This window comes from Photobacterium rosenbergii (assembly GCF_003026455.1).
Taxonomy (GTDB): domain Bacteria; phylum Pseudomonadota; class Gammaproteobacteria; order Enterobacterales; family Vibrionaceae; genus Photobacterium; species Photobacterium rosenbergii.
The window spans coordinates 1,209,618-1,267,288 of sequence record NZ_PYMB01000001.1 but is presented as its reverse complement, the minus strand read 5'-3'; the positions used below and the strand labels follow the sequence as shown (position 1 = coordinate 1,267,288).

55 protein-coding genes and 1 tRNA gene (1 of these 56 only partly in view) are annotated in these 57,671 nt (G+C 44.6%); 32 read left to right on the top strand and 24 right to left on the bottom strand.

Annotation, left to right across the window (positions count from 1 at the left end):
• The 6 genes from C9J01_RS06000 to C9J01_RS05975 form a co-directional block, all read left to right on the top strand.
• Positions 1 to 489 carry the 3' portion of an ABC transporter ATP-binding protein gene (locus tag C9J01_RS06000; RefSeq protein WP_107297170.1) on the top strand. Its footprint begins 588 nt before the window's first position, so only the last 489 of its 1,077 coding nucleotides appear in the window; the start codon falls outside the window, past its left edge; it ends in the stop codon at positions 487 to 489.
• Between the two features lie 3 nt (positions 490 to 492).
• Positions 493 to 1,308: a phosphodiesterase gene (locus C9J01_RS05995; RefSeq protein ID WP_107297169.1), complete on the top strand. Its 816-nt coding sequence runs from the start codon at positions 493 to 495 to the stop codon at positions 1,306 to 1,308.
• A gap of 71 nt (positions 1,309 to 1,379) precedes the next feature.
• Positions 1,380 to 1,856 carry an FAD dependent oxidoreductase family protein gene (locus C9J01_RS05990; RefSeq protein ID WP_107297168.1) on the top strand — a complete coding sequence of 159 codons (477 nt, stop codon included), beginning with the start codon at positions 1,380 to 1,382 and terminating at the stop codon, positions 1,854 to 1,856.
• A 167-nt stretch (positions 1,857 to 2,023) separates the two neighbouring features.
• On the top strand, positions 2,024 to 2,524 hold the full coding sequence (locus C9J01_RS05985; protein ID WP_201797807.1) for a lactoylglutathione lyase family protein: 501 nt from the start codon (positions 2,024 to 2,026) through the stop codon (positions 2,522 to 2,524).
• Positions 2,525 to 2,759: 235 nt separating this feature from the next.
• Positions 2,760 to 3,464, top strand: coding sequence for an NAD(P)H-dependent oxidoreductase (locus tag C9J01_RS05980; RefSeq protein ID WP_201797789.1), 705 nt, complete (start codon positions 2,760 to 2,762; stop codon positions 3,462 to 3,464).
• Positions 3,465 to 3,740: 276 nt separating this feature from the next.
• Positions 3,741 to 4,799, top strand: a complete 1,059-nt coding sequence (locus C9J01_RS05975) for a patatin-like phospholipase family protein (RefSeq protein WP_158264493.1) — start codon at positions 3,741 to 3,743, stop codon at positions 4,797 to 4,799.
• Here the strand turns inward: C9J01_RS05975 and C9J01_RS05970 are convergent.
• Genes C9J01_RS05970 through C9J01_RS05950 form a run of 5 tightly spaced genes read right to left on the bottom strand, consistent with a single transcriptional unit; the run spans position 4,792 to position 9,392 of the window.
• A complete protein-coding gene (locus tag C9J01_RS05970) occupies positions 4,792 to 5,118 on the bottom strand; it encodes a cytochrome C oxidase subunit IV family protein (RefSeq protein WP_107297165.1) in 327 nt (108 codons plus the stop codon). The genes C9J01_RS05975 and C9J01_RS05970 overlap by 8 nt on opposite strands.
• Before the next feature lie 25 nt (positions 5,119 to 5,143).
• Positions 5,144 to 5,842, bottom strand: a complete 699-nt coding sequence (locus C9J01_RS05965) for a heme-copper oxidase subunit III family protein (protein ID WP_107297164.1) — start codon at positions 5,840 to 5,842, stop codon at positions 5,144 to 5,146.
• 15 nt (positions 5,843 to 5,857) lie between these two features.
• The gene (locus C9J01_RS05960; RefSeq protein WP_107297163.1) at positions 5,858 to 6,448 is read right to left on the bottom strand and encodes a cytochrome c oxidase subunit 3; all 591 of its coding nucleotides are present in this window, start codon (positions 6,446 to 6,448) and stop codon (positions 5,858 to 5,860) included.
• Entirely contained in the window at positions 6,445 to 8,229 is a 1,785-nt protein-coding gene (gene ctaD, locus C9J01_RS05955; protein WP_107297162.1) for a cytochrome c oxidase subunit I, read from the bottom strand. Before ctaD ends, C9J01_RS05960 begins: the two co-directional genes overlap by 4 nt.
• The gene (locus C9J01_RS05950) at positions 8,229 to 9,392 is read right to left on the bottom strand and encodes a cytochrome c oxidase subunit II (protein ID WP_107297161.1); all 1,164 of its coding nucleotides are present in this window, start codon (positions 9,390 to 9,392) and stop codon (positions 8,229 to 8,231) included. The genes ctaD and C9J01_RS05950 overlap by 1 nt, the downstream gene beginning before the upstream one ends.
• A 287-nt stretch (positions 9,393 to 9,679) precedes the next feature.
• Between C9J01_RS05950 and C9J01_RS05945 the strand changes: the two genes are divergently transcribed.
• The 3 genes from C9J01_RS05945 (at position 9,680) to C9J01_RS05935 (ending at position 11,322) form a co-directional block, all read left to right on the top strand.
• Entirely contained in the window at positions 9,680 to 10,594 is a 915-nt protein-coding gene (locus tag C9J01_RS05945) for a DUF808 domain-containing protein (RefSeq protein WP_107297160.1), read from the top strand.
• A gap of 108 nt (positions 10,595 to 10,702) precedes the next feature.
• A tRNA-Ser gene (locus C9J01_RS05940) sits at positions 10,703 to 10,793 on the top strand.
• A gap of 205 nt (positions 10,794 to 10,998) precedes the next feature.
• Positions 10,999 to 11,322 carry a hypothetical protein gene (locus tag C9J01_RS05935; protein ID WP_237156880.1) on the top strand — a complete coding sequence of 108 codons (324 nt, stop codon included), beginning with the start codon at positions 10,999 to 11,001 and terminating at the stop codon, positions 11,320 to 11,322.
• A 49-nt stretch (positions 11,323 to 11,371) separates the two neighbouring features.
• Here C9J01_RS05935 and C9J01_RS05930 read toward each other — a convergent pair whose 3' ends face one another.
• The 3 genes from C9J01_RS05930 to C9J01_RS05920 all read right to left on the bottom strand — a co-directional run bounded on the left by C9J01_RS05930 (position 11,372) and on the right by C9J01_RS05920 (position 14,272).
• Complete coding sequence (locus tag C9J01_RS05930; protein ID WP_107297159.1) at positions 11,372 to 12,391, bottom strand: sensor domain-containing diguanylate cyclase; 1,020 nt, start codon at positions 12,389 to 12,391, stop codon at positions 11,372 to 11,374.
• A 245-nt stretch (positions 12,392 to 12,636) separates the two neighbouring features.
• Positions 12,637 to 13,485: a hypothetical protein gene (locus C9J01_RS05925; protein ID WP_107297158.1), complete on the bottom strand. Its 849-nt coding sequence runs from the start codon at positions 13,483 to 13,485 to the stop codon at positions 12,637 to 12,639.
• A gap of 178 nt (positions 13,486 to 13,663) precedes the next feature.
• On the bottom strand, positions 13,664 to 14,272 hold the full coding sequence (locus tag C9J01_RS05920) for a LysE family translocator (RefSeq protein WP_107297157.1): 609 nt from the start codon (positions 14,270 to 14,272) through the stop codon (positions 13,664 to 13,666).
• Positions 14,273 to 14,403: 131 nt separating this feature from the next.
• Here C9J01_RS05920 and C9J01_RS05915 point away from each other — a divergent pair, with 131 nt between their 5' ends.
• Entirely contained in the window at positions 14,404 to 15,429 is a 1,026-nt protein-coding gene (locus tag C9J01_RS05915) for a GlxA family transcriptional regulator (protein ID WP_107297156.1), read from the top strand.
• 1,399 nt (positions 15,430 to 16,828) lie between these two features.
• Here C9J01_RS05915 and C9J01_RS05905 read toward each other — a convergent pair.
• Complete coding sequence (locus C9J01_RS05905) at positions 16,829 to 18,142, bottom strand: DASH family cryptochrome (protein ID WP_107297154.1); 1,314 nt, start codon at positions 18,140 to 18,142, stop codon at positions 16,829 to 16,831.
• 533 nt (positions 18,143 to 18,675) lie between these two features.
• On the opposite strand from C9J01_RS05905, the gene C9J01_RS05900 reads away from it, so the two are divergent.
• Positions 18,676 to 19,599, top strand: a complete 924-nt coding sequence (locus tag C9J01_RS05900) for a LysR family transcriptional regulator (protein WP_107297153.1) — start codon at positions 18,676 to 18,678, stop codon at positions 19,597 to 19,599.
• Positions 19,600 to 19,607: 8 nt separating this feature from the next.
• On the top strand, positions 19,608 to 20,477 hold the full coding sequence (locus C9J01_RS05895) for a helix-turn-helix domain-containing protein (protein WP_146157060.1): 870 nt from the start codon (positions 19,608 to 19,610) through the stop codon (positions 20,475 to 20,477).
• Between the two features lie 235 nt (positions 20,478 to 20,712).
• Here the strand turns inward: C9J01_RS05895 and C9J01_RS05890 are convergent, their stop codons facing one another.
• A complete protein-coding gene (locus C9J01_RS05890) occupies positions 20,713 to 21,210 on the bottom strand; it encodes a hypothetical protein (protein WP_107297151.1) in 498 nt (165 codons plus the stop codon).
• A gap of 353 nt (positions 21,211 to 21,563) precedes the next feature.
• Between C9J01_RS05890 and C9J01_RS05885 the strand changes: the two genes are divergently transcribed.
• Positions 21,564 to 22,262, top strand: a complete 699-nt coding sequence (locus C9J01_RS05885; protein ID WP_107297150.1) for a DUF2202 domain-containing protein — start codon at positions 21,564 to 21,566, stop codon at positions 22,260 to 22,262.
• A 56-nt stretch (positions 22,263 to 22,318) separates the two neighbouring features.
• On the opposite strand, the gene mrtJ is transcribed toward C9J01_RS05885, so the two are convergent.
• The 3 genes from mrtJ to C9J01_RS05870 all read right to left on the bottom strand — a co-directional run bounded on the left by mrtJ (position 22,319) and on the right by C9J01_RS05870 (position 26,299).
• Entirely contained in the window at positions 22,319 to 22,789 is a 471-nt protein-coding gene (mrtJ, locus tag C9J01_RS05880) for a JDVT-CTERM system glutamic-type intramembrane protease MrtJ (protein ID WP_107297149.1), read from the bottom strand.
• 76 nt (positions 22,790 to 22,865) lie between these two features.
• The gene (locus C9J01_RS05875) at positions 22,866 to 25,205 is read right to left on the bottom strand and encodes a choice-of-anchor F family protein (RefSeq protein WP_107297148.1); all 2,340 of its coding nucleotides are present in this window, start codon (positions 25,203 to 25,205) and stop codon (positions 22,866 to 22,868) included.
• Positions 25,206 to 25,576: 371 nt separating this feature from the next.
• Entirely contained in the window at positions 25,577 to 26,299 is a 723-nt protein-coding gene (locus tag C9J01_RS05870; protein ID WP_187462560.1) for a GntR family transcriptional regulator, read from the bottom strand.
• 294 nt (positions 26,300 to 26,593) lie between these two features.
• On the opposite strand from C9J01_RS05870, the gene mngA reads away from it, so the two are divergent.
• From mngA to manA, 3 genes are all read left to right on the top strand, one after another.
• Positions 26,594 to 28,531 (top strand): PTS 2-O-a-mannosyl-D-glycerate transporter subunit IIABC, encoded by a 1,938-nt coding sequence (mngA, locus tag C9J01_RS05865; protein ID WP_107297146.1) that lies wholly within the window; start codon positions 26,594 to 26,596, stop codon positions 28,529 to 28,531.
• Between the two features lie 102 nt (positions 28,532 to 28,633).
• Complete coding sequence (gene mngB, locus C9J01_RS05860) at positions 28,634 to 31,276, top strand: mannosylglycerate hydrolase (RefSeq protein ID WP_107297145.1); 2,643 nt, start codon at positions 28,634 to 28,636, stop codon at positions 31,274 to 31,276.
• Positions 31,277 to 31,405: 129 nt separating this feature from the next.
• A complete protein-coding gene (manA, locus tag C9J01_RS05855) occupies positions 31,406 to 32,593 on the top strand; it encodes a mannose-6-phosphate isomerase, class I (protein WP_107297144.1) in 1,188 nt (395 codons plus the stop codon).
• Positions 32,594 to 32,623: 30 nt separating this feature from the next.
• Here the strand turns inward: manA and C9J01_RS29995 are convergent, their stop codons facing one another.
• Positions 32,624 to 33,118: a type II secretion system protein gene (locus C9J01_RS29995; RefSeq protein WP_272898708.1), complete on the bottom strand. Its 495-nt coding sequence runs from the start codon at positions 33,116 to 33,118 to the stop codon at positions 32,624 to 32,626.
• A 329-nt stretch (positions 33,119 to 33,447) separates the two neighbouring features.
• Between C9J01_RS29995 and C9J01_RS05840 the strand changes: the two genes are divergently transcribed.
• Complete coding sequence (locus C9J01_RS05840; protein WP_146157059.1) at positions 33,448 to 33,657, top strand: hypothetical protein; 210 nt, start codon at positions 33,448 to 33,450, stop codon at positions 33,655 to 33,657.
• A gap of 76 nt (positions 33,658 to 33,733) precedes the next feature.
• On the opposite strand, the gene C9J01_RS05835 is transcribed toward C9J01_RS05840, so the two are convergent.
• The gene (locus C9J01_RS05835) at positions 33,734 to 35,947 is read right to left on the bottom strand and encodes a glucosidase family protein (RefSeq protein ID WP_107297141.1); all 2,214 of its coding nucleotides are present in this window, start codon (positions 35,945 to 35,947) and stop codon (positions 33,734 to 33,736) included.
• A gap of 179 nt (positions 35,948 to 36,126) precedes the next feature.
• Complete coding sequence (locus tag C9J01_RS05830; RefSeq protein WP_107297140.1) at positions 36,127 to 36,546, bottom strand: hypothetical protein; 420 nt, start codon at positions 36,544 to 36,546, stop codon at positions 36,127 to 36,129.
• Positions 36,547 to 37,040: 494 nt separating this feature from the next.
• Between C9J01_RS05830 and C9J01_RS05825 the strand changes: the two genes are divergently transcribed.
• Positions 37,041 to 37,538 carry an outer membrane protein gene (locus tag C9J01_RS05825; RefSeq protein WP_107297139.1) on the top strand — a complete coding sequence of 166 codons (498 nt, stop codon included), beginning with the start codon at positions 37,041 to 37,043 and terminating at the stop codon, positions 37,536 to 37,538.
• Positions 37,539 to 38,414: 876 nt separating this feature from the next.
• Here the strand turns inward: C9J01_RS05825 and C9J01_RS05815 are convergent.
• From C9J01_RS05815 to C9J01_RS05805, 3 genes are all read right to left on the bottom strand, one after another.
• Positions 38,415 to 39,290 (bottom strand): 5'-methylthioadenosine/S-adenosylhomocysteine nucleosidase, encoded by an 876-nt coding sequence (locus C9J01_RS05815; protein ID WP_107297137.1) that lies wholly within the window; start codon positions 39,288 to 39,290, stop codon positions 38,415 to 38,417.
• A 277-nt stretch (positions 39,291 to 39,567) separates the two neighbouring features.
• Positions 39,568 to 39,993, bottom strand: a complete 426-nt coding sequence (locus C9J01_RS05810) for a hypothetical protein (RefSeq protein WP_107297136.1) — start codon at positions 39,991 to 39,993, stop codon at positions 39,568 to 39,570.
• Between the two features lie 43 nt (positions 39,994 to 40,036).
• The gene (locus C9J01_RS05805) at positions 40,037 to 40,333 is read right to left on the bottom strand and encodes a hypothetical protein (protein WP_107297135.1); all 297 of its coding nucleotides are present in this window, start codon (positions 40,331 to 40,333) and stop codon (positions 40,037 to 40,039) included.
• 305 nt (positions 40,334 to 40,638) lie between these two features.
• On the opposite strand from C9J01_RS05805, the gene C9J01_RS05800 reads away from it, so the two are divergent.
• From C9J01_RS05800 to C9J01_RS05775, 6 genes are all read left to right on the top strand, one after another.
• Entirely contained in the window at positions 40,639 to 41,184 is a 546-nt protein-coding gene (locus C9J01_RS05800) for a sigma-70 family RNA polymerase sigma factor (protein ID WP_107297134.1), read from the top strand.
• Positions 41,174 to 41,821 (top strand): DUF3379 family protein, encoded by a 648-nt coding sequence (locus tag C9J01_RS05795; protein ID WP_107297133.1) that lies wholly within the window; start codon positions 41,174 to 41,176, stop codon positions 41,819 to 41,821. The genes C9J01_RS05800 and C9J01_RS05795 overlap by 11 nt, the downstream gene beginning before the upstream one ends.
• 160 nt (positions 41,822 to 41,981) lie before the next feature.
• Positions 41,982 to 42,839, top strand: a complete 858-nt coding sequence (yghU, locus tag C9J01_RS05790) for a glutathione-dependent disulfide-bond oxidoreductase (protein WP_107297132.1) — start codon at positions 41,982 to 41,984, stop codon at positions 42,837 to 42,839.
• Between the two features lie 100 nt (positions 42,840 to 42,939).
• On the top strand, positions 42,940 to 43,338 hold the full coding sequence (locus C9J01_RS05785) for a VOC family protein (protein ID WP_107297131.1): 399 nt from the start codon (positions 42,940 to 42,942) through the stop codon (positions 43,336 to 43,338).
• Between the two features lie 172 nt (positions 43,339 to 43,510).
• On the top strand, positions 43,511 to 43,867 hold the full coding sequence (locus tag C9J01_RS05780; protein WP_146157058.1) for a hypothetical protein: 357 nt from the start codon (positions 43,511 to 43,513) through the stop codon (positions 43,865 to 43,867).
• On the top strand, positions 43,868 to 44,254 hold the full coding sequence (locus C9J01_RS05775) for an ArsR/SmtB family transcription factor (protein WP_107297129.1): 387 nt from the start codon (positions 43,868 to 43,870) through the stop codon (positions 44,252 to 44,254).
• A 32-nt stretch (positions 44,255 to 44,286) separates the two neighbouring features.
• Here the strand turns inward: C9J01_RS05775 and C9J01_RS05770 are convergent, their stop codons facing one another.
• The 3 genes from C9J01_RS05770 to C9J01_RS05760 all read right to left on the bottom strand — a co-directional run bounded on the left by C9J01_RS05770 (position 44,287) and on the right by C9J01_RS05760 (position 46,548).
• Positions 44,287 to 44,940 (bottom strand): DsbA family oxidoreductase, encoded by a 654-nt coding sequence (locus C9J01_RS05770; RefSeq protein WP_107297128.1) that lies wholly within the window; start codon positions 44,938 to 44,940, stop codon positions 44,287 to 44,289.
• Between the two features lie 219 nt (positions 44,941 to 45,159).
• Complete coding sequence (locus tag C9J01_RS05765; RefSeq protein WP_107297127.1) at positions 45,160 to 45,648, bottom strand: SRPBCC domain-containing protein; 489 nt, start codon at positions 45,646 to 45,648, stop codon at positions 45,160 to 45,162.
• 93 nt (positions 45,649 to 45,741) lie between these two features.
• The gene (locus C9J01_RS05760; RefSeq protein ID WP_107297126.1) at positions 45,742 to 46,548 is read right to left on the bottom strand and encodes an AraC family transcriptional regulator; all 807 of its coding nucleotides are present in this window, start codon (positions 46,546 to 46,548) and stop codon (positions 45,742 to 45,744) included.
• A gap of 228 nt (positions 46,549 to 46,776) precedes the next feature.
• On the opposite strand from C9J01_RS05760, the gene C9J01_RS05755 reads away from it, so the two are divergent.
• From C9J01_RS05755 to katG, 4 genes are all read left to right on the top strand, one after another.
• Positions 46,777 to 47,793: a bile acid:sodium symporter family protein gene (locus C9J01_RS05755; protein WP_272898707.1), complete on the top strand. Its 1,017-nt coding sequence runs from the start codon at positions 46,777 to 46,779 to the stop codon at positions 47,791 to 47,793.
• A gap of 209 nt (positions 47,794 to 48,002) precedes the next feature.
• On the top strand, positions 48,003 to 48,878 hold the full coding sequence (locus tag C9J01_RS05750; RefSeq protein WP_107297125.1) for a hypothetical protein: 876 nt from the start codon (positions 48,003 to 48,005) through the stop codon (positions 48,876 to 48,878).
• Between the two features lie 168 nt (positions 48,879 to 49,046).
• A complete protein-coding gene (locus tag C9J01_RS05745; RefSeq protein ID WP_107297124.1) occupies positions 49,047 to 49,517 on the top strand; it encodes a Dps family protein in 471 nt (156 codons plus the stop codon).
• 112 nt (positions 49,518 to 49,629) lie between these two features.
• Positions 49,630 to 51,801, top strand: a complete 2,172-nt coding sequence (gene katG, locus C9J01_RS05740) for a catalase/peroxidase HPI (protein ID WP_107297123.1) — start codon at positions 49,630 to 49,632, stop codon at positions 51,799 to 51,801.
• 102 nt (positions 51,802 to 51,903) lie between these two features.
• Here the strand turns inward: katG and C9J01_RS05735 are convergent, their stop codons facing one another.
• On the bottom strand, positions 51,904 to 52,806 hold the full coding sequence (locus C9J01_RS05735) for a LysR substrate-binding domain-containing protein (RefSeq protein WP_107297122.1): 903 nt from the start codon (positions 52,804 to 52,806) through the stop codon (positions 51,904 to 51,906).
• A gap of 165 nt (positions 52,807 to 52,971) precedes the next feature.
• Between C9J01_RS05735 and hisC the strand changes: the two genes are divergently transcribed.
• Positions 52,972 to 54,060 (top strand): histidinol-phosphate transaminase, encoded by a 1,089-nt coding sequence (hisC, locus tag C9J01_RS05730; RefSeq protein ID WP_107297121.1) that lies wholly within the window; start codon positions 52,972 to 52,974, stop codon positions 54,058 to 54,060.
• Positions 54,061 to 54,072: 12 nt separating this feature from the next.
• The gene (locus C9J01_RS05725) at positions 54,073 to 54,858 is read left to right on the top strand and encodes an ABC transporter substrate-binding protein (protein WP_107297120.1); all 786 of its coding nucleotides are present in this window, start codon (positions 54,073 to 54,075) and stop codon (positions 54,856 to 54,858) included.
• A gap of 84 nt (positions 54,859 to 54,942) precedes the next feature.
• On the opposite strand, the gene C9J01_RS05720 is transcribed toward C9J01_RS05725, so the two are convergent.
• Positions 54,943 to 55,857, bottom strand: coding sequence for a DMT family transporter (locus C9J01_RS05720; protein WP_107297119.1), 915 nt, complete (start codon positions 55,855 to 55,857; stop codon positions 54,943 to 54,945).
• A 185-nt stretch (positions 55,858 to 56,042) separates the two neighbouring features.
• Here C9J01_RS05720 and C9J01_RS05715 point away from each other — a divergent pair, with 185 nt between their 5' ends.
• Together C9J01_RS05715 and C9J01_RS05710 are read left to right on the top strand one after the other, a co-directional pair.
• A complete protein-coding gene (locus tag C9J01_RS05715) occupies positions 56,043 to 56,939 on the top strand; it encodes a LysR substrate-binding domain-containing protein (RefSeq protein ID WP_107297118.1) in 897 nt (298 codons plus the stop codon).
• A 227-nt stretch (positions 56,940 to 57,166) separates the two neighbouring features.
• Complete coding sequence (locus tag C9J01_RS05710) at positions 57,167 to 57,544, top strand: RidA family protein (protein ID WP_107297117.1); 378 nt, start codon at positions 57,167 to 57,169, stop codon at positions 57,542 to 57,544.
• Positions 57,545 to 57,671: the final 127 nt, after the last annotated feature.

The window sequence follows — 57,671 nt, the reverse complement described above, 5'->3', positions numbered from 1 at the left end:
TACGTAACACACGATCAGGAAGAAGCCATGGTGATGGGCGATCGTATTGCTGTTCTGGAACATGGTGAAATAGCCCAAATAGGCAGTGCCGAAGACATTTACCTCGCGCCGAAAAGCAAATTTGTCGCAGACTTTATTGGCCAGATGAATTACCTGATTGGTGTCCGCTCTGGCGATGCCCTTGACTTGGGTGAAGGTGCGGTCATGCCTCTATCGTCGGATCTCCTACATGGGGTCGAAACCGGTAAGGCGGTAATGGCAATGGTCCGCCCTGAAGATATCGAAATATTCCCTGCCGGTCAGCAGGGTGTGCCGGGTAAGGTGATATCCAGTGTATTCCTAGGTGACAGAACCCGGGTCATGGCGGAAGTGGGTGAGGAGCAGGAACCCGTCTGCGTCGATTGCTTCGCTCGGGAGGAATACATTGACCAGCAAGAGATTGTGTTGATGTTCAATCCACAACGTGTTGTCTTGTTGAAGGGGCAATAATTCATGTTGATTGCACAATTAACCGATCTGCACATCAAGAAGGCAGGAAAGCGGGCTTACCGCAAGGTCGATACCTTAAAGTGTTTGCAAAATGCCGTTGAGCACATCAATAACCTCAAACCGATGCCGGATATGGTCGTTGTTACCGGCGACTTGGCAGACTTTGGCGAACCTTGCGAATACGAGGTGATTTATCCTGAATTGGCCAAACTCAGACCGGTGCTCAAGGTAGTTCCGGGTAACCACGACCATCGCACCCATTTGCGCGAAGCGCTGGGCACGATTGCCACTTTCGCCGAGCATGAGTATTGCCATTTTTCCGAGTTTGCGGGTGGCTACCAATTGATAGGGTTAGATACTTCCGTGGTAGGAAAGCCATATGGCATGCTGGCGCAATCTTCACTTGAGTGGTTGGACAATGAATTGGCTCAGTGCCAAGATAAACCGGCTCTGTTGTTTATGCACCATCCGCCGATGACGGTTGGATTATCGCATATGGATGTCCAGAAACTGCTCAATGACGATGAGCTTTATCAGGTGTTGCAGCGCTATTCCCATGTTAAAGGTATTGTTGCAGGGCACTTGCACCGGCCTATTTTTGCTACCTGGCAGGGATTACCGGTATGGGTCGGGCCTTCCCACAGCCATTCGGTGTCATTGGATCTAGACCCTAAAGCGCCATCATCTTTTTCTTTGGAGCCGGTTGCCATCCAGTTGTTTAGGCTGTCACCCGAGGGGATAACCAGCCATATCAGCTATATCGATGATGCTGACGGGCCTTATCCGTTCTTTGATGAAAACAATCAACTTATCGACTGATCCTGTCGTTTGATAATGAGTGTCCTCTGCATTTTGCAGGGGCACTTTACACATAACAATGAAGAGCCCTGATGTTAGCTGATTTTCCTCTCTTTCCTATCGCTGATTGGCGGTTGTTTTACCGAAAAATGGACCTTGCAGTCAAAAGAGGTATAAACCGCATAGAGCAAATGTTGATTAACGCCTCCTTGATTACGACTCCAAAAGAGAGCGCCCTAATTGGGGGTGATATCCTTGGTTGGCTCGGTCAGAGCTTTAACTGGATACCGTCTTCTGCACGTAACCGGTACGCTGAAATGTTTGGTGAGGAGGTATTTCACTTCCTAGCTGGTGTTGAACACCCTGAAGATATGGGGGAGTTAATTGCTAGCGATATTTATGCAGCAGAAATTGATTACCTAATAAGTGAAGGCTATGTCGTGTTTGCCGAGGATATACTGTGGCGCCACCATCAATTGGGTTGGTCTTTGTCGGCAGGAGAGCAAGCTGCGATTTATCGCTATCTCAACAAGAAATGGTTAGATAAAGCAGGTGATCGAGCAGCTTAGAACCTGCGTATAATATATAGCGTAACTCTATATTTTTACTAATTAAAATTATCCAGCCTAACTTGGTCGATAATTTTATATTTCACCCAAAGGCAACTATTCTTTCATCATCTTCCCACCACAATTGAAGGCAATGAGTGCCCTCAGGTTGATAGAGAGGTGAAATGATGATCCCTTATCCACGTACCTTTTCACACATCGGTATCTCGGTACCGGACCTCGATGCTGCAGTAAAATTTTATACCGAAGTTATGGGTTGGTATCTGATCATGGAGCCGACTGAAATCCTCGAAGACGACTCCGCAATTGGTGAAATGTGTACCGATGTATTCGGGGCGGGATGGGAGCGCTTTCGTATCGCCCACCTTTCGACCGGAGACCGGGTAGGGGTTGAGATCTTCGAGTTCAAGAACCAAGAGAACCCCGAAGATAATTTCGAGTACTGGAAAACCGGTATCTTCCATTTCTGTGTTCAGGACCCCGATGTCGAAGGACTCGCAGAAAAAGTGGTGGCCGCCGGGGGCAAAAAACGGATGAAAGAGCCGCGTTATTACTACCCGGGAGAGAAACCTTACCGCATGATCTACATGGAAGACCCGTTTGGCAATATCCTCGAGATTTACTCACACAGCTATGAGCTAACTTATTCTGCGGGGGCTTATAATTGATTCGCCATTTTATCTTTCACAACCTCACACCTAACAGTATGTTGGTGTGAGGTTTTCTTTTGGGGAAATACCCCTGATGACAATTATGGACAGAATGAACCAAAGTCATTGGCTCCTCTAACCCTTTTTCCTTCACGCTAAAACCATCAAACTAGCCACCAAGCCGCACAGGATGACAGATTGAAATACTGTGTGGGAAGAATTGTCCATAACGAAGTGAAATAGGGCTAGTAAAGTGAAAGATATCAAACCAACCCAAGACGTTCAGGCGCAAATCCTAGAAGCATTCAACTCTCGCCACGCAACGAAAGTGTTTGATCCTACTCGTAAGATCGGCGATGACGAATTCAATACCATTTTGGAAGCGGCACGCTTGTCACCTAGCTCGTTTGGCTTTGAACCGTGGCAGATCCTCGTTGTCCAGTCACCAGAGAAGCGCGAACTGTTCCGTGAGTTCAGCTGGGGTGCAAACGGTGCATTCAATGGCACGGCAGGACAGCTGGGTACGGCAAGCCATTTTGTCATTTTCCTTGCCCATACCGATGCAACAATGAAGCACAACTCTGAATATCAACAGCAACACATGCGTGAAGTGAAGAAGTTGCCGGAAGAGGTGATTGGTTTTATCAATCAGGCTTTCCAGAAATTCCAAGAGCATGATTTCAAGATTGAAGGCGAGCAGCAAATTACCGAATGGTCAGCCCGCCAGGCTTATATTGCACTGGGTAACGTGATGACTGCAGCGGCATTGCTTGGTATCGACTCATGCCCAATCGAAGGGTTTGAAATGGATAAAACCATTGAAGTACTGGAACAGCACTTTGGTATTGATCCTAAAGTATACAAACCAGCGGTTATGGTTGCTTTGGGTTACCGTGAAGATGAGCCTCCGTTTGCCAAGACCCGCCGTGAAATGGATCAGGTTGTATCTTGGTTCTAAGTAATAGTTGACTGACGCTAAGCCCGCATTGGATATGTCTATGCGGGCTTTTTGTTTTTCGATGTGTGTGAATCTAATAGATTCCGTTACTAATTGATTCAGCCGCCTTACAGCTACTCCTCATACAATATTTCGTAGTTATATTTTGAGGAATAAATTGTGCAGCGCTTTGGTGCTTTATTGTTGGCTGTTGTACTCACTGCGTGCTCAAGCACGGAGCGTAATCCCGATCCGGTTACTTTTACAATGATGCCTCATTCATTTGAGGCGATCAGGATGTGGGACGAATATAACCCCACAGAGCTAAACGGCTTGATTCAAAGTAAAACCGAGACCTGGATTGAAGAGAGCCAAGATAAGCAGAGTCTAAATTATCTGGCCCTGTCCGGTGGCGGCTTCAATGGTGCATTCTCTGCAGGTATTTTGACCGCTTGGACAGAGCGGGGAGACAGGCCACAGTTTGATGTGGTCACCGGGATCTCTACCGGAGCCATTGTTTCTGTCTTTGCATACCTTGGTAGTGATTATGACGATGTGCTGACCGAGCTTTACACCGAAACTGATTTCACCGATTTATTCCATTTCAGAAATATCTTTTCGCTTGTGCGTAACCAATCCCTGCTGGATACCACACCTTTCGAGGAGAAAGTCCGCCGTATTGTGACTGATGACTTAGTGGCTGAAGTTGCAGAGCAGAATAGGGCCGGGCGGCATTTGGTGATCGGTACCACTAATATCGATAACCAACGGCTTTCTCTTTGGAATATCGGCCAGATCGCTGAGCATGCTACTCCCCAGGCAACAGCATTGATCCAAGAAATCATTATTGCTAGCAGTTCGATACCGGGTGCATTCCCAGCAAGAAAGATTGAATTCGAGCAAGGCGGTCAACAGTTTGACGAATTGCATGTTGATGGCGGGGTGGTACGACAGGTCTTTTTTGCCCCTTCATGGGTAGACTTACGTGATGTCGATATTGAACAGAACCTCTATGTGATCCGTAACGGCAGCCTGAAATCGGAATTCCAGCCAGTGTCCTCCCGGTTGAGTCAGATTAGTGAAAGGGCAATTAACACTTTATTGCTTAATCAAGGGATTGGCGATGTCGAACATATTTACCATTTCGCCCGTCAGCAGGGGATTCATTTCAACCTAGCTTATATTGATGATGACTTTGAGGCACCGGAAGATGTTTCGTCTTACAGCAGTGAATTTATGACGGATCTCTTTGATTACAGCCACGCAAAAATGGAGCAAGGGAGAGCTTGGCAGGCCCTTCCTCCATCACTGCCAGAGTTTTATAAAGCAGAAGCTGAAGTGCTGTCTGCTAACTAAAGAATCTCTCCCGTAGGGCGAAGATATACTCTGCTTCGCTCGCCATGAGGATGACGAGCACCAATAGCACTAGCGGTGGGAGGAATATCGTGCAGACCAGGGCCATTCGCTCCCATAGCATGTGCATGAAGATACTGGCGATAAGTCCCGCTTTCAGCGCCATGAACACTAAGATTAAGCTCCAGCGCAGAAACCCTTCTAGCTGGTAATAATCCACCATATATGACAGTGCGCTGAGTACGAAAAGCAGTAGCCAAATTCCCAAGTAGAGGCTGATCGGGTGTTTTTGCTGGGTGTTGTTTTTTGTTGAGCTAGCCATATGCGTGTCCTCCTTCAGGAGTTCGCTACCAGAGATAGAAAAACGCAAAGATAAAGACCCAGACAAGGTCGACGAAGTGCCAGTACAAACCAGCTATCTCGACGATCTCGTAATTTCCTTGTGATGTGTTACCCCGCCGTTCATAGTCTCCCCGCCACACTTTCCACGCCACGATCAGTAGATAGATAACACCGACCGTCACGTGCAGGCCGTGGAAACCGGTGATCATGAAAAAGCAGGCACCGAATTGTGCGGCACCGTCCTCGTTCCCCCATGGCCGGAAACCATCCTCTATAAGCTTGCTCCATTCGAATGCCTGCATACCGACAAAGCTGAGGCCGAGCAAGGCGGTGATGAGCATCAGTAACGCGGTTGCTCCCCGCTTGTTTTGGTAGCCACAGTTAACGGCCATCGCCATGGTGCCGCTGCTGGTAATGAGGATGAAGGTCATGATCGCAATCAGTACCAATGGGATGGAATGCCCGGCAATAGTCAGGGCAAAGACTTCACTCGGGCTGGGCCAAGGCTCGGTGGTGGTCATCCTTACCGCCATGTAGCCGACCAGGAAGCAGCCGAAGACAAAGATATCGCTGAGCAGGAATATCCACATCATCGTTTTGTTGGATGAGACCTTGAACACTGCTTTGTCGGCAGCGTAATCATTGACTATTGATGCCCATGCATGGTGAGTTGGATGGTCATCGGAATAAGCAGAACGAGGCATGGGGAACACCTCCCGTTATGTCAAACGAAGTAGGCCGAGTAAAAACAGCCATACAAACAATAAAAAATGCCAGTAGCGGGTGCAAAGCCGAAGGGCCGGATAGAGCTGATTGTGATGCCCCCTCCCTGCGTGGAAAACGACCCAACTAAGGGCAATTAGCCCGCCGAGAACGTGCAAGCCATGCAACCCGGTCAGCAGGTAGAAAAAGCTGGCGGCAGGAGAACTGCCTACGCCGAGGTTAGCCTCTAGCAAGGCTTGCCACGCCCACAATTGGCTAAATACAAAGCCGAAGGTGAAAATGACTGTCCACACCAACAAGGCATGGTTCGCCCGCAATGAGGGAAGCAATGCCGCTTTGCGATAACACAGATGCATAGTGACGCAGCTCATGACTAACATCACGGTGCTGACAGCGAGTTGCCAAGGTTCGCTGATAGGCTGCCAGTCAGGCAGCGTCATCCTTATCCGGTAAGCAACCGTAAATAGGAAAAAGAACATAGTGATAACGGCGATAAGCAACCAGACGGCGGTTGATGTCGGTGCCTGAAGTTGGCTTCTGTAGCGAGCGTTGGGATCTTGGGTCAGTGTTTCGACTGATTTGCTCATGATCGCTCCTTATCGGCCTTTGCCGTCGATTCGCTACCACCTCCGCCTGATGAGTCGGTGGTTGGCTCTGCTACTGGTGACTGTGTTTGCGGAATGAAGTCTTTGTCATGACCGGGAACGCTGAAATCATAGGCCCAACGGTAAACGACAGGGAGTTCTTCTCCCCAATTCCCATGCTTGGGCGGCGTGTCTGGGGTAAACCATTCAAGCGAAGTGGCTTTCCACGGGTTGCTGTCAGCAACCTTGCCCAATTTCCAGCTCCAGAACAGGTTCACCAAGAACAGGATCTGGGCTGCACCGACAACCAGTGCCGCAATAGTGATAAAGGCATTCATCGATTGCGCAGATTCTGGGATGAAACTGTAATCATCCCAGTTGTAATAACGCCTTGGCATGCCAAGGATGCCGAGGTAGTGCATCGGGAAGTAAATAGCATAGGTGCCAAGGAAGGTGACCCAAAAATGAATATGCCCCATGGCTTGGTTCATCATCCTACCGGTTACCTTAGGGTACCAGTGATAGATCCCACCGAAGATAACTAGAATAGGTGAGACCCCCATTACCATGTGGAAATGGGCCACCACAAAGTAGGTGTCGGAGAGCGGGATATCGACAATCACGTTACCTAGGAACAAACCGGTTAGCCCGCCGATGATGAAGCTGCTCATAAAGGCGATAGCGAAAAGCATCGGCAGGCTGAGGTGAATATCGCCGCGCCAGAGGGTGAACAGCCAGTTATAGACTTTGATTGCCGTGGGAACTGCAATGACTAACGTAGTAGTGGCAAAAAAGAAACCAAAATAGGGATTCATACCACTGACATACATATGGTGGGCCCATACGATAAAACTCAGAGCCGCAATACCCAGTATCGCCCAGACCATCATTTTGTAGCCGAAGATGTTTTTGCGGGCATGGATACTGATGAGATCAGAGACAATGCCGAATGCGGGCAGGGCCACGATATACACTTCCGGGTGGCCAAAGAACCAGAACAAGTGCTGGAATAGGATCGGGCTACCGCCGTCGTATCCGGCCTGCTGACCCATCGAATAGATGGCGGGCATGAAAAAACTTGAACCCAGCAGTTTATCGAACAACATCATGATCGCGCTGACCAGCAAGGCAGGGAAGGCCAGTAGTGCCATCGCAGAGGCGGTGAAAATACCCCATACCGTCAGTGGCATGCGTAATAGGGTCATGCCCTCTGTCCGGGCCTGCAGCACCGTGGTGACATAGTTAAGCCCACCCATGGTAGCGGCAACAATGAACACCGCTAACGAGATAAGCATCAGTACTATCCCCCAGTCGGTACCGGGCGTACCGGGCATGATGGCTTGCGGCGGATAGAGCGTCCAACCGGCTCCAGTCGGCCCGCCGGTAACAAAAAAGCTGGCGACTAAAATAAGTGAGGCAAGAAAGTAAAACCAGAAACTGAGCATGTTGAGGTAGGGGAAAACCATATCCCTTGCACCGACCATCAAAGGGATAAGGTAATTGCCGAAACCACCTAGGAACAAGGCAGTCAGCAGGTAGACCACCATAATCATGCCGTGCAGGGTCATGGACTGGTAATAAAGATTGACGTCGATAAAGTCGAATTTGCCGGGGAAGCCGAGTTGCAATCGCATGATCCAAGAGAGCACAAGCGCTATCATCCCCATGGCAATAGCAGTGAGTGTGTATTGGATAGCAATAACCTTGTGGTCTTGGCTCCAGACATATTTGGTCCAGAAAGACTGCGGACGCTTTTTCACGGCATAGGGGCTGGTTTCAAACATTATTCTGCTCCCTCGTTATTTTCTTTCTCGTTATTGCCTGCGTCAGAATCGACCTGTGGCGATGAAACTGCCTTGATGTATGCAATGATGGCGTCCAGTTCATCATCACTAAATTGGTAGGCAGGCATGATGGCTGGGTAGCCTTTGACGACCTCAGCGTTGGGGTTGAGAATAGCGGCTTTGAGATACTCATCATCCACCTGCACTTGGGTATCATCTGATAAGGTTTCGGTTTTGCCGTATAACCCTTGCCAAGTAGGGCCGACACCGGGTTTGCCATCGATACTGTGGCAACCGATACAGCCGTTAACTTCAGACAGGGTTTTACCATGTTCGACCGGATCGGTGACGGGTCCATCCCTTTCGGATGCAGGTTGCTGGGTTTGGGCAAAGGTTGGTTGTTTGGCTAGCCAGCGGCCAAATTGGGCATCATCTTCTACAACCACTCTGCCGCGCATATTGAAGTGGCCTACACCGCACAGTTCCGCGCATAAAATATCAAAGGTGCCGCGTTGGGTGGGGGTTAGCCAAAAGTAAGTCACGCTACCTGGCACCATATCCATCTTGGCGCGAAATTGCGGCACATTGAAATCATGCAGGACATCTTTGGATCTGAGCAATACCTTGTAGGGTGAGTAGAGTGGTAGGTGCAGCTCGGGGGTCAGTATGATCTTGTCATCGCTGGAAGCCGGGTCATCAGGATCAACCCCCAATGGGTTAGTTGGGCTGATAAACCGCACGTCTGATTTGCCCAGTTGGTTATCCTCTCCCGGGAAGCGAAAGCTCCATTTCCATTGCTCGCCAACCACTTCCACTTCTTTGGCATCATCAGGTACAGCCACGAATTTGCCATAAACGACTAGCCCGGGCGCCAATAGCCCGATTATCGCCACAGTAGTTAAGCCAATAAGCCAAGCTTCGAGGCGTTTGTTGTCTGGTTGGTAAGTGGATTTGTGGCCTTTGCGGTGACGGTATTTGAACACGAACCAGGCAATCATTAAGTTGATGACAATAAAAAAGGCACCGGTGATCACCAAGGTTAGGTTGAAGGCATCGTCAATTTCGCCCCAGTTTGAGGCAGCAGGCGTCAACCACCAAGGGCTGAGGAAATGAAAGGCAATGGATGCCACAACTATCACTATCAAGACAATGGCAATCGCCATAAGCCTGTCACCTCGCAAATAGGTAAGCTAGCTTCCGTGATAATGAAATGTGACTGAAAGAGTTCCCAAAGTAGCGATTAGTAGGTCATCGCTGAATAATATCTATCTCGCCAAGAGGCTGATTAATGGTAATATCTTGTTACATTCTAGCGGGGGATCCTCGATGCCGCGAGATCTTCAATGAATTTCTTATTCAGAGGCAGTCTCTTGATTGCTTCTCCGTGGTGGCTAGAACCGTTAAATATTCACTACAGTTAATCAGTACAATAAAGATAAAGAGGTGATTAGTGGCCGGAGCGAGCTTATTAACTCTGTTAGATGATATTGCCACCGTACTCGATGATGTGGCGGTCATGAGCAAAGTGGCGGCACGCAAAACCGCCGGGGTGCTGGGAGATGACTTGGCGCTTAACGCCCAGCAGGTGTCGGGGGTACGTGCCGAGCGTGAAATTCCTGTGGTGTGGGCTGTCGCCAAGGGGTCGTTTCGCAATAAGCTGATCCTGGTGCCAACTGCGCTGCTGATTAGCGCCTTTGCGCCTTGGCTTATCACACCGATGCTACTCATTGGCGGTTTGTTTCTGTGTTTCGAAGGCTTTGAAAAAGTGGTGGAGAAAATGCTCCATCCCCCTAGGCCGCATGAGGACGAAGAGCTTAAACAACTGGATAACCCCCAAGATATTGCCGATTTTGAAAAAAAGAAAATACAAGGTGCAATCCGGACGGACTTTATCCTCTCTGCGGAGATTATTGTGATCGCTCTGGGTACGGTACAGGAATCCGCCATGCTGACCCAGGTGCTGGTGGTTAGTGTGATCGCCCTATGTATGACCATCGGTGTTTATGGTTTGGTTGCTGGCATCGTTAAACTGGATGATGGTGGTCTTTACCTTGTCCGAACCAGTGACCCGGGCACATTAAAGCGGGGTTTCGGCGAGACCTTGGTAAAATCAGCCCCTTACTTGATGAAGTTCTTGGCCATCGTTGGCACCATTGCTATGTTTTTGGTCGGCGGCGGCATTGTGGTGCACAGTATGCCGCACTCGCATGTTTTGATTGAACATTTAACCCACCAAGCAGCGGTGGTTCCTGGTGGCGCTCTTATGTTGCCTGCGTTTGTCAATGCAGCAATAGGCTTGTTCAGTGGTGCAGTCGTTCTTTTTTTAGTGACGGTTTACCGACGTATTCGCGATGCAGTGGCCTAATGAATCACTATTTTCGATAAATACACCGAAATTGGTGGTTAACTGAGCATTCGGTTATTTGTAGGGTTTACAACAAGAAAATCCTACATTACTATACGCCGCACTTACGGAGAGATGGCTGAGTGGTTGAAAGCACCGGTCTTGAAAACCGGCATACGTTAATAGCGTATCTAGGGTTCAAATCCCTATCTCTCCGCCACATTCGAAGGCCTTGTCGCAAGACAAGGCCTTTTTCGTATGCGTTGAGTTTAGGCGCTCCGCCACGTTTAACCCCTTTATCTACTAGTTGGCGTCATATGGTAATAACCGTCATCTGGTATTTGATATTTTCGCTCTGCGACTCCTCAAGTACGTGACTCATGTGCGTTGGGGCTTCATAAGAATCGAAAATGCAGGTGGGATAAATGAAAAAAATGATGACACTTATCGTAGCTTCAGCTTGGTTGTTTGTTATCGGCAATGCCTATGCCGTTTCAGATGCCGCAAAGGTGGGTGCCAATGCGGGAGCGATGATCTATTGCTATGACAATGTGGCGCAGTCGAGCCAGCAGTCTAAGTACAAGCTTCTTAAACTTCATACATATGATGAGTACAAAAAATTACCGGATAACGAGCGAGCCACAGCATTGTTGATGAAAAAGGCTGCTGAAGATGGGGATTACTTAGGCGACCGTCTGGATAAAGTACGTTGCGATAAACTGCGTAAAATGTTGTACCTGAAGTACTAAACATGACTTAGCGTTGGGTTGTTGGGTAGCAGCAAGTCAGACAAAGCTGCTACCAACCTGTGCCTTCAGCCATGTCATTACTCAACAATTCCTTCTTCTTCATTTTATTGGTGTACATTAGCTTATCAGCCAAGATATATAGCTCGGCTAGATCCAGTTTCTCGTTGATTTCGACGCATATACACCCATAACTCACTCCGTAATCTTCAGTGAACAGCTCAAACTCCTTTCTGCTAGCAAGATTGGCCTGATAGTTGGCTTCAATTTGCCGGCATCTTTGCTTCAATAAAGTTTCACTCATATTGCTCAATACAAGAATAAACTCGTCTCCCCCTACACGTGCGATAATATCCGTAGAGCGCGTCAGTTTTCGGATCTCAGATGCTAAGGCTTGAATGGCAATATCACCGCAGTCATGGCCTAGTTGGTTATTGATTTGTTTCAGGTTATCCGAATCAAAATAGGCTATGGCAATTGAACGATTGAGATCCGTTTTATTTTGCAGCGTTTTTTGGGCCATAAAGGATAACCCTCGGCGATTATATAACCCGGTTAGTTCATCGGTGAGGGCGAGGTTTTTGACATTTTCATATGCATCGATGAGTTTAAGGTCTGCACTAATTAACTCCCTGAGTTGATCGAGCAGTTGGTATAAGGTGTCATTATACTCAGTTGGATTGGTATCAATGGCGCATATGGTGCCAAATACCGTATTGTCTGGCCAATATATAGGCATGCCAAAGTAGGAGCGAATAGGGCCTTCTTTCACAAAAGGAATTTGGCTCCACTCAGGATCACTTTCTGGATCGGCAACATAGAGTGCCCCACCTTTCTCGATAACATGACGGCAAAAGCTATTCATCTCATAGGGCCAAGCATCACTACGTTTGAGAAAGTTATCTCTATTTTGACTAGATCGGACGGTAAAAAACTCATCATCACGTAATTGAACAATGGCACCGCATGCACAATTGAATAACTGTGATATCAGGTCGACAGTTTTTTGCCATTTTTCCAAGTTCAGTTCGGGGTGTTCATTTGAAGCTAAACATTTAGTCCGATCAAACATTCTTTTACCTCCAGCTGAGTAAGGTAAGTATATTCAGGCAAATTGATAGCATTATTTGTAGGGTTATGTTTTGTGATATTGGTAGAGACTTTTGAATGTATGAAGGAGAACTGTTCGCTAAATATGCAAAGTTAAACTACGTATGTCTTGAGTGCTGTACAGGGTGTCGAAGCTGAAAACTACTACTAGGAGAGCATTTAGCTCTCCCATAGTAATCTTCGTTATAGTGAGAAAAAGGAGATAATTTAGGAGCAAACAAACCAGGAGTTGGCAGGAGCGGTAATATAAGAAGAACGATGCCATTTCTCTTTTTCTAATGCTGGGGCGGTTCGGATATCCCCCTTGAATTTATCTTTTACGGAAACCTTCACCAATCCGTCATTTACGCTAAACACCTGGCCGCGGTATGTGTGGCCCATATTGGTTTGGTGTGGGTGGTCATACAGGCATACTGTTGCTCCGACACTGGAGTAAATATACCGGCTCTCATCACTCCATGGGGCTGTCGAAGGGGATGCAGGCTGGTTAATTGCATGCATGGTCACGCCTGCAGGAGCCATTTTACGCAATGGTGAATAGGGCTCATAGCCAAGCACTTGCGCACTCTCAAACCATTGGCTTTGGTTGGCTTGGGTATTTTCATTTAGCCTTAAAGTAACAAAAGGGCCGTCTAAACATAAGTCCGCCCACAATGCAGTGCTAGTAATTTTGGCGGAGAAAAGCGGTTGCTCGTTGGGCGTGTTAGCACCAACAACACACCATGTGCCACTGGCTTGGTTGATCAACTGTCCGTTATTAGTATCACAGACTCGTTTGGCAAGTACTTGGTATTCAGCAATATCATTGGCCGCTTGTTGAGGGCTATCGGAGCAATATCTGTAAGTATAAGCAAAGGTGTTCTTGGGATAAAACACCCCTTTATCTACCACAGCACCGTTACGGCGGGCATCAGTCAAGGCAATAAAGCTTTGGGTGGAATCGTAAAAGCTGTACTCCCCAGTTCGCCTTACGGTGTCTGGGTCGGAACTACAGCCACTGATTAGCAAAGGAATGATTAGGGAAAATGGGAAGAGTTTTTTAGCTAACGGGAACATCACGCATCTACCTCCTAAGCCAACCACATGACAGAACAGCAACATTGTATTGGTATACAAAATGTTACACGTGTCACAAAAATAGCATGGTTTTAAGTATATCGGATTTGATGCGAACTGCTGAGAATGTCTGTGAGAAGGCACCTCAAACAGAGAAAGGTGCCTGTGATTAAGTGTGTTACTGACTCAATGGAAGGCTAGCCCCTAATAGAGCGAAAACCGTTCCGCAACCACGATTAAAGCGTTGACCACTTTTCTGAAGCCAAGGGCGTAATTGGTGAGCGATACAAGCAACAAAGAATTCAACACTAAATTCAACAGCAGCGAATGTTGCGGCCAAGATAATGAACTGCGTAAGTAATGAAGATTCAGGATTCATAAATTGTGGCAAGAAGGCGCCAAAAAATAGAATGACTTTCGGGTTTGCAATGGCGGCTATCAGGCCCTGTCTAAATCTTGCAGTATGGCCAAGATCGATAGCCGATGTTTGTTCCAAAGAGATGGCGGGTGAACGCCATAATTGAATGCCAAGATAAATCAGGTAAGCGCCCCCCAACCATTTCAGCAAATAGAGAACATTTGCAGATGCCATCATCAGTGAACCGATGCCAAACATAGAGATGGCAATAACACCAACAAACCCTGTCACTCCGCCAAGAATGGTTGAGAGCGTTTTTTTCCGTCCATATAGCGCGCCGTGACTTAATGCTAGTAGGCCATTTGGGCCAGGAGCGAAAGCTAATCCTGTCACTGCAACCAAATATAACAGCCAAGTTTCCAATGCCATGAAGTTACCATTTATAGAAAAGAAATTGCTTGGCAGTATATGGGTAAATCAAGCAATTGATTTGGTAGTTTTAGGACTATTTAAGGTAATATTTGGACACAACTAGCTAAAGTTACTTAACCATATAGACGATGAATAAAATGCAACCAGCTCGACATGCCCTTATGCAATCTGACTCCAAGCCAGATGTTCGGTTTCTTCTGCTGCCGTTGCCGACATTCAATATGTTACCTTTCGGCAGTTTCCTTGATAAGTTACGATTTTCCGCTGACGATGAGGACTATAGCCAGCAAAGGTACTGCTCTTGGGACGTTGCTGGGCTATCAGAGGGTGAAGTTATATCAAGTAGTGGGGTGTATCTTTCGGTTCATAATGCCCTTGAGCACCTAGAGTTAGCGAACTATGACTACGTCGTTGTATTTGGTGGTCGAAGTGCTAACGATATGAAGATGCTAGCTCCATTGTATCGGCCATTCTTAAGAAAGGCGGCGACCAAAGGCCTTACCTTAGTAACGGTAGATAATGCCTGTTTTACATTTGCTGAGCTTGGTTTGTTTGATGGCTGTGAAGTAGCGGTCCATTGGCGGCATTTACAAGAGTTTGAGACGGACTATCCGACGTTGAAAGCACGTTCTGACCAACTCTATTGTATTGATGGAAAGCGGATAAGTTGTGCTGGAGGAACGGCAGTTATTGAGCTAGCTATTGAGTTATTGGCTCGTAAGTCTGGACGCGAAAGGGCGTTGAAGGGGCTTGCCGATATGCTGGTGGATGAAACACGAAATCGGCAGCATCATTTAAAGTCATTAGGTGATGATAAGAATGTAGCGCATCCGCATAACCGCCATGTATCACGGACTGTGGCATTGATGCGCCAGAATTTATCAGTGCCTTTGAGCATTGAGGATCTGGCGCTCCAATTAGGGTTAAGTCGTCGGCAACTCGATAGGGTTTTTAAAACGGAGTTGTCGATTAGCCCTCGCGAGTATTGGGCGGCCATGAGAATGTCGCATGCCCATTGGCGCTTGCAAAACTCCTTCTATAGCCTTTCCGAGATCGCCAATGAAGTCAGTTTCTCTGACGTGAGTTATTTTTGTAAAGTTTTCAAAAAACATTTTGGGTATAGCCCTGCTCAAATGAAGAGCATGAGTCAATGATTGCTAATGGTATTAATGGAAATTTCTAGTTGATATATAGCTTAGTGAGAGCGTATTTTTATTATGCTACCGCAGTTATTACACTTATAGACAGAATTATAAAATAATTTTTCTAGTCGGCTTCTTTTTCTTCTTTGGGCAAATGGAGTATCACAACACATCATAAATAGTCCTTGATTATTAGCTTCCTTGTTAATAAGCATAAAGACTATATTGCGTTAGTTATGTGATCTTGCTCCCAAAATTTTAGGTTTTGAGATATAAAAAATATTTCAAAATGTGATTTTAGTTCCATTGTACTGATGGGTAGGCAATATTGTATAACCCAAGAGACAATCAAATATTTACTTGTCATTATTTTACTCTTAATGATGTTTAAATATTGCTCTTTACCCATTCAAAAATAAAAGTAGAAAAGATGTTCTTTGTAAGGCTGTCAGATATTTACCTGGTTAATGCAAGCTAAATTTAGCTGTTAGAATGGCATTTATACAATGTGGAATAGTGGAGTGGGATATAGGATTTACACAATATAGATTGAATCTATAAGTGGAATTAATTGCGAGTAAACTATTGCTAGGGTGCAATAGTTTACTCACGACTGATAACTGGAGTTGGATAGGTGAGTAATAAGCAGGTTTATACTTGTGGTAGTTCTATAGGTTGTTTAATTCGCATCTGACCACGGCTACAAGCCAGAATTGGTCGGCAGTTCGGGCGCCGTAGAGACTTAGGTGGTTGTAGTATACCTGTTACTGCTTGAGCCGGATTATTGAATAAATCAGCTTCTCTAATATGAGTTGTCTTCGTTGAGGCTTCAAAAAACATGTTGGTAGAACTCTGGTCAGTTTGAATGAAAGAAAGCAAAAATTAACTTAGTACAGCAATACTTCTTACATTATTAATCCCACTTTTAAATGACCACATAATGAAAGTATTGCTTCAGTCTTTGAAATATTATGAGAGGCTTTTAAGCTGGTAAAATATGGCACCAACCAATTAAAGTTTAATAGTGCTTCCACAGTTTCGGCACTTGTAAATGGCACTATAGAAAAATTTTTGAATAGCGTTTCGTTTTACTTGGTAAGCAGCGGGATTGTTGCAGCATTTCATACAAATATCCTTTTTGATGAATGGTTTTGGCGACATCCTATACATGTTTTCAGGCGCTAAATGTGATCATGATCCCATTGGTATCCAAAAATTCAGACTTGATATATTAATAAGTTATACATGGTTAATTTTTGAAAATATCGGTGAGCACATGTATCAGTATGTAATTTAGTGTGAGGGTGTGAGGTGAGAATTGGTTATAAGGATTAACCATCAATAAGCCATTTTGGCTGCTCTATATGAACAGCCATCACGTGTATATCCTTGAAACTAAGATCATCATGAATTAGTAAATTGGCCAATCAGCAGCATCAACAGAATCGATACTACCGTCATGATTGTTGCCTCCCCACTTGCGGATAAATTCACCGTTAGGATCATAGATTTCGGTTTGTTTAGCTAAATTGAAATGGCGGTTGTCTTGGGGATCGGCTCCGACACCAGCAAGGTACTGCCAATTGCCCCAGTTTGATGCAGTATCGTAGTCTAATAGATGCTCTTCGAAAAAGGCGGCCCCGTAGCGCCAATCCAAACTCAATTCATTAATCAAGCAGCTGGCGACTATTTGTCTGCCCCGGTTTGACATATAACCAGTCTGGCGTAATTGGTTCATCAAAGCGTTCACGAGAGGGTAGGGGGTATTCCCTTCACTCCATCGGCGGAACCGCTCAGGATAATAAGCGGTATGAGGGCTTTTCTTTTTGATTCCGGAAAAGGTGTAGAGCCTAGTGCCATGGAAGTGCGCATACCACTGGAAGTATTCACGCCATAACAGCTCGAATTTAATCCACTGGGTAGAATCGTTACATTCAACATCTGTTTCATACTGGTTAAGGTGCTTAATGAGCATATTGGCAGACAAGCTACCCAATGCTAACCATGGAGAAAATTTGGTTGAATTCTCCCATCCATCGAGTTCGTTTCGTGTTTGTTTATAGCTGCTTGGAGCGTTCGACGAGAAATATTGCTCAAGGTGTTTCAAGGCCGCCTTCTCACCCCCTTCAAAATCGGCTAATAATTTTGGGTTGATCATAGAACTGATCACATCAAAAGCTTTTAGCCTACCTGGCGGTGGAGGAAGTTTGGCAATGGTGGTTAACGGCGAACGAATGTCTAAACCTTCAACCTGCTTACGAAATTGGCTGAATGTCCCGGGGAGAGATTCATTAATGTCAAAAGGTAAATCAGTTCGGTCAAAAAGGGTATGCGTGGCGATTTGACGGAACGTGATGTATGGGTATCGGCCTTTTAGCGTGTGCCAATTCCTTTTTTCGTAAACCCCAGCATTCTCACTGGTGTAGATCATTGAGATATTGTATTGGCTAATGAGTTCGGGCAGTACATTGAGGGGATGCTCAAGAATAACATGTAAGCTCTGACCTCTCTCGCTTAGCCGCTCAGAAAGGTTGTTGAGAGATTGCAGGAGAAACTGTTTTCTGTAATTGCCATGCTTGTCGATATGATATGGGTAGCGGTTCGCATTATCTACCGGTAAACAATACACGCAGATAAGGTGATCGGCCTCTTGTGTAGCTAACGCCAGTGCGGGGTTATCGTGAAGCCTTAAATCGTTTTGAAAAAGGAACAAACCTGTTGCCATTGAAGATCCCTCTAAGCCAAGGTGCTAGCTTAACTATAGGCGGAATATCACAAGTATTATGGTTTTTATACGCCTAAGTTATAAGGGATGGTGTCAACATGTGGTAAGCATAGAGCTCAATGTGAAGGCAGCAACTAAGAGTGTGAAGTAGTCTGATGGCTTTCTCGATAACAGTCTTCTTCCCTTTGGTTAACCCATAGGTTAAATCATGCATTAAGTAATCGATGAGATCTTGATAGTTAAATAGGTTACCTGTTTTCCTTAAGCTGTTTCACATGTGGGTACAGTAGAGATAAGTCTAATTCATAACTTCACTTAAATAGACTAAAAAAAGAACATGTATGCACTCTGCTTTATAAGGGGGAATTCATAATGGAGTAAAATAAGAACTGAAATATTTGGGTGAGCAAAATATCGCTGCCGTTAAGGGTTTAAGCTGACATTATCTGGATATGAAATATTCAAAAATCGAATAGTGGTAGACAAGGTGATTATATGTAATTAGTCTTTAAAAAAAACAAAGTGATTTACACATGGAAACAGATAGAAGAGATAATTCGATTGACCTTAATGTGTTGAGGATTTTTCAAGTTGTTTATATAACTCAAAACACATCTCTAGCGGCTAAAAAGCTGGACATTAGTCAATCACAGGTAAGCAGATCTCTACAAAAGTTAAGAACCTATTACAATGATGCAATTTTTATTCGATCAAAGAATGGCTTATCGCCAACACCTTTAGCAAACAACCTATCTAAAATCGTACCTACTATTCTAGATTCGATCAGTTCAGTAAAAACAACTAACTTAAACTTTGATCCAACCTCATACAGTGGCGAAATATCAATTGCCTTATCACCAGTCTTTCAAAATGACTTTGCTTATAATCTATCTGAAGTAATATCTACACAATCTCCTAATGCAAAGCTTAATTTCTTAACTTGGGATGAAAAAACGCTGCCTGCAATCTCCTCTAATTTTATAGATATTGGTGTAAACTACTCTTATGTAACTACTCCAAAAGATATCTACTTAGAAAGAATTCAAAAAGACAGGTTTTACCTTTTTGCTAGAAATGAACATCCGATATTCAATAAGATTGAGTATACTCTAAAAGATGTTTTCGACTATGATTTTTGTGTATCCATTCTAAATGGTTTTAACGACAATAAACCGCTTGCTATAGATATTGTTAAAACTCTAGGTTACGAGCTTAAAGTTAAACATAGATCGGATAATATCGAATTACTAAAAAAAATTGTGTTAAATACTAACTCAATATTGATTGGTACAAGTAGGTTTATTGAACAGGATTGTAATGAAATAAAAGAGATAGATATCGATGTAGAGGAATACTCGAAATATTTTGAAGGGGATAGAGTTTATACGTCTGTTTTCTTTCAACAGAGTAACAGAAAAAGTGACAAGATTATCAATGAAATAATCAATAAAGGTTAATATGCTGTATGTCTTATACTGAAAGTGATGTATGCATTTCATGTGACAATTTCCCTAATTTACTTAGAAAGTTGAGAACAAGCAGTAAATTATCTCAGCATGATTTATCTATTTCGTTATCAAAAAGTCATAAGCTTTTCGAAAATATAAATCAACCAATGATCAGTAATTGGGAAAAAGGTAATAATTTACCATCTTTAACTAGACGAGTAGGAGTCGCGACGTATTTTAATGTTGACTATAATTATTCAAATTCAGAATTGAATATTCTTAAACGCTCATTGAAAAATGAAATGTTTTACGACCCTCACCTAACGATATACCCGCTAAAAGTGAATAAGACGCAAGATCTTGATTGGGAGATGCTAGATGAGGCAACTAAAGTTCAGATACGACATGCATTTTTTGTAAGACATAAAGATAAACTCGATGATTTTTTAGAAAGGAAGGGGCTACGGCATGCAAAAGTAAAATGCTACTACCATGATAGTATGCTGGTAGGTCATGTTATGTATAGTCTGATTGATGGCGTTTTCTATTATATTTGTGCTGCTGGAATGAATTCAGATATACATAGTAGTGTTTTGGCAGAACTGGAAAGTCTTTGTGATGTTCAGATAATTGAAATGCATGCAACAATTCCTGCTATTAAGTATCTTCTATTATCTATTTATGGTGTTGTTGTTTCCCAAACAGAGACGGCGGTGACATATAGGTTAAATAAAGGAGGCTTTTTTGCAAACCCCTACATAAAAGCATTATTCTTAAAAAAGCAAGATTTCATTTTGCTGAGTTATCAAAGTATGATAGACAACAGTAGTGAATTTGGTAATGATACAAATAAAGATGTAATGACGAAGGAGCATATCGTTGGATGATTTGATTTTTTTATTCGAATGATAGAAAGGTTTATTTATTTGACATAACACCTCTATATTGATTTCATCGCCACAATTACGATTATTTACTAAGGCCTTAGAAAAGGTTTTTCTGTGAGAGGGAGTCATCTGGAATTTACTCAAAACTTTGTCATGTGCGCTCCGTGGGTTTGACGGTATATAACCTGATAAAGTTCTGTGTGCAATTTTTGATTGGTGTCACCACAAAAAAGGGTTATACATTCTTTTCTTTTTTTGTTAATTGATATTGACTTACATTTTTCTCAATAATTTTGTTTCTTGAAATGTGTTTCTGTCGGTGGCTTTTCACAGCATCTGTAAGTTCTTTTCTTGTATACCAATATTCATTTTTTTCCAAAATGCATTTTAAGGCATTCGATAAATACACAATTGTTTGATTTTCGTAAAGTGCTCCACAAAACCCATTTTCAATCCAAAATACAGATGATAGTAGGCAAGTTTTGTCTATGTTGATAACAAGCCAAGCGTTATTGTTAACTGAAGTGTCTATCTCAGTGATTTCCTGTGTCGGTATAGCTCTGTAATCAACGAGCAATATATTATTTTTCATATTATTTACCGACGATAAGTCACTTGTCACATAAAATTGGCTGTTTTTGGGATAGAGGTCAGTGATAATATTTTTAATAATTGAAGCTTTTTGTAAATCATTGCTTATTAAACAGAACAGGTATTTCCTTAACGTTGACATAAGTTCCCCTATCCGTTTTTTACCCACTTATGGGTCTAGTATTATATGGCTAGTGAATAAATATCTATATCATTTACAAAGTGATTTTTGATAATGATATATAGTGACTTTAATATGTTTAAGCTTTGCTCTAGATCATACTTTTATATCCTTTCTTATGAAGATATCATCAATAGACTCTGTTGTTATAAAAATTGCATAAGATAGTTTGGTATTGTCATTTAATATGAAAATCTATTCCGAGTAAAATATATCATGTATTTATTATAATTGTGATTTGGCTTCACATATTTACATGAATAAATACTAGTATTTAATATGAAGTATCACTTTCTAAAACAGGGATGATTATTATGAATATATTTAGAATTAGTCTTGCGACTTTGCTGATTATTACTTTTTTTTCTAATGCTGCTTATAATGATGATACAAGTGGATTTCGCAAAAATAAACCAAGCTCTGAGCGTTTTCATCAGACTCTTGATGAGCACGAAAAGCTTCACCTCATTTTTATGCGTGAAGAAGAGAAACTTGCTCGTGATGTTTACATCAAGCTAAGCATGCTCTATCCAAATTCAAATGTTTTCGGAAAAATTGCTGCTTCAGAAAGTCGCCATACTTGTAAAGTATGCGATACTTTAAAACGATTCAGTATCGAGGACCCCATTGTAAATGATAATGTTGGTGTTTTCTCAAGCAAAGAGTTTGGTGATTATTTTACTGAGAAGTATCATGAGCTTACTAATATTGGGGTTTCAAGTGAGTTAGATGCTTTGTATGTAGGGGCCCTGATTGAAGAGTTTGATATGATAGATATTAAGACTTGCCCTGAAGTAATGATTGAAAGAATAGATTCAATTAAAAACTCAAGTGACTGCGGGTTAGTTTATACAAATAATCGAGTCATCAATTCATTATATGAAAATCTAATCGATGGCTCTGAAAATCACTTAAGGGCATTTGTAAGTAAAATTGAAAACTACATAGGAGAAGGAGCGTACCAAGCACAGGTTGCCTCTCAGGAAGACGTTGATACAATACTCGGTCGGTAGTTATAAGTAAATTATATTTGTATTAAATAAAAACCTCATTTTGGGGTTTTTATTTTTTATGAGCAGGTGTTTGCTAATCTAGAAAGTAAGAACACTAGATTGAATAGAATATGTAATCCAATCGGAACAAGTATAGTAGCGTAACGCTCTTTAAAAAAACCTAAGACAAGAGATGGCAATAGTATTAATGATACAAGCCATGCTGGCTGGTATATGATATGAAAGCCTGCAAAAAGGACAGAAGTGATGAAGTTTGCTTTGCTCACGCCATAATGAACTTCATTTAGGCCGCTTAGTTTTAACAGTTCCTCTTGAATCGTTCCTCTAAATGCCACCTCTTCAAGCACTGGATAAATCAATAGTATATTGAACCAGGCTATTGTATTTCTGTGCTTAGCGGTGATTATATTACACGGAAACAGAGACCAAAAAACGTATCCTATGACAACACTAAGACAAATGGTTGTCAGCAGTGTTCTGTCATCAAGCACCTGTTTTAGGCTAACTCTAATTTGATATGAACTCATACTGAGGGCTTCATATAGGCCTTACATTTAGATCAAACAAGAGCCTTATAGGCTCTTGTTTGATATGTTACTTTCTTCAATGTTTGTTTTGTTTACGACGAAGGATTAACCCTATTATCGAAACAGATAGTAGAAGTGGCAGTGTTGGATCTAATGGAGCATTAGGATCTCCAATAGTACAGCCACCACCCGAAGAACTTATATTTTCGCTATCCGGTGCTGGCTCATCGTCAAAAGGTTCGTCCACTCTTACTGTAACTACACCATTATTTGAAACAACCCCATCTTCTTCTACAACATATGTGAACTGCTCAATCCCGCTGAAACCATCGGCTGGAGTGAATACTATATCCATGTCTTCATTGATATATGCTTCACCATTTGCTGGCATATTGTTAATTCTCAAGCGCAACATATGCTGTTTATCAGGGTTGTACTTATCATTAGCAAGTACATCAATGCTTACTGATGTCTCTTGCATGGTCATAACGTTATCGTTAAAGACAACTGGTGCGCCGAGAACCACTTCTGGGTTCACAACAACGCGAACAGAGGCTAGGTTTGAAGAGGAATCACCCACACTGATTTGATATTTGAACACTTCATTGCCAGTAAAGTAATCAGCAGGGGTGTAAGTCATAATCTTTTCATTACTGATTTCAACTTTACCGTTGATAGGTTCATCTACGATAACTATTTCAGTATCTGAAGGTACAACAGTTACTCCATTTATCATGTCATTCATTAGAGCATCGATTTCTACCGAGGTTTGCTCGTCAGTCGTCACGTAATCATTGAACGCAATAAGTTTATCTTCTACCGTTGCGTATATAGACAGCTCTGGAGCAGGAGTGCCTCCATTCACGCCTCCATCTACCCATTCCGGAGATACACTACCAGGCACGCCGAGGACATCATCGATTGATCTAGCCGTTACACGCAGTGTCAGCGATTCAAAAATAGGCTGGCTTTGCTCATCAAGTAGCTTTTCGCCAATGTGTATAAAGATATCAGTATTCAGCCCTGCTAGGTCATCGCTTGGAATCACTGCGTAGCGGATTAATTCATCGGGATCCTCACCGGGGATATCTAGTCCCAAGGGTTTATCCGCCCACGCCGTGAGTTGTTCCGGTGGGATGATTGCAAAATTATCCCCAAGAGTCTCTGGGTCACCATCAAGGCCCGTACGCCCTGAACGCCAGTTGTGCCCATCCCAGATAGCGACAACGCCTTCAGATTCTGCATCAATATCATTTACCAGCCAGTAACCGATTACACTTGGTACTTGGTTATTCGGAAGCATATAACCAAGCATATCGTAAGGAAGATTTGCATCATGAGTATCATTAACACTAAAGAAATTCTGGCTAAGCGAGCCAATAATTCCGTTTTCCAACGATAAACCACTGTCAATATTTTGTGCTTTCCAATGAGCATCTACGGTGTAAACCGGCTTCATAAATCCTGCGGCATTATGATCTAAAAAACCTGGAGAAAATCGAGGTCGTACACCATCATCGAACAATTTAGGAGCGAATGTCGCAAATCGTTCTGTTTTCCAAACGTCAACATCAGGTGCAGAGCCAGTACGTCCATCAAAAAACTCACGAGGCACTGAAGATTGCATCTCAAAGCCCACGCCATGTTCTTCAAAGTTTAATGCTTCAAATTGATCTCCAACCCCAGTGCCTAACTCGAATTTATAACTGAGTACCCGTTTGTCTGTATCATTTCGGACTTTTTGGATAACTCGGTAGAGGCGACCAACACCATAGTTTTCTCTAAATTGTTCAATCGTATTTTCTTTGTCGGAGGATCCACCATTTGAACTGGAATCATCTTCACTATTGGTTGAATCTATTAACCCTTTATAGCGGATATCTTTTACACCGAGGTCAAAAACTAAATCAACAGGTGTTTCAGTTTTGGTTAACTGCAGAAATACTCGTTTTGAACTACCTTGTGGATCGTTACAGGCTTTTGAGACGATCGTATCTGGAAAACTGGGGTGCTCCATCTCTCCTGAAGCCATAATGCAGTTATGGTACTTGTAATCCAGATTGTCATTCAGAACTTGCAGTCCTGGCGCACGACCACTGCCATTATCTAACTCCCAAGTGATGTATCCGACACTGTGTGTACCCCATTCTTCATCATCATTTTCAGCAGCTTCTGCATCCTCCACTGAGCTGTAAATGTAGGTTTTGGCTGTGGCTCCGGTAAAACCGTCAACGGTATCGTCAACGGTGAAAACATTATCCATATTCCAATTCGACAGGATTGGCGCTGGTACGTCTAAGTACAGGTTTGGGGTGGGGTCTTTAGCAATACTAAATCCGGTGACTAGCATGGAACTGATAAGAAATACTGCCAATCTTTTTAGTTTAAATTTACCTCTGGGTCGGTCGTTCTCCATGGTATAACTCCTTGCTTCTGCAATATACAAATGTCAGTTCAGTTTGGTTACTCGCTTTTTCAAAAGCAGTTCGCCACGCTATAACTGGCAGCAAAGAAAGTGATTTGAATTGGTTTATGCCATCAGGGGCTTGTTATGGCATGGGTATATTAACCGCTCGACTTTAATTAATAGTATTTAGAAATACTTGTTCTTCATTCGCACACTATTCTTTGGATTTAGTGTTATGGATTTGCGGTCTGATTTTCTATGTCATTGAGAGGGGGATATTCAGGGATGGAATATGGGAGAGTGTTGCTATAGTAATTTGTGCTCTAGTTCATATTCCTACGAACTAGAGCTTGGGCAACTCGATATGACACACAGGTCATTTAGTAATGATGATTACGCTTAGCCACCAAGGTGAACTTGTAATCCGATGACTTGAAGTAGTTTCGGCTATATTCGAAAACCGTGCCATCAACCAAGTAGCCCCGGGTGATTTTCTCGATAATAGGCTGGTCAGCCGGGATACTGAGCTGATTGACGACCTCTTGCGGCGGCAGTACAGGGATGATTTCCTGCTCGCTGCGGTCAATAACCATTTTCTTGGTTCCCTCGATGAACTCGTACTTCGAGCCTTGCATCACTTCATAGGTAAGATCCGGGAATAGCGAAAGGGGCATCCAGGTCTCTTCAAGGGTTACTGGGTTCTCGTCAATAAAGCGGACACGCTTAACGTAAAAGATCCGGTCTTCTTGATTGATCTCTAAAGCCTCGGCAATCGCAGGGGCAGGGGTAGTGATTTCGAACGCAAGGATCTCACTGTGGGTTTTGACATCAAGATGGCTCAGCTTTTCATAGAAGCTTGAGTACTCGTACATGTCGTAGTTGACCTTGTTCTCTTTCACATAGGTCCCACTTCCTTGGATGCTTTCCAGCACATTTTGCTCTACGAGTAGTTTTAAGGCTTGGCGAACCGTCACCCGGCTCACGGAGAAGGCTTCTCGTAGTTGTGCTTCAGTCGGCAAGGCCTCACCCGGCTTATATTCACCGGATTGGATCTTCTCCTTTATTGCGTCAGCGATCTGACGATACATAGGAAGGCGTGCCACATCGTTCTCCTCTGGAAGGCAAGTTTCTTAATTACCGCTTATAGTTGCTTGATTAGGGCTTCAAGTTAGCCCTAAACGCTTATAGTTAGCTAATGCCTGTATTTTACCTGTATTTACCGCGTCATTCAAAGTTGTCATATACAAGCTGAACCTAAATTTAATACAACAATAATACCTATTTGTAAGGTTGTGTGAATGAGATCACAGAACACATCGTCAGAATACGTATCATATTTGTATTAATACAACTAAGGGCGATACACGCCCACCTGGATGACGGTACAGAGGACGACGATGAAACTGACTACCCTTACCAATAAGTCGCTGATTTCAATCCAAACGACATTTGAAAGTCGTGAAGCAGCGATCCATGCTCTGGCAGACAAACTGGATCAACAAGGCAAATTGCATGATAAGCAAGCTTACCTTGATGCTGTTTTTGCCCGTGAAGAGCAAGGCCCTACAGCGCTAGGTGAAGGCCTAGCTGTCCCACACGGCAAGACTGACGCGGTTAAAGAAGCCGGTTTTGCAGTTGCGACACTAAAACAAGATCTTAAATGGAAAGGCATTGATGAAGACGAAGATGAAGATGTAAACCTTGTCTTCCTGATTGCCATCCCAAATGCTGAAGCCGGTTCAACCCACATGCATTTGTTGACCGAGCTAACTACAACGCTGGTTGATGATGATGTTCGTGAAGCGGTTCTCAAAGCACAAAGTGCGGAAGAACTGATGACTCTTCTTGATGGTGCAGGAGAAGAGGAAGAACAAGACAACATTAATACAAATGAAAACAACCCAACTATCGTTTGTGTTACAGCTTGTCCTGCAGGTATTGCCCACACTTATATGGCGGCGGAATATCTTGAGAAAGCCGGCAAGAAAATGGGCATCAATGTCCACGTCGAGAAGCAAGGCGCCAATGGTATCGAGGGCCGTTTAACGGCTGAACAGCTTAACAAAGCTGATGCTGTTGTCTTTGCTGCTGAAGTGGCGATTAAAGAAATCGAGCGCTTCAATGGTATCCCTCGTGTAGAAACACCTGTAGCCGAGCCAATCCGTCATGCTGAGCGTATCTTGAATGATGCGATGGAAGCGGCGAAGCAGGGTACAAGTGAAGAGCGCGTTGCTGCTACGCAAGACAAACCGAAGAAAGTCCCATTCAAGACCGAGCTTAAGCAAGCATTGCTAAGCGGTATCTCTTTTGCAGTTCCTCTTATTGTTGCGGGTGGTACGGTTCTCGCGGTTGCCGTTTTGATTGCGCAGATTTTTGACCTGCAAGAACTCTACGCAACAGAAAACTCCTGGCTATATATGTACCGCAAACTCGGTGGTGGCCTGCTAGGCACCCTGATGGTACCGGTACTTGCGGCATACACCGCATATTCCCTAGCCGATAAACCGGCATTGGGCCCAGGTTTTGCTGCCGGCCTTGCTGCAAACATGATTGGCTCTGGTTTCCTTGGTGGTGTTGTCGGTGGTTTGCTTGCCGGTTACGTAATGCGCTGGGTGAAAGAGAACGTTCGCCTTAGCCCTGCGTTCAATGGCTTCCTGACATTCTACCTATACCCTGTGATCGGTACGCTGGTTGTTGGTAGCTTGATGCTGTTTGTTATCGGTAAGCCGGTAGCCATGCTGAACCAAGGTCTGACTGATTGGCTAAATGGCCTATCTGGCTCTAACGCACTACTGCTTGGCGCAATCATCGGTATCTTCGTATCGTTCGACTTGGGTGGCCCGGTAAACAAGGCGGCTTACGCCTTCTGCCTTGGTGCAATGGCTAACGGTGTATACGGTCCTTACGCAATCTTCGGTTCGGTGAAGATGGTATCTGCCTTTACAGTAACGGCTTCTACCATGATGGCACCACGCCTATTCAAAGACTTCGAAATCGAAACGGGTAAGTCGACTTGGCTACTTGGCCTAGCGGGTATCACTGAAGGTGCTATTCCAATGGCGATTGAAGACCCAATCCGTGTTATCGGCTCATTCCTTGCGGGCTCAATGGTAACAGGTGCCATCGTAGGTGCGGCGGGTATCGGTCTATCGACTCCGGGTGCAGGTATCTTCTCAATGTTCCTACTTCACGATGCGGGTATCGGTAGCTTCATGGCTGCGGGTATCTGGTTGGGTGCCGCGCTTATTGGTGCTGCTATCTCTACCGTGATGCTAGTGAGCTGGAGGGCGCATGCGACAAAAAAGGGCACATTTAAAGTGACCGCTGACGCTTAATCCCCAACTAACGAATCACGTCACATTATTGACAACACTCTAAATCATCGGGTGCAGGGAATCTGCGCCCGACATTAAAGAAAGATTATCAGGTACATTATTATGGCTACTTCCCGCGTTCATATTACTCCTCACATGCACTGGGACCGTGAATGGTATTTCACTACAGAAGAATCACGAATTCTGCTAGTAAACAACATGGAAGAAATCCTGACTCGCCTTGAGTCAGATCCTGAATACAAATTCTATGTACTTGATGGCCAGACTGCAGTTCTGGAAGATTACTTCGCTATCATGCCTGAAAACGAAGAGCGCGTACGCAAACAAGTACAAGCGGGCAAACTTATTATCGGTCCATGGTACTCACAAACTGACACCATGCAGGTTGCGGGTGAATCTATCGTTCGTAACATGATGTACGGCATCCGTGACTGCATGAACTTTGGCGAAGCCATGAAAATTGGTTACTTGCCAGACTCTTTCTCGATGAGCTCACAACTGCCAATGATCTACAACGGCTTTGGCATTGACCGCGCGATGTTCTGGCGTGGTTGTTCTGAGCGTCACGGCACCAACAAAACTGAATTTGTGTGGCAGAGTAACGACGGCAGCGAAGTGACTGCACAGGTACTTCCGCTGGGTTACGCAATTGGTAAATACCTACCACAAGACGAAGAAGGTCTACGTGCTCGTCTGGACAAATACTTCCCAGTATTGGAAAAACCATCGGTAACTAAAGATATCCTGCTTCCTAACGGCCATGACCAAATGCCGATCCAGAAAGATATCTTTGAGGTGATGGACAACCTGCGCGAAATCTACCCAGACCGCGAATTCAAGATGAGCCGCTTTGAAGAAGTCTTTGAGCGTATCGAAGAAGTTCGTGACCAGCTTGATACTGTAAAAGGCGAGTTCAACGACGGTAAATACATGCGTGTTCACCGTACGATTTCTTCAACCCGCATGGATATCAAACTGATCCACGCTGAAGTAGAAAACAAGATCGTAAACATCCTAGAGCCGTTGGCATCGATTGCCTGGACACTGGGCTTTGATTACCACCACGGTCTGATTGAGAAAATGTGGAAAGAGAGCATGAAGAACCATGCCCACGACTCAATTGGCTGCTGCTGCTCGGATAAAGTACATGCCGAGATCCTAAACCGTTACATCCTTGCCGATGACATGGCGACTAACCTGATCAACTTCTACAAACGTAAGATTGTTGACCACATGCCAGCCCGTGAAGGTTGTGACAAGCTTGCGATGTTCAACCTATCGCCATACGACCGTGAGGAAGTGGTTAACACGACCATCACTATTCGTGCGCAAGAGTTCAAGATTTTCGATGAGCACGGCCATGAAGTCGAGTACTACATCCAAGATCAGCGTGTGATTGATCCAGGTAAGATTGACCGCCAGATCGTTCACTACGGAAACTACGACCCATTCGTAGAATACGATATTCAAATCAAGCACATCGTACCGGCAATGGGCTTTACCACGCTTCACATCGAAGGTAATACTAAAGGTAAAGTGAAGGTTGCCGAGCAGAAAGATTACCTGATGGAGAATGAGTTCTACCGTATCAATGTTAATGACAACGGTACGCTAACCATCTTCGACAAGGAAACTGAACAAACCTTCGATCAGGTGCTTCGCCTGGAAGATGGCTCTGATGACGGTGACGAATACGACTACTCACCATCTCGTAAAGAGTGGCTGCTTTACTCTGATGAGTTCAAGGTTGAAACCAACATCAGACATGAAGGTTTCCAGTCAGTTGCAAGCATCAAGCTACGTATGGATGTGCCTGACAACCTGCAAGCCCGTGAAGAGCGAACTAACCAAGATGGTTATGTGGATGTTGATTGCCAAGTAGTACTAAAAGCCGGCTCTCGCCGTATTGAAGTACGTATGGAGCTGGACAACCAAGCCGACGATCACCGTGTACGTGTGTTGGTACCAACCCCGTTCGTGTCTGAGACTGTAGTAGCCGATAACCAATTTGGTTTGATCACCCGTCCAGTTAACGACCCAGAAATGGCAAACTGGGAAAAAGACGGTTGGAAAGAAGCGCCAGTACCTGTTTACCAGCTGATGAACTTTGCAGCGCTGGAGAGTGGTCAAGCAGGTATGGCTATCATGAGCAACGGCCTACGTGAGTTTGAGGTAATTTCTTCTAAAGGCAACGAAGAAAAAGATACCTTCGCGTTAACGCTGCTTCGCGGTGTGGGTGTATTGGGTAAAGAAGAACTTCTTCTGCGTCCTGGCCGTCCATCGGGTATCAAGATCCCAACGCCTGATTCACAGGTGCGCGGTAAGATCGTGTGTAACTTTACCTTGAGTGGCTTTGCGGGCAACCATATTGAAGCCAATGTCATGGCTATGGCACGTGACAATGTGACGCCTATCCAGTGCTACAACAAGATCCCATACAATGCGATGAAGCTAAATGTGGGTGAGCAGGATCAGCCGCTGACTTTCTCGCTACTAGAGAAAGGCACACAAGGTGCAGTACTGAGCGTACTGAAGAAGGCGGAAGATGAGAATGCGCTAATCGTGCGTGTTTACAACCCGTCTGAGACAGAGACCATTACCGATGGTATCCGCTTTAGCCGTCCTATCACAGAGTGGGTAGAAACCCGTATGGACGAAGTAGTGCTGGAAGAGCAAGGCTATGAAGCCGGTCAGTTCGGCGAACTACGTCCTTGTCAGGCTAAGACGTTCCGAGTGCGTTTCTAATCTCAAGCAATACCCTGACAGGGCGTGATGAACCCTGTCAGAGCCTGAGAATTAGTTGTTTTTCTACGTGGAATATTTCCAACTTTCTGCCGGGCTTGCCCGGCAGCTTTTTATCCGGATAACGATGATATGTATAAGCTAGGTAATGTAATTCAAAACTATGCATGGGGCAGCAAAACCGCGATGACGGCCTTGTTCGGCATCACTAACCCAGATGACCAGCCACAAGCAGAGCTTTGGATGGGGGCTCACCCAAATGGCTGCTCTCGCATTGTTTGTGAGGGCGAAAGCCAGCTACTTTCAGACGTGATTGAACAGTCACCTGAAACCGTACTGGGTCGTTATACCCACGATAAATTTGGCGAACTGCCATATTTGGTGAAAGTCCTATCTGCGGCGAAGCCATTATCTATTCAGGTACACCCGAAAAAATCAGCCGCCGAAGAAGGTTTCCATCGGGAGAACCTTGCCGGTATCCCGCTTAATGCCGCCGAGCGTAACTACAAAGATCCCAACCATAAACCTGAGATGGTTTATGCCCTGACCAACTACAAGGCAATGAACGGCTTCCGCGTAATTAACGAGATGGTAGAGCTGTTTGAGCAAGCCAATTGCCCAACGTTGGCAGAAGATGTTCAGGCGCTAAAAGCCAACCCAACGCCTATCCAACTATCAGCTTTCTTCCGTGAAGTGATCTCTCTTACCGGTGATAAAAAGCAGGCTGCTATTGCTGAGCTAATGGAAAATATCGGCTCAAAAGGCTTATCGACCGATGCAAAAGCTATTTTTGAGTTGATTGCTGGCTTTGCTACAGAGTACCCAAATGATGTTGGTCTGTTTGCTCCTTTGATGCTCAATGTGATTGAGCTAGAAGCTGGCGAGGCCATGTACCTTGATGCCGAAACACCACATGCCTACCTAGAAGGCACGGGTATTGAAGTTATGGCAAGTTCGGATAACGTATTGCGCGCAGGTTTGACGCCAAAGTTCATGGATGTTGAGGAACTGCTGAAAAATACCCGTTTCGAACCGATTCCAGCCCAGCACCTAAGGCTGAAAGGGCAGGTAAAAGACAACAAGGTTTGCTACAACGTCCCGGTTGACGATTTCAAAGTAGAGGTAATTACCTTGACCGACAAACCGCAGACCGAGTTTGTCCGCAGTGCCGAAATCATTATGTGCCTGCAAGGTAAGTTGACATTGGAAAGCGAAGGCGAGGAGATTAGCCTAGTTGCAGGCGAGTCTGCCTTTATTCCTTACAGTAGTCGTCAGTACAGTTACAAGGGTATGGGTAAAGCGGTTAGGACGTTTAACTAATAATTAGAGGCCCTGCATGCAGGGCTTCTTTTAGCACTCATGAGTGTTCCTAACAAAGTCTGTACGAAGGTTTGACTCTTTTCCGGCGTTTATTCCTATATAACAGTTGGTTTGGAGTGCTTTGTTGTAGTCCTCTAAACTAACGGAGCCTGTTTTACCGGAGTAAGAGTTAGGCAATATTATCAGTTGCTCTGCTTTTTCGAACTCAACTAATTTGAATCCATCTACATCCATTGCTTTAATTATGTTAGTTATTTTGGGAGAAATAGAACCGTATTTTATTTTTACCTTAGCTTCACCAACTTCGATTTCAGTAGCAGACTCGAAGTCTTTCCCTTCTATATTAGCTTTGCCTTCTATAATTTCTTCTGAAGTCTTATAGGTTGCTATGAAACCTTCAAGTGATGCTTTTCTTGCATCTGATTGTAGGTTTAAAAATCTTGGTGCTGCTGTTATTGATAATATACCTAATATAACGATCACAACAACCAACTCTATTAGAGTGAAGCCTTTAACATTTCTCATCTTTTGCACTGGTCGTCAAATTAATGACGTAAATATACATTTTTTTGCTTGTATGTATACAGTGTTTTATTAATTTTGTGATTAGTTTGGTGTGACTTATTTGTTGTGGCAATGCTTAATGGTGTATTTATTGAACTTTTTAACAGTATCTTTGGTGAAATTTGACCATGCTATGAGGGGGAAAATTGTTTTTAAATTAAGTGTTTGGGTAAAATTATGTGATGCGTATTTAGACGCATGGTTTTTGGGTGAGATATTACGCACAGGGAAGCTATCCTTCATCTATGATGTTTTCAATGAACAGAAATAAATAACAGATGCTATACAACATGAAAGACATCATCTTAACCCCAGAGCAAGTCACTCAGGTACGCCAAGAGTTTAAGGCCAAGGTTCAAGTCGACACCAAAGAGCCTTTTATGGGGCTCACGCCTGATCAGCTCGACTATATGGCAGGGGTAGGCTTCGCATTGGTGATTGGTATGCTAATGCTGGCGCTATCGTTTGAGTGTGTGCGTTCGTTAACGCAAAAGTCTTAGGTCTTTAACCCCGAAAGCCAGCATACTTTCGTACGCTGGCTTAATTCTTTCTTATCTTGGTTAAAACTACCGATTGTTAATTTGAAGCTACACTCGCTATCGCTTCACCATTAGCTGGTACTTCGATAACCACGTAGCTTAGCTTGACGCCATTGACCTCTTTCATTTGAGCCGTCATTGCCGTTCCGTTAACCGTAATACTGTCATGCTCACCGTAGAAGCGCGCTTCCCACTCAAGAGGCTTTTCAGACGTATTGGCCAAGCTGGTTTCTGTTAACCCTTCATGGCGAATGGCCAGTTCGTGAGCACCCATAGGTAAGTAATCAACTTCCAACCATTCTACGTCTTGCGGTAGGTGGGAAGCGGTAACCACGCGGTTTTCAGGTGCATTAGGCTCAATACCCATTAGACCTTCAATGGTGTTGGATATGAAGGTGAAGGAAATTTCAGGGTAATCACCATTGGTGCCTTGGGTTGGGCGTTCATGGGGCAGATCCTTCTTGTTGATGATGTAGTTCATCCATTTCCAAGCTTCCTCGTTTTGGTTGTATGGGAAGTAGGTTTCCGGAATATAGGTATAGGCTTCGATATTGTGCGGCGCTTCAGGGGTTGAGCCAATGCCCTCACCCAAGTTAGCTGAAATGAAGTCGAGGTATTTGTTGTTGCGCTCACCTGGCTCAGTAATGAGTTTCATCGGCATGAACCAGCTGTTTTCCTTACCGAAATCGTTCAGACGCAGGCCATCTTTCTGGATGATATTGACGTAATTATCCATTGGATTAGCCGGATCTTTAATGCTCCATTCTTCGTTGAAGAAGCGTTTGAGTTCGACGGCTTTTTCTTGCCATTCGTCAGCAAGAGCATCTTCGCCACGGGCACGGAGCATTTCAGCATATGCGACTGTCGCTTGGTATTGCGAGCCAATGCCATCACCCGCTTCGATTGGGAACTCCCCGCGCTCGTTGTAAGTAGCGGAGCCTTCGAAGATCCCGCCATAGCCTTCGGCTATGCCGTTTGGCTCCTGATCATCATGCAGGGCAATATAGTCAGTCAATACTTTGGTGTAGAACTGCCAAAGATCAGGATCGTAGATATAGCGATCATCACCAGTCCAGCGGTATTGTTCGAGGGCTTTTTCGACAAACTCGAACTGGGCCGGGACTTCACGGACGAAGTAATCGTCATGGTGGTAATCAATTGTGTGTGGTGTGCCGTCGAAGTTAATCGCCCATAAGGTGTACCATTTGCGCGGCTCGGTTGAGTGGCGGGCAAACGTCTGGAACATTGAAAGGTTTTCAGCGCCTAAACCGGCTAGCCAACCCCCGCTTGCTTGGTGAAGAAAATCTCGTGAATAGAAGGCGGTACGGTCGAAATACCCTGCCCAGTAAGAGGGGATATAGTCTGCGGTGCCACTACCGTCGTTGTTGTTTTCATCTCGGTTAACGAGGCCGCTTTGCCCGGTCATGACAAACTGCTTGGTCTTATCAATGGCCCAATTAAAGGAATCTTCCAGTGCTGCGTTAGATGAAGCGATAGTGACTTCTTTCTCACTTTCAATGGCGGTGACTGTCCACTTTTCTGCTTTGCCTTTTTCATTGATCACATGCACAGATACTGGCTTGGTGAAGTCAACAATATCACCTTGTCGTATGCTGGTTTGGCTCTCTGGGGAAGCCTGTAAGTTGCTGATAGTTAGATGGCTAAGATCAGTGGCATAAGGCACCGTAAACTTAATACGTTGCTTATTGCGATTGATAGTTGTTGTACCGGATTGCTCAGCCACATTGAATTGGATGATTTGATTGAAGGTCGGCAGTTTATCTTTTTTCGATTTGGTCAGCGTGACATTATCAATGCTAACTGCACTTTTGTCTGATCCCGAGAAAAATACCGATATGATCTCACCTTGTTCCAGAGCGATATTTTTGATTTTGTTAAGAGAATATTGTTTATTAGCCCCAACCTGTCTTGATAGCAGCACCTCTCCGCCCAAGTTCTTTAAGCCAAACTGGCCGCCTTGCTTGTCGTTCTTGATGAAAGCTGACAAATCATAATAAGCCGTTTCCGGTACGGTAATGACTTGGCTGATGTGGTGATCGGCACCAATCGCAATACGGCCACGGTAGGTGCCTTCGTAAGCGCCATCACTGCGAATATTTGAAAACCAATAACTCCAGCCAAGGCCTTTATCTTCAAAGCCTGTGTTATGAATGATATTGCCTTCACTAGCGTTAGCAACACTGCCTAATAGGATACCTGAAAGTACTACTGCCAAAGCGGTGGGTTTCATATTGACCTCATGTCTTGTAGTTGTCGTTTTGTTCACGTTGGCAGTTATCTTGGCATGGCGGTTCGGCTGAAATCGTCACGATTAATCACTCAGGTATCCCATATCCTAAGATCGTGTGAGCGGGTTAACGGAAGCGGGAAGGAGTATACTGTAGGCATCCTTGCTTTTGATTTACTGACTTATGCTTGGTGTTTTGAACACGTTCTCCCTTTGTTCTTAAGCTTGATGTGCTCATGCAAACTGTATTTTTTGTTGCTAATGAAGTTTTTGCATCGAATGCCTGTTGTTGTGATGGCGGTGCACTGGACTAAACCACCAGTTTTTAACCACTCGATGTAGTCTATGTATCTTTCCTTGTAGTAATAAACGATCAAGTCTTTTGGGTGATTTAAATAATATGATAACTGCTCAAAATCTAATTCTATGGTATCTGAGGCACTCATCGGGTTTTGAATATGCACTTCAAAGCAAGGTTTATCAAAGTCATCAAAGGTCACCTTATGGATTTTAAGGTGTGGATTATCAAAGTTGATGGTCAGCAGTGACTGAATGTTAGTGATGGAATCTTTGATTGATTCTTCAAATTGTTTGTTAAACATGTAGGTGTAGCTCTTCTTGAATTTCCGCTATTCTCCTATATCTGAAGAAAAGAGCTAATTGATTCAGCCTATTGCTCTAATTAGCCATATCTACTACCTAAATAGTATACGAAGTAAATCTATCGTTTTGTATATAGAAAGTATATAGACTGCTTAATGTATCCTTGGTTTTTATAAGTAGCGGAAATGCTTAATTAATTAATATTTCGTATGTATAGGAAGGGGGTTATAAGTAGGAATTGATGGTTTGAGTACAATATTTTAGCTATTTTCGCTAGTGTGAATTTTTATTTACAGTTACATTTTTTACATTGGTTATTTAGTGTTGGTTGATTTAGAAAACACTGTATTATTACGCCGCTTTCAAATAACAACGTATAGGTTTAATTATGAAAAAGTTAGCAATTTCTCTTGGTCTGGCACTATCAAGCACAGTTGTAGTAGCTGATGAAACAACAATTTATAAGGAAGAAACATAACGTGAATATTATGCCATGATGGGCGTAGGTATTAATGGTGATAATTCACGATCAGCATTGCTTACCGTTGGCGCGGAGATTTATAAAGAGTGGTCGCTTGAATCGTCAATGGTTTTCTTCACCGAAGATTACAAATCTGAAGATGGTAATGGCGGAAAAGTAAAAACTGATTCTGATGTATTCTTTTTCACACTAGCACCCGTATATACATACTCTTTAACTCAAAATTTTGATGTATACGGTAAAGCTGGTTTACAAATTCGCCGCGCAAATACAAAAACGGTTTTTTCGGGTGGTGACCTGAAAAAAGATCAGAAGCACACTGGTACAGGTAGTGATATTGGCTACACATACGGTTTTGGTATTCAATATACAACAACACAGCCTATTTTTGCTGATTCACGTCTGCGTGTTCGTGCTGGTGCTGACTGGCATAAAGGTTTCAACGGTAATGATGGTGTAGGTACAACTGATAAGCCTGTCTTTGGCTTCCAAGCTGGCTTAACATTCTAATTTAATGCTGAGTGACTCAGATTTATGGCTACTGTTAATATTTCATACCATTATTAGGTTTAGCCTAAGCAGTATTATATTTATATTTAAGTCGATAAAGAATATGATTGCTAATAGATGTTGAAGCAATAACTAGCTGTAGAATTGTTAATTTTCAATAAAATCAAACCCGTTTGTTTAGCGGGTTTTTAGTAAATTATTATAATTTGGATGAAAAGATTAAAGAAAATCATAATCGAATCACATGCATTCAGAGTTGATTAAACGGATACATTGAGCGCCCTAAGTTTTGAAAAGAAAAGACACCCAGTATAGTACCTGCATTTTTTCATTAACTTCTATTAATGCAGGTTTCTCTGACTCTTCGTCATCGTCTTCAATATCGTTATTTGATACACATGCAGTTATGTTTAGCGCGAGAAAAAATATTAATATTTTTTTCATTAGTGAATAAAATGGCGCATTATTTTTACCATATGCTTGTACAACAAAATTATTCATACTGATTATTCAAATTGCCCCCAGTTCATCAATGATTCACCAGCAATGCTGTAGCTTGCATCTATTCTAGAACGTAATTTTAACCAGAGTCTGTAATAAAGGATTCTATTTCATCGCACCTGTTGTAACTAGTGCTGAAAACAAATATTGCACGATCTTTTTGTAAGGCTTTGCAGCTGAATAATCAGCTCGTCGTATATCAATTGTCTATGCAAAGTTTGAATTACTACTGTGTTGTTCTGCTACTGTGATAGGTGATAGCTACAAATTTATAAATGACTTAACCAAAGTCGTCGGTATCGAGATGTAAAGCTTAGAAAAGAAAAAGCCCGCTAAGCTTGGCTTAGCGGGCTAGGAATTAACTAAAGCGGGATATTACAGCGTAGAGATGTAGTGCAGTACTACATTCTTAACGAACTTCTGGTTGTCCGTTGCTGTTGAAGGGTCGTATTTGCCGCCGTTGGTTAGGTTGTTCGACAGGATACGAATACCTAGGAAAGGAATGCCGTAAGCTTCAGCCATCATCGCAGCTGATGCGGTTTCCATTTCTTCTACGCTAGAGCCGAAGTGCTTGTTCAGCCAGTTCATGCGATCGATTTCGTTGTTCCAGAAGTTAGCAGAACCAATAGTACCTTCAACAACCTTACCGCGTTTGTGCGTTTCTTTTACTGCGTGTGCAGAAGCCAGTAGTTCTGGGTTACCTTCGTAGTAACGGACTTTTTCGGCATCAACAGCATCGTCGCCTTCTCCTGCACTACCTTCAGATGCCATCACATCCATAGGGATCCAGTTCATTGGGTTTGAACCTTCGCCTTCAGCCAGAACCGGAGTCTTGAAGTTGCCGGCATTAAATGAACGCTTACCAAGTACGATATCGCCGACATTCAGAGATTTGTCGTGACCACCAGATGTACCCTGGTTGATGATGGCACGTGGCTTATAACGCTCGATTGCAATCGCAGTTGCCGCTGCAGTGTTCTCTACACCCTTGCTGGTTTTGGTTACAACAATTGGGTAGTCGTTCAGCGTACCAATGTAGAAGGTAAAGTTGCCGCTGTGTTCAATGCGAACATCTTTCAGTAAATCTGCGAAGTACTCCGCTTCGATTGGCATTGGACCCTGAATCAGGATTGGCTGCTTAGGGGCAGTGTTAGCCGGAACAGTAACGCTCTTTACGGTAGAAGCTGTTGCAACGGTGGAAAGGAGTAGTGCTCCGATAACGAAAAACACTTTTTTGGTTTGCGATAGCATGGGGTGATCCTTGTATTTAGCTTAAGCGCTTAATGCGTGCGGCACGGAATATACCTCGCGCAATCGTTTGCGTCACTAGTGGTGATTGTAACTAAATGTTTCAATAGGAAATAAAGCACTAATAAATAAGCATTAACATGAATGAATTAGAGTGTTAGCAATGGAAAGAAATAAGTTACATAAATAGAGGTTATCGTTCTGTGCCGAATGAAAAGGGAGCCAACTAACTTAAGTTGGCTCCCTTTTGCGTTCTGGAGATTAGATAGGGACTAAACCGTTAACTGACTACCGCTTGGGTCTTAGTGGCGTTACCGAGGGTGATGGTGTCGTAGTCCCTGAGTAGGTAAAGTGCCAAGCAAGCTGCAAGCATTGGCCAGGCAGCAAAGAACAACAGGTTGTTCATTGGATCCAGGTATTTGGCGAATGAAGAAAGGGTTGAGACCAAGTGCAGTATTAAAATGGCAAGATAGGTTTTGTTGCGCCACAGACCCAGTAGAAATGCGAATAGGAAAACCATTTGTAGCAGGCCGAGAGCAATCATTACTGAAGGTGATAGGTTAATGCCGTAGAATCCAGAGAATACATTGACAGCATGCTCGGTCGCGATAATTTTATCTAGACCCCACATAAAGAAGACTAGAAAGATACCTAGCCGTAGTGTTAATAGGCTAATGGATAAGTTTTTTTGTAATTGCACTGGCATGTTTATTACATCCTTGGTTGCTAGATTTAAATAGGTAAGGGGGTTATAAATTTTCGATATGGAACTTAATTAGGTTTTGTGGAGTGTCATACTCAATATTTGTAGGCTGGCTGATCGCCCTTGTAATACTTAATGATGATGCTTTCTCTCCGGATGAAGATAAATGCTGCTCCAAAATACCAACATCGTAGAGTGTGTCTTTTGTGCTTAACACTATGTTTGATGGCGCGTTTTTATCGTTGGTAGTAGAGATGTGGTGCTGAAGCAAAGACGCCATGCTCAGCGGGCTAAAAGTGATCGCAGTACCGAGGATAGCGCTGATAAAAAAGGGCTTTTTCATTTAAATTCCTAGAGTCATAAAGTATCGAATTGGACGTCCTGACCATAAAGACCCCCATACCAATTAGATTATTTCCTTCCCAATAAAAAATTTTCAATAGATAAAATGAAAGTAAATTAATGCATCTAATCCTTATTTGTTTTGTGGGAAATAAGCTAGGAATATCCAGGCCCTTTGTTTTGATAATAATTGATTGTATCTATTGATATTTCATATTCTGATACATCTAAAATGATTTACCTGGTGAATCATTTGTAATTTTCAGGCCCTAACTCTCATATTTTGACGGCTAGTATGAATTCAGGATGATCACCAATATAATTAAATCGACCGTTGACAAATTCGGTCATCGCAGCAAGAAAAAACGATACGAGAAGTTGGTTGCTCAATATAGTCAAGACTTATACCGCTACGCTTATTGGCTCTGCCGTCATCCTCACGATGCAGAGGATCTGGTTCAGGAAACATTTCTGCGGGCTTGGCGTTTTCTCGATAACCTCAAAGAGGATACGGTAGCCAAGCCATGGCTAATTACCATACTTCGCCGGGAAAATGCCCGCCGCTTCAGGGGGCAAACGGTAGAGCATGTGAACATAGACGATTGTGATTATCTTTATCACGACGACAGACCTGATCTTAATGCTACGTTGAGGTCAAAAATCATTGCGTTACCTGAGATATACCGTGAGCCTTTGCTGCTGCAAATTGTTATGGGGTTCACTGCCGATGAAATTTCTAAAATCACAGCAGTGAACCTTAATACTGTGCTGACAAGGCTTTCTAGAGGTAAGAAGCAACTGTTTGAAAACGGAACGGAGATGAGTGACCTAAGGACGGGGTATGGGGCGTAAAATCACATCTATTTCGGCTTATCGCAACAAAAAGGAAAAAGAAGAGATCCAATTACAAACGGCGTTGTCGGTAGACATGCCGCAAGGGTTGGAGCAACACTTGTTGCAAATCCCTGATCGGGAAAACTCTGGAAATAGGCGTTCTCGTCCGTGGTTGGGCGTTGCGGCAGCTTTGTTGATGGCTTTGACCGGTTATGGCATGTACCCAATGTTGGAACAATCAAATCTGTTCACTTCGGGTAGCCTTATCCAAGATGCCATAGCTCATGCAGGCTCTCAGCAAGCTTTTATTCAAGGTATCGATGAGGCGGTGACTTTGCAGCAGGTCAATATGAAGTTACAGCCGTTTGGTTCACAACTGGCTCATTTGCCAGGCCATGTCTATTACGTCAATCATTGCCAGTTTGGCAAAAAGACAGTTTTTCAGATGGTGCTGGGTAATGCGCAGGGCCAGAAAGTGAGTGTTTATATTGTACCTCAGAGCAGTTCTGGTGAAGACATGCGGGTTCAAGGGAATGTTAATGGGGTGCAAGTGCCTGTTAATCATGCAAGTTTGGTTGTCCTCGGAGAGGATGAGCAGGAGGCGCGTGCAATGTCAGACAAGATGAAAGCAGCCATTGAGTGGCATTCTATTTAGCCAGCAAGAATGGGCGCCTATTAGATTATGAACAAATGTTCAAAAATCTTGCGCTAAGCTGGATTATTAGCTAATGTTGAAATTTGAACGACTGTTCATAGTCGGTGTTAAGGCACGTGTTGAACAGGAGGTATCGGGCAGATAATGCGAGGAACGGCAAATGGCGACAGAATATAACCCACCAAAAGTTTGGACTTACGACAGTGAAAACGGCGGTGAGTGGGCGAGTATCAACCGTCCGGACTCAGGGGCAAGGCATGAACAAACTTTACCTGTTGGTGACCACCCTTTGCAGTTGTATTCAATGGGAACACCTAATGGCCAGAAAGTGACGATTATGCTCGAAGAGTTACTGGCTGCAGGAGTTTCAGCAGCTGAATATGATGCCCATTTGATTAGAATCGGTGAGGGGGATCAGTTCTCTTCCGGCTTTGTTGAAGTGAACCCCAATTCTAAAATCCCTGCATTGGTTGACTACTCGTTGGAAAAGCCACTCAACGTCTTCGAATCTGGCGGTATCTTGCTATACCTTGCCGAGAAGTTTGGCCACTTTATTCCGCAAGATGTTGTTGCGAAAACTCAGGTAATGAACTGGTTGTTCTGGCTACAAGGTTCAGCGCCGTACCTAGGGGGTGGTTTCGGGCACTTTTATGCCTATGCCCCGGCCAAGTTTGAATATCCAATCGATCGTTTCACCATGGAAGCTAAGCGACAGTTGGATGTTCTTGATAAACAACTGGCTAAAAATGCCTTCATTGCCGGTGATGAATATACCATTGCCGATATGGCTATCTGGCCCTGGTATGGCAATTTGGTGCTGGGCAAACTTTATGATGCTGCAGAGTTTCTCCAGGTCGAGCAATACACCCACTTAGTCCGTTGGGCCAAAGAAATTGACGCCCGGGAAGCCGTTCAGCGCGGCAAGATTGTTAACCGCTCATGGGGTGAGGAATGGGAACAAGTCCCAGAGCGCCACACTGCCAGTGACATAGACAAGGTGCTAAAGCTCAAGCCTTAGTCTTTGGCACGCAGTAACAGGTGTTTTACTGGGATTGCCTATAAGCGATTGAATGATAAGTTAGCAGTGAGTATTTCCATCATTGAACAAGGGACTATCAATGATTCCAAAATCGGCAAAACTAAGAATTGCCCGTCCGACAGATAACCTTGAAGACATTACTCAGATGTATGTCAAGGGGCTGGGGTTCAAGTTACTCGGTACTTTCGAAGGCCACAATGGCTTCGATGGATCTATCATTGGCCATGAATCCCATAACTATCATCTGGAATTTACCCATCACCACGGGGCGGTGGTGGGTCGTGCACCTACCCAAGATAACTTGTTAGTTTTCTACTTTCCTGAGCATGACGTTTGGGCCAAGTGTTGTGAGGAAATGGAGCAAGCCGGTTTTATCCTTGTTCCTGCCTATAACGACTATTGGGACGCAGTCGGGAAAACCTTCGAAGATATCGACGGGTACAGGGTCGTACTGCAAAACAGGGAGTGGACGGCATAATTTCTCTGGCTTGGAATTGGCTAATCGACTAATTGCCATAGAAGTTACCCAGCGAAAAACTTTCGCTGGGTAATATTTTTTGGGAGCTGCAAAACCTTCTATTGCTTGATGCTTCCAGATCCAGAGTCGATCAAAGTTAGGCATTTTGTTGGGTAGGTAAAGCAATCGAGTCGTGAATAACTTTAACACTTGCATAAATGCGCAAGTGATCATATGTTTGATTTGTTGTTTTCTATACCAACAGGAAAAAGTAATGCGAGCGGTGATAGCAGGACTCACAAAATGGTGCGCTTATAGCCATATTTTCAAAGCGTTGACGGTTTTGATTAATGGCGGACAGATCTCGGAACAAACGAGGGCGGGGAGAAATATCGCTTTGCTTGGCATATTCTGCCCGTTTTTTTGGATTGCGCTGTTTACCGGGGCCGAGGCATCATCATTGGCATTCCATGCCACTCACTCTGGGATCGTTTTCTTGATTGGAGTCGCTATAATGGTTGCCAGTCTTAAGAAACAGCAACAAAAATAGATGGATGAACAATATATCGATGCCCTGAAGGCATTGGCTGAACCACACCGATTACGTTTGTTCTGGCTTCTGGTTCATGTTGACCAGAGGATCACGGTTGCCGAGGCGATGGACGTGACCGGTGATAGCCAGTATAACGCATCACGTAATCTCAAAATGTTGTTCAAGGCTGGGTTGCTTACCCAGCAGAGGCAAGGTAAATGGGTCTATTATACGCTTGCCCAACAAGAGCTGCAGCACTGGAAGGCTTTGGTTGATTCGGTCAGAAGTTTGCCTGAAACAGGCTTCAAGGACGTAACAGAGCGCTGCAAGATGCGCCTTGCAATGCGGGTGGATAATGAATGTGTTATTGGTGCCAACAGCGAAGAATGGCAGGGTAAACGATAACCGTCATTCTTCGCTGGGTTGATAAGGGCTAATCAACCGTTCATTTCATTGACAAGCTCGGTGAGCACCTGCTTGTAGGTTTCGACTTCTTGCGCACCGGTAAGAGCGCTGGTGCGATTGAACACGACGGTTGGAACTGCTGATACTCCAAGCTGTTGCCAGTCTGCTTCCGCCGAACGGATTGCATCGCGGTGGGCTGCATCTTTTAGCCTTGATTGAGCGGCTTTTTTGTCCAAGCCAACAGTCGCTATCTCTTCAAGCAATACCTGCCGGTCTGAAATATCTTTTTTCTCACTGAAAAAGGCGTTGAACAAACGCATTTTTAACTCCGTTTGTTTGTCATATTCCTTGGCAAACTCCAGCATGATATGGGCATCCAAGGTGTTGACCATTTTCATTTCATCAAAATAGTTGAAAAAGAATCCGTGCTCGGCACCGAGTTTGGCAATTCTTTCCCGTGCTCTTTGGCTGTCCTCCGCCGTTGAGCCGTATTTTCTTGCAACGTGCTCACGTAGATTTTCACCTTCAGGCGGCATATCCGGATTTAGCTCGAACGGTTGCCATTCTATGTCGATGCGATCTTGAAGGCCCAGCTCATTGATGGCTGCCTCAAGGTGCTTGTAACCGACTAGGCACCAGGGGCAAACCACGTCTGAAATAATGTCGAGTTTGATTTTGTCAGTCATGGTGGTCTCTCTAACGAAATTGCGGCTGCTTGCCGCTTAGTTGTTTTCAATATAGGAGCGCATGAACGAATGTTCAAGTTAATTTTGAGTGATTGTTCAAAAAAGATATGTGCCTGTTAGCGTGGTGGGATTATATGTATGAAATATAAAGTACTGCCGATGGGGACGGGTAGTTAATATTTGCTGGAATTTGAGAGAAGCCAGATTAAGAAATCCATATTACCTATGTTTCTTACATTCTGGCTGTTTTTTGAGTTCTTCCAGCCATCTTCTGTGGTAGGAGTTAATATTCCTGCTGTTGAAGAATTTGGTTAGCCAGGTCATACCGCCGCGCTGGGTGGATTCCGTCAGGATCATGCAGCCTTCATCGGTAGGTTCAATGAGCCAGGCGTGGTACATATCAACATCCCCACATTTTCCTTTCCAGGCCAACCGTTGATTGGGGATAAACTCAACCACGGTGCAATCAAAATGAAGCGTTCTCGCCCGCCAGCTAAAGATCGTGCCTTTGTGCAACTCAATCCCGTCACCATTGAGGATTTGCACTGAAGTCTGGGCGCGTCCCCACTGCGGCCAGCATGGAGCGTGGGTAAGACTGGACCAGATTGCATCGGCATGTGCAGGGATCAGTGTTTCGTTTCTCACATGAAGCTGGGCATGCTTGGGATGGTAGTATTCCGGCCAATGGATTTCCATGCTGGTTGTCATTCGTTACGCCTTTTGCAGTAAGGTAACTAAAGACTAATACCATTAGCCGGTTTTCACTAGTTGGCTTAACAACAATGATTGGGCGGTACGTTATCACTCCTTGCGCAGGTATTTTCCCGGTGTGACGCCAAATTGTTTCTTGAAGATGGAGACAAATGCAGACACCGAATCATAACCACACTCTATAGAGACACTGGTAACCGGTTTGCCGCTCTCCAATCGATTCAATGCCTCAAGCAAACGTGCCCGCTGGCGCCATTGCTGGAAGGTTAGACCGGTTTGCTGTTTGAAAAGGCGGCTGACACTCCGGCCGGAGAGTCCAACGATTTCACCCAATTGCTCGATATCCCTTTGTTCGTCGGGGTGGTGCAGGAGCATTTCAGCGATGGTTGTAAGGCGTTTATCGCCGGGCATCGTCAGTTGGGTTGAGGACGTTGGCAGGCAGGCAATCTGATCAACGAGAACTTGTACCAAACGGCTATCCGCGCTGTCTTTGTCATAGTTTGCAGCAAGGGTGCAAAATTGCAGGGTTAACTCACGGACCAAGGGGGTGATACTGCAAACTCGAGGCTTGGTCCAAGGTGTATCTGGCAATAATCGGGTTTCGATATAAAGGCTGCGCATTTGAGCCGCGCCGTTGGAAATCACCTTATGCTCAACGCCTGCTGGAATCCAAATTGCAAACTGCGGTGGGGCGACATAGTGCCCTTCGCGGGTATGGACGATTAACATACCTTCTACTGCATAGGACCACTGCCCCCAGTTATGGGTATGCCAATGGGTCTGACTGCCGGACTGTTGCCAGTTTTCGACACGGGCATAAACGGGGCGAGGGAGCTCGGTTAGCGTGGGTACGTGGCGAAGTTGCCTGTTTGGGGCTTTGTTAGCCTGTTTGTTCATGCCGGGAAGCCTTCAGTCCTTAGGATGGGGGAATCGTCATCGGTTACCGTTTCTCTGCGGAAAAAAACGGGCTAGTTTGTCCTGTTATCGACAAAAGTTATCTTCCTTGCGATAGCAGGAAATCAAGACCAGCGTATCCTAATAGCCCTAGATTGCCAATGGATGGTGACAGCCTGCCCTCATTTCTTACTTGATGGGGCAGAAGACGGGTATATGAAGGTGAAAATAGTGTTCAAAAAAGTCATAAGTTACTTCAAGAAAGAATGGTTCCTTACGGGGATGATGTCAGCCGTTGCGTTGGCTGCACTCATGCCCTCTGTTGGTCAGTCAGGTGGTTTGCTGCATTTGGATCAAGTGACTGCTATTGGTATTGCCATTATTTTCTTCCTCCACGGTATTGGTTTGTCGCCGCAAGCTATCAAAGCCGGCATCACTAACTGGAAGCTGCATATTTTTGTCCAGAGCGCGACGTTTATTGCCTACCCTTTGCTCTGGCTGGTGTTTGGTAATGTCTTCCATGCCATGATGCCTGCGGCGCTGGCTTATGGTTTCTGTTACCTGTTTGTCTTGCCGAGTACGATTTCATCTTCGGTGGCAATGACCAGTGCGGCTAGAGGTAATGTGCCGGGGGCGATTTTCAATGCGTCTTTGTCGAGTGTGCTGGGTGTGTTGATCACACCTCTTTTGATTCAGTGGTTCATGGGGATGGACGGTGTCGAGATGGATATTATCGATACGGTTGTTTCTATTTCCTCAATGCTGCTACTGCCGATGATCCTCGGTCAGTTGTTACGGCCAGTGTTGTTTAAGTTGTTGGAGAAACGCAAGTCCATCATCAACAAAATAGACAAGTGGGTGATTCTGCTTATCGTGTTCAATGCTTTTAGCGACTCGGTAAAAGATGGTATCTGGAGTGATTTTGCCATCAGTACCTTGGCGGTGACCCTACTGGTTACAACGGTTATTTTGCTGGTTGTTGTGCACAGTATGCAGTGGTTTGCCCGCAAGGCTGGCTTTAGCCGCGAAGATGAAATTGCCGCTGTTTTCTGCGGTACTAAGAAAACCCTGGCAGCCGGTGTCCCGATGGCGAAGGTTATTTTCGGTGCCAATCCAATGCTGGGTATGATGTTGCTTCCAATCATGTTCTATCACCAAATCCAAATCTTCTACTGCGCGATTTTAGCGAATCGCTATGCCAAAGAAAGTGAACAAGAAGAGCAGGTGGTGGCTCAGGAAACTGCTTAGTTAACGCTGAACTCAAACCTTACAATAGCCTTTAGGCTCACAGGCTTGAAAAGTGATTAGGATCTACCTTGGGGTAGATCCTTTTTGTTCCTGATTGGTCGTGATGTCGTTTTACATTCTAACCGTTGTCCTCAACTATCCTTGTCTGATCCCTCTTTAGTAGCATGACGTTTATACTTGTAGTGTCTTCAAGCACCCTGGGAGAAGTTATGTCTGGTTCATCTTCATGGGATAAAGGCCATCACGCCCATCGTTGGGGTGATAATGCTGAAGAGGGAAGACAGCGTCAAATGTACCTAGAGGATCCCTATGCGTTGTATTTGTTGCATGCTGAGCTGCAGTTAGAGCGTGGGGAAGGTAAAGACCTAATAACGTTACAAGAACCGAGACGTAAGGCCAACACTCTAGCTCGTTGGCCTGATTTGCTGTCTTTCGATATTGCCTATTGGAGTGATCAGCAGTCTCAAATTTTCCAACTGGGTCGAGAAACATGTTCACCCCCCATTCAACAATACACTCCCGGCTCTAAGCCAATCACTCCAGATGGATATATCAATGAGCTAAGAGGTGAGTGGATAAGACTGTTTTACAATGGGCGATTAGTCTACGGTAACCTCTACAGTGCCCTTCATTACATTATCAATTGGGCACAGGTTGCTGTCGAAACATGGTTAAATAGGCGCTTTCCTTTTCAGTTGCAAAGAGACAGTCAACTGCTGCCCCACAATGCTGCTGGGCACCAGGCATACCACAAAGAAAACTTCTATAATGACCAGTTGGTAAAAACATACTTTGCCAACCACTACCATGATTGGCTGAGCGAACACCTTTTCGATTTAACTATCGAATTGAACCAATATCTTGATCAGCAAACTCCAGCGACCTACGTTATCGAATACAAGAACGCCAAAGGGCTTCCCTGCATCGACTTTGTTTGCAAAAACCAGCACGCCATGCGGTTGGTTCGTCCCGCCCATTTTGTAGAAGATATGCAAAACATGATTTGTGACTCACGTTATCTGGAGCACAAAGCGCAGGAATTGGCGGCAAGAATCGAGAATGAAATACGCGCTTTAGGCTGGTAGGGCTGGGGATTCCTTAACGGGTTAGCCCACCAGTACAATCCAAAAAAGAGAACATGATGATTATTCTTATCACTTTTACAAACATCCAATTGTCACCAATACTTTAGCCAATCTTCTCATTATCGGTTCAATTAGTCGTTATTTAGATACGCTACCTAAGGAGCTACTGTGTCCCGAATTGACATTGGTATCGACAGCGAAGGCAGAATCAAAACAGCCGAAGGCTTAAAAAAGCTACTTGCTGATTCTTATACACTATATTTGCAAACTCATAATTTTCACTGGAACGTGCAAGGTCCGCATTTCAGGGACCTGCATCTTATGTTCGAGGAACATTACACCGAGTTAGCTACCGCGGTCGATGAGATTGCAGAGCGCATCCGGACCCTAGATGTACCAGCCCCAGGCACCTTTCAGGAATTTGCCCGCCTCAGCTCTATCAAAGAGGTTGATGGCGTCCCTAGTTCTTCAGAAATGGTCGATATCTTGACTAAAGGACATGAGCAAGTTGTCAAAACCTCCCGGGAAGTACTCAAATTGGCGCAGGCCGCAGATGATGAATCAAGTGCCGCGCTAGTGTCGGATCGTATGCGGATCCATGAGAAGACGGCCTGGATGCTAAGAACGATTCACAAATAAAACCAGAAATATTGAGTTATTCGGCAACACATGTAGATATCACGCTGTGCAAACAGCAAAGCAATTGTCGTATCAAATAGTACGTGGAATTCACTGGAACAGGAGAATTATTATGCCGCAGGATAAACCTAGTGCCGCGGGTAAATGTCCTTTCATGCATGGTTCGATGACCACTAGTAATCGTACGGAAATTGACTGGTGGCCCAAGTCACTCAACCTGGATATCCTTCATCAGCACGATACCAAAACAAATCCGATGGGGGATTTCAATTACCAAGAAGAAGTCAAAAAGCTAGACTTTGCTGCCCTCAAAAAAGATCTTACCGACCTAATGACAGACAGCAAAGAATGGTGGCCGGCTGACTGGGGCCATTACGGTGGTTTGATGATACGTATGACATGGCACGCCGCAGGTACGTATCGTATTGCAGATGGCCGGGGCGGTGCCGGTACCGGTAACCTCAGGTTCGCTCCTCTTAATTCTTGGCCAGATAATACCAACCTGGATAAAGCAAGAAGAATCTTGTGGCCAATAAAACAGAAATACGGTAACCGCTTGAGCTGGGCCGACTTGATAGCTTATGCCGGCACGATTGCCTACGAGTCTATGGGGCTCAAAACCTTTGGCTTTGGTTTCGGGCGGGAAGATATCTGGCATCCTGAGAAAGACATTTACTGGGGTTCGGAAAAAGAATGGCTAGCGCCCACGAATAACCCCAACAGCCGCTGGTCTGGTGAACGAGATCTAGAAAACCCGCTTGCTGCCGTAATGATGGGGTTAATTTATGTTAATCCTGAGGGGGTTGATGGCAATCCGGACCCACAAAAAACGGCGCATGATGTTCGGGTTACTTTTGCCCGTATGGCAATGAATGATGAAGAAACGGTAGCGTTGACTGCGGGTGGTCACACTGTGGGTAAAGCGCACGGTAATGGTGATGCCTCGTTGCTTGGTCCAGAGCCTGAAGCCGGTGAACTTCAAGATCAAGCGCTGGGCTGGCTAAACAAAGATAAACGCGGTGTTGGTGCTGACTCCGTGACCAGTGGCCTTGAAGGTGCCTGGACCACTAACCCTATACAATGGGACAACGGTTATTTCGAACTGCTGCTCAATCATGAGTGGGAGTTGGCAAAAAGCCCTGCCGGTGCGTGGCAATGGGAACCTGTCGACATCAAAGAAGAAGACAAGACCGTTGATACTGAGAATCCATCAGTCCGTCACAACCCAATCATGACAGACGCTGATATGGCGATGAAGGTTGACCCTGAATATCGCAAGATATCAGAACGGTTCTATAACGATCCGGCTTACTTCTCTGAAGTATTTGCCCGTGCATGGTTCAAACTAACCCACCGTGATATGGGGCCGAGGGCGCGTTATATCGGGCCGGATGTCCCTTCAGAAGATCTTATTTGGCAAGACCCAGTACCAACTGGCAGTACCGGCTATGATGTGGGCGCAGTGAAAGCTAAGATCGCATCGAGTGGCCTGTCAGTTAGCGATATGGTGTCTACGGCATGGGATAGCGCCCGTACATTCCGCGGTTCAGATAACCGGGGTGGGGCAAATGGTTCGCGCATCCGCTTAGCGCCACAGAAGGACTGGCAAGGTAATGAGCCGGAACGTTTGGCCAAGGTGCTTGGCGTGTTGGGCGGTATCGCACAGGACAGCGGAGCAAGTGTCGCTGATGTGATTGTACTGGCGGGTAATGTGGGCGTAGAACAAGCCGCTAAAGCTGCAGGCTATACAGTCGATGTGCCATTCTCTCCGGGCCGGGGCGATGCAACGGATGACATGACAGATAAGGAATCGTTCGAGGTCTTGGAGCCTTTGCATGACGGTTTCCGGAACTGGTTGAAGCAGGAATACCTCGTGACTCCCGAAGAAATGCTGCTGGATCGTACTCAATTGATGGGCTTAACTGCCGCTGAAATGACAGTGTTGGTTGGTGGTATGCGTGTAATGGGTACCAACCATGGCGGAACCCAGCACGGCGTCTTCACTGACAGAGTCGGTCAATTGACCAATGATTTCTTTGTTAATCTGACGGACATGAATTACACATGGGAGCCTGCTGGCAACAACCACTATGAGATCCGCAACCGTCAGTCAGGGGAAGTGTCATGGACAGCGACCCGGGTTGATTTGGTGTTTGGTTCAAACTCTATCTTGAGAGCATATTCAGAGTTGTATGCCCAAGATGACAACAAAGAGAAGTTCGTTAATGACTTTGTTGCTGCCTGGGCCAAGGTAATGAATGCAGACCGGTTTGATTTGAGCTAAACCAGCTAATCGCCCACGGCGATGAAATATTGAAATTAATGCTCCAACCCAAAGCCCCTGAGTCTTCAGGGGCTTTTTTGTTAAGTAGTCAATGAGTAAATATTAATGGTCAATTAGCCATTGTATCAGCCGCTTCATTGCCTTTGATTGTTGGCTAACCGGATACATCAGGTAATAGCCTTTGCCTGAAGCTACTGTATTGTTATTGGGCATGATTAGACGATGGCTGTCTAAATCGGGTTTGGCGAGGGTGACATCACCGATCGCAATACCGAATCCCTGTAGTGATGCGCTCACTGCCAAGTCGAGAGTGGCAAAGTGTTGGTTCTGGCTGGCAAATACGGCATGGGTATTCCCGGTTTTGCTCAGCCATAGTTTCCAATCGCTTCTGTCTTGTGTTGCATGGAGCCAAGTGTATTGGCTCATAGCATCAGCAGTCATTTCATTTTCATCACCAGCAATCAGGCTAGGTGAGCATAATTTTGGTGAAACCAATTCTGGAGAACACATGGGTGCGAGGATTTCCTCGAACAATAAGTTCGCCGCCAGTTCTGCCGACTGTGGTTCGTGCCCGTAGCAAATCGCAGCATTAAAAGGCTCAGTGGAAAAGTTAACGCTGTGATTAATGGCAGAGGTGAGCTCGACATCAATATCGGGATGGGCTTGCTGGAAAGCCATTAATTTGGGCAATAGCCAGGTTGTAATGCAGCTAGGCGCTTTAAGCTTTACCAGATTTTCATCGGCACTGACCTTAGCAACGGCGTGTTGAATTTGATTTACCGCTTTTTCAATTAATGGGAGAAACTCCTTACCTTTATCGGTAAGAGCCAATCCCCTGGCTTGACGATGAAACAAGGGCGTTTTCAACCTATTCTCTAACGCAATGATCTGCCTACTGATGGCCCCTTGGGTGACATTGAGTTCATCAGCCGCGCTGGTAAAGCTGAGCGTTTTCGACGTTACCAGAAAAGCAGCTAGCTCCTTGGTTGTCGGTAGGTCCTTCATTCACTGCATCCTTAAGCTATGAGTTTTTCTCATGGCTAGTATGCCGATTTATCGATTCCTTTATCAAGAAGAAACTGCATATAATGATTTTAAATTCTTAAATTGTGATTATTTATGCTTCTTTGGCCGGATCTATTGAAGCATTTTCATGAATGGAGTCATTAGATGAAGTCATTGGCCGAAAAGATTGCGCCTGATGCGATAAAAAAACTCATACCCTACCAATCTGCAAGGAGGATTGGGGGTAATGGCCATTTGTGGTTGAATGCCAATGAGTTGGAATCAAGTTGTCGGTATGAAGGGCAACAAGGTGACTACCAGCGCTATCCTGATTTTTTGCCTGATCAGCTAGCCAATGCTTATCTGGAATATTGTCAGGTTCACACCGAAACGATTGGATGTAATGCGGTTGCAGTTCGTGGAGCGGATGAGGCTATCGACTTGTTGGTAAGGACATTCTGCCAGCCGGGTGTCGATAAAATTATGGTATGTCCGCCGACTTATGCAATGTATGAGTTCTGTGCCGACTCGATTGCCGCTGAAACTATAAAGGTACCACTTTTAGCAAATTTCCAGCTGGATATGGCGGCGATCAATGCCCAGCTTGATGCCGTGAATATCTTGTTCTTGTGCTCACCCAATAACCCAACGGGTAATATTATTGCCCAGGCCGATATTATTTCTTTGCTGGAGTCTGCGAAAGACAAGGCGTTAGTTGTGGTTGACGAGGCCTACATTGAGTTTGCCCCGCAAACGACGGTGGTCGGGCTTATTAAGCAATATCCTAACTTGGTTGTGATAAGAACCCTGTCCAAAGCATTTGGCCTTGCTTCTGTCCGGTGTGGATTTTTATTAGCTGACGAGAGCGTGATGGACTTGGTGACACGCCTGATTGCCCCATATCCTATTGCAGATCCTAGCGCTGAGGTTGCTTTGGCTGCATTGACTGAGAAAGGTATCAGTCAAATGAATGCGCAAACGGATGAGCTCATTACGATAAGGGAATGGTTTGCCTGTGAACTCAAAGAGCTGGAGATTGTAGATCAAGTCTTCTGCTCATCAACAAATTTCGTGCTGGTGAAGTTTAATACTCCCACTTGCATGTATGAGTACCTGTGTAGCAAGGGGATTATTACCCGAAATCAGGTACATGAGCCAGCTTTGTCCAACTGTGTGAGGATTACCATTGGCTCTAAAGAAAGTATGCGTGAAACGCTTCTTGCCCTAAAAGAGATGGAAGCAGAGAAAATATAAAAGGAACTTATGATGAAAAAAACGATGACATTGGCTCTTGTACTCACTTCTCTTGTCTCGGGGTTAGTATCTGGCTCGGCACTTGCGGCACAAAAGCCGGTTAGACTGGCTTCGGATTTCACCTATCCACCATTTAACTACAAAGATGCGTCTGGTACGCCAGCAGGGTTTGATATTGAGATTGCCGATGCGCTATGTGCAGAAGCTAAGCTGGATTGCGAGTGGGTATCGCAGAGTTGGGATGGATTGATCCCGTCTCTACTGTCACGTAAGTCAGATGTGATCATGGCTTCCATGCGTATCACCGATGAACGTAAGCAACGTGTTCTATTTAGCGATAAGTATTACCAGACTCCAGCCCGTTTCGTGGCAGGCTCCGATGCTGGTATCACGATTAGTGAACAAGGTTTGCAAGGCAAGAGAATTGGCGTTCAGCTGGGAACTATCCACGACCGTTATGTCACCGATAAATTTGGTGATGTAGCCAATATCCGTCGCTATAACGGGCAAGATGAAGTCTACCTTGATCTCCAGAGCGGACGCCTAGATGCGGTATTTGGTAACTCAGACCAGCTGGCATTGGCGTTTTTGGAAAAAGAGCAGGGCAAAGGTTTTGAGTTTGTCGGCGAGGCGGTGACAGATCCGGCCTACATTGGTGAAGGGACTGCATTAGCGATGCGCAAGAATGACAAGGCGCTAGCAGAGAAGTTTAACCAGGCAATCGCAACGATTAGAGCCAATGGTACCTACGACAAGATTGCAGCCAAATACTTCAGTTTTGATATCTATGGCGAGTAATTGCCACTGAAATGAAGCCTTTAGGTAGAACCCTAAAAAAGAAAAATCCCCAGTTGGGGATTTTCTTTTTTTGGGGAATAGTGGTTAATGCGCAGCTGCTCGTTGGTGTTGTATCCACTTAGGCCCGAAGGTGTTGATGATAGTTGCGAGCACGATGAGGCTGATCCCTATAACTTTGTTAGTCTCAAGGGTTTCATTAAAAAAGCTGACTTGCCAAACAAGGGCAAACAATAGATTGGTGAAAATTAAAGGAGCTAACTGAGATCCTGTCGAGACCAATTTATAGGCTTTTGCGCGGAACATTTGGGTGCTGACTATGCTTATTGCCAGTGTGATGAGTAGTACCAATAGCATATTGGTATCGAAAGGATTTGAGGCAATGAGCAAACTGTCATTGGTGACAACTCGCATCGTTGCAACAGGTAATAGGATGATGGCAGCCAGCATAAAACACCAACCGTTCAAAGCTGCTGGTGGCAGATCAGATTTAGCGCCTTTGAATAGGGTAACTTGTGACAGAGCATTGAATCCGCCCGCAGCTAAACCAATGAGTAGTTCCGGTTTTAGCTCCATGCCAGTTGGGTTCCCGGCCTGAAGTAGTACGCCACAAAATGTCATGGCAAGGCAGGCAAGAGTGATGCCTTGAATCGGTGTGCGGTACATCAATTTTTCTAACACTGGAATAAACAGTGGCCCAGTGCTGAAAAGCACCACGCTTTCTACCAGAGTTAGCTCGTTTAATGCGGCAAGAAAACACAACTGACTACCGACAACGCACAGGGCGCGGATGATAATAGGCCGACTGTTGTGTTTATTCGGTATCACCCAGCCTGAACTTTTTAGCATTAACAACATAATGCTAGCAGGGAGAAAGAACCTCAGAAAACCGAGCACTTCGGTGCTGAAACTCTCAGTCAGTAATTTTCCCATAAGGCCATTGAACGACAGGCTGAAAGTGGAGATAAGCATAAAAAGTACGGGCCTGAGGTCTGTCGGCATGAATGTGAACTCCTATTTGGTGAAGGCATGTATTTACAGTGATATTTACTGTGTTTGCTTTGAATTACTCTGAATGTCTTTGACGATGAAGAAGGCAGTAGAGTTTTGTATGGTTTGATTCTAGGCTGCTTGTCTCGAGGAAAAAAGCGAGTAATACTGACTAAAACTGTTAGAAAAACTTACATATGAGAAAGCTGGTTCCCCTCAAGTCAATTTATGCTTTTGTTGCCGTCGCAGAAACTGGCAGCATGACAGATGCCGCCGAGGTACTAAGCGTAAGCCATTCGGCTGTCAGCCAAGCGATTAAGGCGCTGGAATCCCAGCTTGATGTCAGTTTGTTCCGAAGGGTGGGGAGAAGGGTTGAACTGAATCCCATTGGCCGTAAGTACTACCGCAAGGTGGCCCCAGCCTTGGCACAAATCGTTGAGGCCAGTGAGGCGGTTGCGCGTAAGAAGCCAAGCAATCGGATTACACTGAATATGGTCAATTCTCTAGCATTGCACTGGTGGATCCCCCGTGTTCCTGACTTCAACGAATACGCTCCCCATATCGATATCCGTATTTCTAATATCGTCCACGCCTTTGATTTGGAAAAAGAAGGGGTTGATGTGGCGTTGCTACATGGTAAAACCGATGAGTGGCAGGATTATTATTGTGAAAAGCTCGGTGACGATGAGCTTATCATGGTGTGCAGCCCGTATTTGCTGGAAGGGAACCAACAGGCAACACCGCAACAACTTTTGGCAAAATATCCGTCGATTTTTGCAACCAACCCCCGGCGCCAAAACGACTGGCAAGTATGGTGCGACCATCACCAGCTAGCAGTACCCAGCCAACAGAAAAACTTAAGCTTTACTGCTTCAGTGCAAGCCGTGCAGGCAACGATAAGAAGGTTAGGGGTACTTATTACCCACAAGCAGTTTGTCCGAGATGATATTAAGCACAATATGTTGGTACAGGTTGGAGAACCGGTCTTGAATCCATACCATGAGTTTTATTTCGTTTGTTTGCCGGAAAAGTTGAAGGAAGAGAGCGTGTTAGCTTTGCGAAACTGGTTTCGAGCCCAGTTTAGTGCCGACTAGTGGGTAAAGCAGGGTTAGAGGCTATAGGGTATGGGCGTTGCGACTGTTTGAATTGCATAATATTCCTTCATTAAAGAAAAAAATTCTCTCTAGATTGGTTTTAGTAGAATAGATTGAAAATAATTTCTCCTCGTTGCTGTGTATATTTCTATTCAAGATTTAAGGGCTTAACGGTGATGGTAAAGAAATTACTCATAAGCTCGACACCGCAAACAAGGAAATCAACAATGACTCAAACAATCAATACTGTAAATGCCCCTGCAGCCGTTGGCCCATATGTTCAAGGTAAGCATTTCGGCAATATGCTAATCACATCAGGTCAGCTTCCGTTGAACCCAGAGACCAACACTATGCCGGAAGATGTGGCAGAGCAGGCAAAGCAGTCACTAGCTAATGTAGAAGCGATTGTGAACGAAGCCGGCATGACAAAAGCGGATATCGTAAAGGCGACCGTATTCGTTAAAGATTTGAATGACTTTGCGACAGTGAATGAAGTTTACGCGGCATTCTTTGGTGATAATTGTCCGGCGCGAAGCTGTGTTGAAGTTGCTCGCCTGCCGCTTGATGCCAAGGTTGAAATTGAAGTGATTGCGGTTAAAGGCTAATTCAAGCTTCACTCTATTTTTAATGAACGCCTACCTTTGGTAGGCGTTTTTCGTTGGGGGTAACTGTGCAGATCTTTTTGGAGGCTATATTGAGATTCTATTGGTGGGTTCAATGAGTGAGATGGAT

Bases quoted from the DNA above. Each gene is read 5' to 3' on its own strand.
- C9J01_RS05995 (WP_107297169.1), top strand. From the start codon at position 493: ATGTTGATTGCACAATTAACCGATCTGCACATCAAGAAGGCAGGAAAG.
- C9J01_RS05990 (WP_107297168.1), top strand. From the start codon at position 1,380: ATGTTAGCTGATTTTCCTCTCTTTCCTATCGCTGATTGGCGGTTGTTT.
- C9J01_RS05985 (WP_201797807.1), top strand. From the start codon at position 2,024: ATGATCCCTTATCCACGTACCTTTTCACACATCGGTATCTCGGTACCG.
- C9J01_RS05975 (WP_158264493.1), top strand. From the start codon at position 3,741: ATGTGGGACGAATATAACCCCACAGAGCTAAACGGCTTGATTCAAAGT.
- C9J01_RS05970 (WP_107297165.1), bottom strand. From the start codon at position 5,118: ATGGCTAGCTCAACAAAAAACAACACCCAGCAAAAACACCCGATCAGC.
- C9J01_RS05965 (WP_107297164.1), bottom strand. From the start codon at position 5,842: ATGCCTCGTTCTGCTTATTCCGATGACCATCCAACTCACCATGCATGG.
- C9J01_RS05960 (WP_107297163.1), bottom strand. From the start codon at position 6,448: ATGAGCAAATCAGTCGAAACACTGACCCAAGATCCCAACGCTCGCTAC.
- ctaD (WP_107297162.1), bottom strand. From the start codon at position 8,229: ATGTTTGAAACCAGCCCCTATGCCGTGAAAAAGCGTCCGCAGTCTTTC.
- C9J01_RS05950 (WP_107297161.1), bottom strand. From the start codon at position 9,392: ATGGCGATTGCCATTGTCTTGATAGTGATAGTTGTGGCATCCATTGCC.
- C9J01_RS05935 (WP_237156880.1), top strand. From the start codon at position 10,999: ATGAAAAAAATGATGACACTTATCGTAGCTTCAGCTTGGTTGTTTGTT.
- C9J01_RS05930 (WP_107297159.1), bottom strand. From the start codon at position 12,391: ATGTTTGATCGGACTAAATGTTTAGCTTCAAATGAACACCCCGAACTG.
- C9J01_RS05925 (WP_107297158.1), bottom strand. From the start codon at position 13,485: ATGTTCCCGTTAGCTAAAAAACTCTTCCCATTTTCCCTAATCATTCCT.
- C9J01_RS05920 (WP_107297157.1), bottom strand. From the start codon at position 14,272: ATGGCATTGGAAACTTGGCTGTTATATTTGGTTGCAGTGACAGGATTA.
- C9J01_RS05915 (WP_107297156.1), top strand. From the start codon at position 14,404: ATGAATAAAATGCAACCAGCTCGACATGCCCTTATGCAATCTGACTCC.
- C9J01_RS05905 (WP_107297154.1), bottom strand. From the start codon at position 18,142: ATGGCAACAGGTTTGTTCCTTTTTCAAAACGATTTAAGGCTTCACGAT.
- C9J01_RS05900 (WP_107297153.1), top strand. From the start codon at position 18,676: ATGGAAACAGATAGAAGAGATAATTCGATTGACCTTAATGTGTTGAGG.
- C9J01_RS05895 (WP_146157060.1), top strand. From the start codon at position 19,608: ATGTCTTATACTGAAAGTGATGTATGCATTTCATGTGACAATTTCCCT.
- C9J01_RS05890 (WP_107297151.1), bottom strand. From the start codon at position 21,210: ATGTCAACGTTAAGGAAATACCTGTTCTGTTTAATAAGCAATGATTTA.
- C9J01_RS05885 (WP_107297150.1), top strand. From the start codon at position 21,564: ATGAATATATTTAGAATTAGTCTTGCGACTTTGCTGATTATTACTTTT.
- mrtJ (WP_107297149.1), bottom strand. From the start codon at position 22,789: ATGAGTTCATATCAAATTAGAGTTAGCCTAAAACAGGTGCTTGATGAC.
- C9J01_RS05875 (WP_107297148.1), bottom strand. From the start codon at position 25,205: ATGGAGAACGACCGACCCAGAGGTAAATTTAAACTAAAAAGATTGGCA.
- mngA (WP_107297146.1), top strand. From the start codon at position 26,594: ATGAAACTGACTACCCTTACCAATAAGTCGCTGATTTCAATCCAAACG.
- mngB (WP_107297145.1), top strand. From the start codon at position 28,634: ATGGCTACTTCCCGCGTTCATATTACTCCTCACATGCACTGGGACCGT.
- manA (WP_107297144.1), top strand. From the start codon at position 31,406: ATGTATAAGCTAGGTAATGTAATTCAAAACTATGCATGGGGCAGCAAA.
- C9J01_RS29995 (WP_272898708.1), bottom strand. From the start codon at position 33,118: ATGAGAAATGTTAAAGGCTTCACTCTAATAGAGTTGGTTGTTGTGATC.
- C9J01_RS05840 (WP_146157059.1), top strand. From the start codon at position 33,448: ATGAAAGACATCATCTTAACCCCAGAGCAAGTCACTCAGGTACGCCAA.
- C9J01_RS05835 (WP_107297141.1), bottom strand. From the start codon at position 35,947: ATGAAACCCACCGCTTTGGCAGTAGTACTTTCAGGTATCCTATTAGGC.
- C9J01_RS05830 (WP_107297140.1), bottom strand. From the start codon at position 36,546: ATGTTTAACAAACAATTTGAAGAATCAATCAAAGATTCCATCACTAAC.
- C9J01_RS05825 (WP_107297139.1), top strand. From the start codon at position 37,041: ATGATGGGCGTAGGTATTAATGGTGATAATTCACGATCAGCATTGCTT.
- C9J01_RS05815 (WP_107297137.1), bottom strand. From the start codon at position 39,290: ATGCTATCGCAAACCAAAAAAGTGTTTTTCGTTATCGGAGCACTACTC.
- C9J01_RS05810 (WP_107297136.1), bottom strand. From the start codon at position 39,993: ATGCCAGTGCAATTACAAAAAAACTTATCCATTAGCCTATTAACACTA.
- C9J01_RS05805 (WP_107297135.1), bottom strand. From the start codon at position 40,333: ATGAAAAAGCCCTTTTTTATCAGCGCTATCCTCGGTACTGCGATCACT.
- C9J01_RS05800 (WP_107297134.1), top strand. From the start codon at position 40,639: ATGATCACCAATATAATTAAATCGACCGTTGACAAATTCGGTCATCGC.
- C9J01_RS05795 (WP_107297133.1), top strand. From the start codon at position 41,174: ATGGGGCGTAAAATCACATCTATTTCGGCTTATCGCAACAAAAAGGAA.
- yghU (WP_107297132.1), top strand. From the start codon at position 41,982: ATGGCGACAGAATATAACCCACCAAAAGTTTGGACTTACGACAGTGAA.
- C9J01_RS05785 (WP_107297131.1), top strand. From the start codon at position 42,940: ATGATTCCAAAATCGGCAAAACTAAGAATTGCCCGTCCGACAGATAAC.
- C9J01_RS05775 (WP_107297129.1), top strand. From the start codon at position 43,868: ATGGATGAACAATATATCGATGCCCTGAAGGCATTGGCTGAACCACAC.
- C9J01_RS05770 (WP_107297128.1), bottom strand. From the start codon at position 44,940: ATGACTGACAAAATCAAACTCGACATTATTTCAGACGTGGTTTGCCCC.
- C9J01_RS05765 (WP_107297127.1), bottom strand. From the start codon at position 45,648: ATGACAACCAGCATGGAAATCCATTGGCCGGAATACTACCATCCCAAG.
- C9J01_RS05760 (WP_107297126.1), bottom strand. From the start codon at position 46,548: ATGAACAAACAGGCTAACAAAGCCCCAAACAGGCAACTTCGCCACGTA.
- C9J01_RS05750 (WP_107297125.1), top strand. From the start codon at position 48,003: ATGTCTGGTTCATCTTCATGGGATAAAGGCCATCACGCCCATCGTTGG.
- katG (WP_107297123.1), top strand. From the start codon at position 49,630: ATGCCGCAGGATAAACCTAGTGCCGCGGGTAAATGTCCTTTCATGCAT.
- C9J01_RS05735 (WP_107297122.1), bottom strand. From the start codon at position 52,806: ATGAAGGACCTACCGACAACCAAGGAGCTAGCTGCTTTTCTGGTAACG.
- hisC (WP_107297121.1), top strand. From the start codon at position 52,972: ATGAAGTCATTGGCCGAAAAGATTGCGCCTGATGCGATAAAAAAACTC.
- C9J01_RS05725 (WP_107297120.1), top strand. From the start codon at position 54,073: ATGAAAAAAACGATGACATTGGCTCTTGTACTCACTTCTCTTGTCTCG.
- C9J01_RS05720 (WP_107297119.1), bottom strand. From the start codon at position 55,857: ATGCCGACAGACCTCAGGCCCGTACTTTTTATGCTTATCTCCACTTTC.
- C9J01_RS05715 (WP_107297118.1), top strand. From the start codon at position 56,043: ATGAGAAAGCTGGTTCCCCTCAAGTCAATTTATGCTTTTGTTGCCGTC.
- C9J01_RS05710 (WP_107297117.1), top strand. From the start codon at position 57,167: ATGACTCAAACAATCAATACTGTAAATGCCCCTGCAGCCGTTGGCCCA.